The organism is Mammaliicoccus sp. RAM2 (assembly GCF_045897195.1).
Lineage (GTDB): Bacteria > Bacillota > Bacilli > Staphylococcales > Staphylococcaceae > Mammaliicoccus > Mammaliicoccus sciuri.
Map to the genome: position 1 here is coordinate 115,343 of NZ_JBJNWI010000001.1, position 57,671 is coordinate 173,013.

Sequence of the window (57,671 nt, forward strand, 5' to 3'; positions counted from 1 at the left end):
TCACGATCGCAATTAGATCCTGGAAATACTAATACAGCTAATTTCATTATGCGTTCTCCTTATCTTCTAAGATTTTAAAACTATATTCTTCAATAACCGTATTGGCAAATAGCTTCTCACTTAAAGTATTAACGACATTCTTGATTGAATTATCATCTGTTTCATCAACAGTCATGTAAATAACTTTACCAACTCTTATATCATTGACTTGTTCATAACCTAAATCATGTACCGCTCTATTTAAAGCTTGTCCTTGTGTATCTAATACTTGACCTTGTAACGTAATATGCAATTCAATCTTTTTCATTTTATAGTTCCTCCAATTTTTTGTAGAAAGTTTCATAAGTATCGATTAATGAGCCTGTATCTTCTCTATATACATCTTTATCAAAGTTTTCATTTGTTTCTTTGTCCCAAATTCTGCATGTATCTGGAGAAATTTCATCTGCTAATAAAATTTCACCATCTGATGTTATGCCAAATTCGATTTTGTAATCTACTAGTATTAAATTCATGTCATCCATAATTTCACTTAATATTTTATTTACTTTTAATGCTTCTTTTTTAATGGTTGCTAATTCTTCTGATGAGGCAATATTCAATAATGACACGTGATTATCAGTGATAAGTGGATCATTTAACTCATCTTTCTTATAGAATAGTTCTAATAAAGGTTCTTTAAATTCATGTCCTTTTTCAAAACCTAATCGTTTACAAATTGAGCCTGCTGCAACATTTCTTACGACAACTTCTAATGGGAAAATTTCTACAGCTTTAACAAGTTGTTCTGTTTCAGAAATTTGTTCTACAAAGTGGCTTTCAACGCCTTTTTGTCGCAATATTCCAAATATTTTCGATGTGATTAAATTGTTTAAACGACCTTTTCCAAGCATTTTATCTTTTTTAGCACCATTTCCAGCCGTCACTTCATCTTTATATTCGATTCTCAAAATACCTTCTTGTTCCGTATTGAATACTCTTTTAGCTTTGCCTTCATAAAGTAATGACATATTAATCGTTCCGCCCTTCAAATAATTGATTAAATTTGTTTTCATCTTTATTTAAATCTGTTGATAATTTTGTAATATGTCCCATTTTACGATTTACTTTATTGACCTTTTTACCGTAAATATGAACGTGCCATTCAGGATGCTCACTAAATAATTCTTGTAAATTCAACACATCTTGTCCTAGCAAATTCATCATGATTGCTGGTTGTAATAAAGTAATCTTTTTCGGTAAATGCCATCCTGCAACTGCAAGTATATGTGTATCAAATTGCGAGTAATCACATGCTTCGATAGAGTAATGTCCTGAATTATGTGGTCTTGGCGCAATTTCATTCACATATAGTTTATGTTCTTCCGTTACAAAAAATTCAACTGTAAACGTTCCTACAAAGTGTAACTTCGTCATAATTTTTTGGACTTCTTGAATAGCTTGTACTTCTAAATCTACTCTAGCTGGAACAACTGTCTTATATAAAATTTGGTTTCTATGTTCATTTTCTTGTAATGGAAAATAAACTGTATGATCATATAGATCACGTGTAGCTGTTATGGATACTTCTTTAAATAGAGGGAGATATTTTTCAACTACGCATGGTGTATCAGTAATTAATTTTTTAGCTTCATCTAAATCTTCTTTAGATTGAATGACAAGCTGACCTTTACCGTCATAACCACCAAAGCGTGTCTTTATAATAAATGGATAGCCAATTGTTTCAATAGCTTCATTCAAGTCTTCTGTTGACTTAACTTCCATAAACGGTACAATTTGAACATTTGCACTTTCTAATGTTTGTTTTTCAGTTAAGCGATCTTGTAACAAAGCAACTGTTTGGCTCCCTTGAGGAATATTAAATTGGTTGGAAAGTTTTTCTAACTGCTCTGCATCTATATTTTCAAATTCATAAGTTACAACTTTAGAGATGTCACCAAGTTGATTGAGTGCATCTATATCCGAAAATTGAGCGTTTATAAATTGGTGTGCTACAAATCTTGCAGGGCAATCTTCGTCAGGGTCTAAAATGGCAACTTGAAATCCCATTCTTTGAGCAGATTGAGCCATCATTTTACCTAATTGACCTCCACCGACAATACCTATCATGTCACCTGATTCTAGGTTATAATAAGTCATTTTGCATTTCCTCCACTTTATCGACTAAACTTTTTTCATAATTAACGAGTTGTTTTCTTACATTTTCATCTGTCATACCAATCATTCTTGCGGCTAAAATACCAGCATTTTTAGATCCGGCTTTTCCTATTGCAGTTGTCGCAACTGGTATCCCACCAGGCATTTGTACTATCGACAACAATGAATCCATACCTTTTAAGCTTTTTGATTCAATAGGTACACCAATCACTGGAACTGTTGTTAATGAAGCTACCATTCCTGGCAAATGTGCTGCCCCACCTGCTCCAGCAATAATAATATCTATATTATGATCAGTAGCATTTTTAGCAAAGTCAACCATTTCTAATGGTGTTCGATGTGCAGAAACGACCTTTTTCTCATATTGGATATTAAAATATTCAAGCATATCACATGCTTCTTTCATGATTGGCCAATCTGAAGAACTACCCATTATAACTGCCACTTTCATGTAGGTCACCCTTTCAAATAGTTGAAATATTTAATCTTTTCTGTGTATATTACAGATATAGCATAACAATTGATCATGCTATTTTCAATGAAAAAAACGAACATTTTATATATTTTTTACAAAAAAGTTTGATTTATGTTCGTATTAAGGGCATAATTTTCATTGTATCAATCAATATAGTTCGATTATTAATAGGAGGCAATTTTCATGGTAGCTAAGATATTAGACGGTAGAGAAATAGCGAAGACATATAGAGCGGGTCTTCAGGCAGAAGTAGAAAAGTTAAAAGAACATAACATCATACCTAAATTAACCGTTATACTCGTTGGTAATGATGGCGCAAGTCAGAGTTATGTTAATTCTAAGAAAAAGGCAGCTGAAAAGATTGGTATGATTTCTGAAATTGTACATATGGATGAATCATCTACTGAAGAAGAAGTATTATCTGAACTCGATAGATTAAATAATGACGATTCAGTAAGTGGTATATTAGTCCAAGTTCCACTTCCAAAACAAGTTTCTGAAGCAAAAGTATTAGAAGCAATCAATCCTGACAAAGATGTAGATGGATTTAATCCTATAAATATTGGTAGATTATATACTGGAGAAAGAACATTTATCCCATGTACCCCACTAGGTATTATGGAAATTCTCAAACATGCAGATATTGACTTAAAAGGAAAAAACGTAGCTGTAATCGGTAGAAGCCATATTGTTGGTCAACCAGTCAGTAAATTATTAACTGATCAAGATGCAACAGTTACTTTATTACATTCAAAATCAACAAATACAGAAGAAGTTTTAAAACAATCAGATGTAATCGTAAGTGCAGTCGGACGCGTACACCTCGTTACAAAAGACTTAGTAAAACCAGGAGCAGTCATTATAGATGTAGGTAACACACCAGATGAGAATGGTAAATTAAAAGGTGATGTCGATTTCGAAGCCGTTAAAGAAGTAGCTAGTGCAATCACGCCAGTACCAGGCGGCGTCGGTCCATTAACAATCACTATGGTATTGAATAATACATTATTAGCTGAAAAATGGAAAAACGGACTTGAATAAAATGATAATATAGAAAAAAGCGGAACCCGATGACGGTTCCGCTTTTGTTTTATGTGGAAGATGGAATGTGCTAACTTCCATTATTCTGACTTGTGGTAATTAGAGGGTACTCATTAAGGGACATTTCTCAGAATTTTATCCCTAACAACACAATCTTAGCATCTACTTTTTCCGATTAAAATACTCATATGATACTATTTAGTGCGAAAGCTATTAAGAAGGCAACTACGGATAACATCGTTTCCATTACGGTCCATGTCTTGAAAGTTTCTTTCACATTAAGTCCTAAATATTCTTTTACCATCCAAAAGCCTGCATCGTTAACATGCGACAACATTAATGATCCTGCACCTGTTGCAATTACTAACAGCTCTAAATTTACTCCTGATAAATTTTGAATAATTGGCGAAACTATGCCAGCTGCTGTCGTTAATGCAACGGTTGCTGAACCTGTTGCAACTCTAATTAAACCTGCAACTAAAAATGCTAATAGTAATGGAGAAAGTGATAGATTTTCTGTCATTTGAGCAATCGTTTCTCCTACACCAGTTTCAATAAGAATTTCTTTAAATCCTCCGCCTGCTCCTATTATTAGAATGATTGAACCTATTGGTAAAATACAGTCTTCTACTAATCTTTTGATTGTATTTCTATTCATACCTTGCTTAAATCCTAATAAATAGAAAGCTACAAAGCATGAAATTAACAATGCAATGACAGGGCTACCAACAAATAATAAGGTGTTTCTTAATAAGCTTGGTAAACTACCTAAATATGGTGTGATGATTGATAATAGCATTAGTAATACTGGTAGTACGATGATAAAGAATGATACAGGTACACTTGGTAAACTCGTCGTTTCATTATTGACTTTTAAAATGTTTGGTGAATTTTCAGGAGTTAATCTCTTGCTTATAAATTTACCAAATATTGGTCCAGCTATAATTGCAGTTGGTAAAGCAATAATGAGTGCATACAATAATACTTTCCCTAAATCTGCATCATAAATTCCAATAGCTGTCATGGCACCTGGATGTGGTGGTACAATACCATGAACGATTGATAATCCGGCTAATAAAGGAATAGCAATCAATAATATATTTGTTTTTGTCGTCTTGTGAATAGATATGACTAACGGTAATAAAATAACAATTCCAACTTCAAAAAATACGGGTATCCCAATAATAAAACCAGACAACATCATCGCCCATGGTAATTTCTTAGGTCCCAATACTTTTATAAGATAATCTGAAATTTGCATCCCTGCACCTGAATCTGACATTAATTTACCTAAAATTGTCCCTAATGCTAGAATACCAACTAAATGACCAAGGACATCACCCACTCCTGATTCATAAGCAGTAACAATTTTTTCTGGGGACAAGCCTGCCATTATTGCTAAGAATAATCCAGCAACAGTTAAGCTAATAAAAGCATGCCATTTCCATAAAGCAACTCCTAAAATAACAATTATAATTGACAGTAGCGTAATGATTAATAAATATATATTTGAATCCATTATTTTCCCCCTATAATGTTAGCGCTACCATTAAATCACAAAAGTTAAAGCATCAATTGTTTAAGCTGATGCTATACTTTTTCAAATCACTATTATAGTAACCAATACTATATTCAACTGTTTCACTGTTTTTATTAAAAGATTGACGTTCTCTAACAAGTAGTGATACAGATGGATCAAGTTTTAAATATTCCGAAGCCGTAATATCTTTTTTCACTGAAAATGAATCTTCAGTATTGATAATTTCTATATTCGCTTCTTCTATTATTTTATATATAGACAAATCATTATTTTGTTTTTGCTTTTCATATTCATTCAAACTATGAAGTGGATATGGTAAATAATGATTGAATAATATATATGGTCTATTATTTAATAAGTAAACTCTTGTAATTTTGTAGGCATTTTCGCCAAACATGTTATATAATTCACTATTTTTTAAATTTGATACGACAGCGATATCTTTAATAACTTTTTTAATTTCGTTACCTTCTTCAACCAATTTTTCTGTAAAGTTTTTATTTTTTGTAACTTTATTAAATGGTTTATGACTAATAACGCGCGTACCTTTACCGCTTTTCTTTTCTAAATAACCTAATGCAACTAATTCTTTGATTGCTGCCCTTACCGTAACTTTGCTCACATTAAATTCTTTTTCAAAATCTGTTTCAGTAGGGATATTATTTCCAACAGTATAAATACCATGAATAATTCTATCTTCAATTATTTGCTTAATTTGTAAATATAATGGTCCTTTTTCTGATGATAGTACCGTCATAAATGATTACCTCTCAATATCGTTAATTTCGTTTTTCATGACTTTTATTATATCATCTACATTATATAAAGGGGTATCCCCTGATATTGTATGTGCTAGAGCACAAGAAGCTGCTGAAAAATCTACTACATCCTGTGGGCTCATGTTAGTTAATTCGGCATGAATAAGCCCACTTGTATATGCATCACCAGTTCCAATTCTATCTAATATTGTGACTTCATAATTTTTTGAATAAAACATTTGATTATTTTTAAATAAATATCCCTTGATGGTATTATGATTGCTACTATTAACGATTCTGTTTGTACCTGCAATAATAGGTATATGATATTTCTCTGATACTTTAGGTAATATATCCTCTAGTTGTTCTGCTTTTATTTCTTTATCTGTCGTCATACCTAATGTATTAATTGCATCTTTTTCATTCATGAGAACGATATCCGCTTCATGTAAAATCGACTCATAATATGGTTTAGCTTTTTCATTTCCACCTTCACCCCAAAGAGATGGTCTAAAATTACAATCAAAAACGATTTGTATCTTGTGTTCTCGAGCAGCTTTTACGATCTCAAGAATGTTCTGTCGCATCATTTCGTTCATTGCTAATGAGATGCCACAAATATGAAGAACATCTATATTTTTAAAAATATCTTCTAATGGATAGTCTGAAATATTTACTGTATTGAAACTACTTTTAGTTCTATTTGTATATGTCACACTACTTGAACGATTACCGAATCCTTCTTCTAAAAAGTACATTCCAAGATTTTGATTTCTTTTTAATATGAAATGACTATCTATTCCAAGTCTTCTAATCGCACTAATCGCAGCTGTCCCAACTGAATTATCGGGAACAGCACTTATTAAGTTCGTTTCATATCCAAATTGCGCCATTAAACCAGTAACATTTACACCTGTTCCAGTAAAACTGTAATTTAATCTATCAGCTTGTCTTAATAGAAGATGGTCCGGGACTGTTAACCGCATCATGATTTCACCATACGCAGCAATTTTTTTATTCATAAGAATCAACTTTTTCTTTAATTTTATGATTTAACCATTCAACATCTTCTATTTTTGTCATACCTGTTTCTTTATCAATAATTGATGAATAAACATGTGGGATGATTTTAGGTACATTATTTTTTAAAGCGATATCTAAAATTTCTTCAAAGTTTTCTAATGTGATGCCACCAGTTGGCTCGAGTCCAAATTGTTCTTCACCACACGCTTTTGCAACAGCTTTATACTCTTCAATTGTTTGCAATCCATTCATAGGGAAAAATTTAATAGATGATCCTCCCATATCTTTTATTAAATTAATTGCTGCTTTAATTGAAATGACAGCTTGTTCTTTACCTGCACCACTAATTGGACCAGTAGATATATTTACATATCCAGGTTTGCCAGAAGGAGATACTAATGAATTCACCCATGTTGTATTACCAGAATTAGCAAATGTTTGGCCAACACTTGTGAATACTTGATTGATATGTGATCCTTGGTAATGTTTCGCAATTTCAGAAACGACTTTTGCTTGTTTGTTATCGCCTGCGCCCAATCCAATAGAAATAGCATCTTCTACATTGCTTCCAAAGTCTTTCATTACATTAACAGCATCATTTACATTATCAAAGTCTTTTGATAATACACCGATTACAACATTTCCTTCTGCCGTTTTATATATTTCTTCTATATTCTCTTTTCCTTTAGCCAAGACGTTTAAAGAAACGCGATTTTTATAAAATCTATCTAGTATTTTCATTATATTTCCCCTTCCAAAATTTGTACCATTGTATTGTAAATCGTATCTATTTCATTTTCTTTTAATGGTCTTGGATCTATATCAAAATGACCTTGTTTTACACCATAATCTCTTGTATAAATTGCAGTTTCAGCATTTTTTAATTTATTCACAACTTCTTCAGCAGTTAAATTAATCATTGAATCATCTACTTTTATGCGACTTCTATAAATTTCTCTACCCGCTTCATCTTGTACAAAACTGACGTTAATACCATCATATTGATTTAAAGCATCTAATTTTGTTAACGTTTCTTTCTCTACTTTTGAATGATCAACTTTTTCATAGTATTCATCTATCGCTTGTAACAAGCCAAATACAGATTCTTTACCTACTTTCATACTTCTGCCAATAAAATGTAACTGTACTTTTACAAAATTAATCCATTCTTTTTTACCTGCAACGATTCCCGTTGTTGGTCCTTGTATCGCCTTTGACCCACTGTAAATTGCTAAATCAGAATGCTGAATGTATTTTTCCAAATCTTCTTCTGCAGCTGCATCGACAATTAATGGAATATTATTTTTTTGTGCAACTTCATATATTTCTTCAACTGATGCCATATTTTTTTGTACTGCATGATGAGATTTAACAAATAATATCGCTGCAGTATTTTGATTAATAGCTGACTCTATATGCTCTTCTTTTCCTTCGTTTGCATAACCAACCTCTACTAAAGCTCCACCTCCTAAATAAACCATCGTTTCTATTGGTGCTCCGTATTGAACATTATGTCCTTTAAATAAGATGATTTCATTTTGCTCAATACTTTGATTATGCAGGCGTTGACTTTTTCTTTTGTCTCCTTTTGTTACAACAGAAGCAACAGATAACGCTATTCCACTGGAGGCTGAATTTACGACAACAGCATCTTCTGCCTTTATTTTTTGTGCAATGTACTGTCCAGATTTGTCTACTAGATCAGCTATTTCAACATAATTCTGTCCACCAAATTTCATAGCATCCATGACCGTATCTGTTGGTGATGAAACACCTAATATGCTCATTCTTCCACTAGCATTAATGACTTGTTTTAATCCGTATTTATAATTTAATGAACGCTCCATTTGCTAATACGCCTCTTTCTTTAATGAGTTTTGTACCTTTTAATATTTTTCTATCTGAATCGATTAAATCTACTTTTTTATCCATCACATCAAATATTGTCAAATTAGCAACTTGACCCTCAGTGAAGTCTGATAAATATGGTTTATTTATGATATGTGCTGGATTAATAGTTACTGCATTTATAACTTCTTCTAATGAATAACCTAAATTAATAAACTTTGATAAAACATTAGATAAGCTAAATACAGGTCCTTCTAGTCTGTTCTTCTTATAAATATCAGAACTTATCGTATTAAAATGAATGTCTTGCTTTTGAGCTAATTTTGCAACTTCAAATGAGAAACTTGCATTACCGTGACCGACATCTAAATTCACACCTCTAGAAATTGCATCTTTTAAAACATTTAAAGGATTGCCATTATTGTCAAAAAGATTATTTTCTTTACCATTCAAAAAGTGTGTAATAATATCTCCTTTCCTAAGTAAAGGTATAACATCTTCAATTTTAGGAGGTGCAGATCCTATATGCGTCATAATCGGCAATTTCAAATCATTACCAATTTCAACTGCTTTCTGTAATGGTGTAATGCCATTACCTTTTACAACACTACTGCTAATTCTAGCTTTCAATCCAATAATCATGTCTTTGTATTTATGAACTGCATCATGACATGCTTCAACATTAATCCAATCTAAATTAGATAACTCATCTATTCTTTCCAAACCAATTCTTGAAATATTTAAAAATGAAAATACATTCGTCTTACTCGATTGAGCTCTGTAATATAGTTCATCTATTCTATTTGCACCACAGCTTCCCGCATCAACAATTGTCGTCACACCTTGTTTAATACCGATGTCGTCGATGTTGTCACCATAAGGAGAAAAATCCGAAAAACCATGTACATGCAAATCAATCCATCCTGAAGAAATAAATGAATGCTCACCATTAAACAACAATTCGCCATCAATTGAATTTGGTGTAGCAATTTTCTTTATAATCCCTTGTTCAATTAAAATATCTACTTTCTTACCATCAACCATTTCGATATTTTGTATAACACCTGTACTTTTCAAAATGATCACCTCTTCGAAAAACATTATAACATTACAATGTTTTATGACGCAAACATTATAATGTTATAATTTTTTATACATAAAAAAACACCATTCCATTATGCTGATCATAACGGAATAGTGTTTTAAATACTTAAATTATACGTTTGTAATACTCATTTTTGGACCAAATGGTTCGAAGTGAACATCTGCTTGGCCAATATTTAATTTTTCTAGCTCATCAAATATTGTATCCATAAATGTGATACCACCACATAAATAGATGTCGACGTCTTCATTAATCCAATTGCTTAATTCATTACTTGTTAAATATCCATCTTTTTCTTTTAAATGATAAGTAACTTCTACATTTTCATTCATTGCGTTTAATGCATCTACTTCTTCTTTAAATGGTACGTCTTTTTCTGCTTCATTTACATGTATGAAATGAACATTTCTACCTTTATATGCTTCATCTTCTAACATAGCAAACATTGGTGTAACACCTGCTCCGGAAGATAATAGTAATAATTTTTTATCTTTATCTGATTCTACTTTGAAATCACCTGCTGGAGCTGAAAGTTCAATAGTATCTCCAATTGAATATTTATCATGTAAATCATGAGAGACTAGACCTTTTTTCTCGCCTTCTCCTTCACGTTTAACAGCAAATCTTATTTTACCGTCATTTTTTACAGAGTAAATTGAGTAATGTCTTAATGCTAAATTATCATCGTTAGTTGGTTTAATACGTACAGTGATATATTGACCTGCAACAAGTTCAGGAACTTTAATGTTATCTACTGGTTCAACTTCGAATGATTTCATTGAAGTACCTTGGTCTTCAATATTTGTAATTTTAAATGATTTAAAGTCATCCCAAGCTGCTGCTTCGTACATTGCTTTTTCCATTTGAATAAATACGCCTGCGATTTCACCATATGCTTCTTCCCAAGCATTCATAATATCATCTGTAGCTGCATCGCCTAGAACTTCTTTAATTGCTTTTAATAGGAATTCACCAACAATTGGATAATGTTCTTCTTTAACTTGTAATGCACGGTGCTTATGTGCAATTTGATTTACGTTAGGAACGATTGCTTCTAAATGATCGATATGTTTAGCTGCTGCTAAAACTGTTTGTGCTAAAGCTGTTTGTTGTTTACCTTGTTTTTGGTTAGATTTATTAAATATGTTCAATAATTCTGGATGTGCTTCAAACATTCTTTGATAAAAGACTTTTGTAATTTCATTTCCGTATTGTTCTAATACTGGTACTGTTTGTTTTACGATTTCTTTAGTTTGTTCTGATAACATCAGAAGTCCCCCTCTAAAAGATATATTTTAAATACATGTTTAATTGTAAAAAAATTCACAATGTTTTTCAATACAGTTCCCAAAAAGTTTACAAAGTTGTCACTCTTTCAAAAATACATATATTGATTGATTGTTTTTTAACCCTCATATTAAGTATAATTAATATATTATAAGGAGGTTGAACTTTATGAAGCTCACCCAATACACGGATTATTCCTTACGTGTCCTCATGTATTTAGCCCAACAAAATAAACAATCTCAAATAGAAGAGATTTCAAACTTTTATGGCATATCAAAAAATCATTTAACGAAAGTCGTACATCAACTTGTTAAGTTAGGATATTTAAAATCTATAAGAGGAAGAAATGGTGGCATAATCCTCAATCAGTCCCCTAACGACATTAATATCGGTAAACTTGTTAGACAAACTGAAGATCATTTTGAATTAGTAGAATGCTTTAATATGGAAACAAACACGTGCCCAATAGCATTAAATTGTGGACTAAAAAGTGTACTCAATCATGCTTTAACTGAATACTTACGTACCCTTGATCAATATTATTTAAGTGATATCATCCCTAAAAACACCCTAAAAGACACTCTTTACACACTTTAAGTCAGGAAATCGGTCTAAAGGTCGATGTAAATGTGAAAATATTACGATAATATATCATTTAGTAAGGAAATGAAAAACGAGACATGTTATTCTTTCCTTATAGCTTACAACAAAGGAGTACATAAAAAATGATGAATAAAATATTACAATCTCTTACAGTACTTGGTGTTTCTGCTTCACTTGTGACACCTTCATTAACTGCGAGTGCTACAGGAAACAGCCTACCACAAATTAAAGGTGTCGAAGGTGACGTTGTAGAAAAAGGTGCTGACTACGATTCATTAAAAGGTATAAAAGCATATGATAAAGAAGATGGAGATTTAACAGATAAGATTAAAGTAACTGGTGACGTTGATACTTCTAAATTAGGGAAATACAAAGTACAATATAAAGTTACAGATTCTGATGGCGCGTATAGAACGAAATGGCATTACGTGTATGTTGTCAAAGAAGGTTCATTAAATGGTTCTAAAGACAACGATACGAAAGATAAAGATGAATCTAAAGCTGAAGTAGCATCTAACAAAAAGACATCTACTAAAGATTTAGATGAAAATATGCCAATTATTACAGTGCCAACTAAAGATTTAGTTTATCAAGGTGACCACTTCGATCCGATGAAAGGTGTTAAAGCATCTGACAAAAAAGACGGAGACATCACTGATAAAGTAACTGTTAAAGGTGATATTGATACTTCTAAAACTGGTTTACAATATATCACTTATCACGTTAAAGATTCTGATGGCTACTACTACACATACAAAAGAGGCGTTTACGTAAATGATGCTGATTTAGCACCTAATCCTGAATTATCAGGTATTAAAGACATTACAATTAAAAAAGGTCAAGAATTTGACTTATTAAAAGATGTAAAAGCTAAAGACAAATCAGGTAAAGATTTAACTTCTGATATTGTTACAAGTGGTGAAGTAGATACAAATAAACCTGGTAAATATAAAGTTGGCTATGCCGTATCAGATACTGACGGTCATATCTCAGCTGAAGGAAGAACAATTACAGTAAAATAATCATAATTTAGCAAACCAAATGACATCATTCATTTGGTTTGTTTTTTATATTTATCAAAAGTGTAATTTTTAAATTTTCATTTCATTTAAGCACTCATTAAAGAACATTAAAAATATTTTAAACTATTCTTAATAACCTGAAAACTCAATGTTTTTATCAATTTAAAGATGTTTTTTCGTTTTTTTAAATATTTTTAAAATGTACACAAAAATTTAACAATTAGGAAAAAACCCGTCATATCAAAGTTAATTAAATACATTTTTATATTATAACGCTTACACCCTATTTTATAGCCTTGTAAATATGTTTAAATCCTTTAAAATTAAGGTCTAGCCATATATATAGGTATATAGAAAATTGGGAGGTAAAAAACGTGGCAAAGTTAAAGTCAATACTTCTCATGTCAACATTAGGTATGTTACTTAGTGGTTGTTCAAATTTAGAAGTATTAAACCCCAAAGGCCCTATGGCAGAAGATCAACATTTCTTAATTATCTTTTCAATTATTATGATGGTCTTAATAGTTGTAGTGGTCTCCGTTTTGTTTTTAATATTTATTATTAAATATAGAAAAACAAAAAATGAAACATCAGGTACGATGCATCACAACTTCGTCTTAGAAGCTGTATGGTTTATTATTCCAGTAATCATACTTGTGATTCTAGCTATACCAACAATTAAATCTCTTTATTCTTATGAAGAAGCACCTAAGTCAGAAGAAGATCCAGTTGTTATTTATGCAACAAGTGCAGGCTTTAAGTGGTTCTTTAGTTATCCAGATGAGAAAGTCGAAACTGTCAATCATGTAACGATTCCAGAAGGTCGACCAGTTCTGTTTAAATTACAATCTATGGATACAATGACAAGTTTCTGGGTACCTCAATTAGGTGGACAGAAGTACGCTATGACAAGCATGACAATGGACTGGACATTGCAAGCTAATGAAACAGGTACATTTAAAGGTAGAAACTCTAACTTTAATGGTGAAGGTTTCTCTAGACAAACATTTAATGTTAACGCTGTAAGCAATAAAGATTATGATAAATGGGTCTCTAAATCTCAAAAACGTAAAACTATTGATCAAGACACATTCGATCATCAAATTTTACCTACAACTAAGAATGAGGAACTTACTTTTAGTGGAACACATCTAGCATACGTAGATCCTGCTGCGGATCCTGAATATATTTTCCATGCTTATAAACGTTTCCGCTATGAACCAAAAGATCCAAACTTCTATGATGAAAGTGAAGGTGTAACAGAAAAACCAGTATTACCTGCACGCAAAGTGACTGTTACAAACCCTAACTATGACCGTCATGGAATGAAACCTATGATTCTTAAAAATAACGAAAAATATGACAGTGACTTCAAAAAAGAAGAGAAACATCATATGGATGAAATGGAAAAAATGCAAGAAGATGCAAAAACTGATGATGAAAAATCTTCAGATAAAAACCATGGAGGTGACAAGTAATGAATTTTCCATGGAATGAATTTATCGTTCAAAGTGACTGGATGATAACAATGGCGCAAGTAATGCTTGTATTAACAGGTATATGCGTTGTTGGTGGTCTAACATATTATAAAAAATGGAAATGGCTTTATACAGAGTGGTTAACTTCAGTTGACCATAAAAAAATCGGTGTAATGTATATTATATCTGCAATCATTATGTTCTTCCGTGGCGGTGTAGATGCACTTCTTATCCGTTTACAATTAATGACACCTGATAATACATTACTTAAATCTCAGCACTATAATGAAATCTTTACAACACATGGTGTAATCATGATTATATTCATGGCAATGCCGTTCTTAATCGGTTTAATGAACGTTGTTGTACCATTACAATTAGGTGCTCGAGATGTTGCATTCCCTATGTTAAATAACTTAAGTTTCTGGTTATTTGCTGCAGGAATGGGATTATTTAATATTTCATTCGTACTTGGTGGTGCGCCAGCTGCTGGTTGGACAAACTATGCGCCACTTGCAACTGACTTCAGTCCAGGTACAGGAATTAATTATTACTTAATTGCAATTCAAATCGCTGGTATTGGTACGTTAATGACAGGTATTAACTTCTTTGTTACGATCTTAAAATTACGTACTAAATCAATGAAATTTATGCAAATCCCAATGTTCTCAATGACAACATTAATTACATCATTATTAATCATCTTAGCCTTCCCTATTTTAACTGTCGCACTTGCTTTAATGACGTTTGATCGTTTAATGGGAACAAGCTTCTTTGAAGTTGCTAATGGTGGTATGCCAATGTTATGGGCTAACTTCTTCTGGGTATGGGGTCACCCTGAAGTTTATATTCTAGTATTACCGGCTTTCGGTATTTACTCAGAAATTATCCCTACTTTTGCTAGAAAAAGATTATTTGGACATCAAAGTATGGTCTGGGCGATCTGTGGTATTGCATTCTTAAGTTTTATCGTATGGGTTCACCATTTCTTCACTATGGGTAGTGGTGCATTAGTTAACTCATTCTTCTCAATATCTACAATGTTAATCGCCGTACCAACAGGTGTTAAAATATTCAACTGGCTATTAACTTTATATAAAGGTAGAATTTCATTTGAATCACCAATGTTATTCTCATTAGCCTTTATTCCAAACTTCACATTAGGTGGGGTTACAGGTGTTATGCTTGCTATGGCAGCAGCGGACTATCAATATCACAATACTTATTTCTTAGTGGCACACTTCCACTACGTTATCATCGCTGGTGTTGTATTCGCATGTTTCGCAGGTTTAATATTCTGGTATCCAAAAATGTTTGGTCACAAATTAAATGAAAAAATTAATCAATGGTTATTCTGGACATTTACTTTAGGATTCAACTTATGTTTCTTACCACAATTCCTATTAGGTTTAGATGGAATGCCACGTCGTTTATATAAATACACTCAAGCAGATGGATGGTTCTCATTAAACTTCATCTCTACAATCGGTGCATTCTTGATGGGTATTGGTTTCTTAGCTCTAGTATGGAACGTTGTATACAGCTTTGGTAAAGCGAAACGTGAAGCAAACGGTGACAACTGGAATGGCTTAGGTAGAACATTAGAATGGGCTACTGCTTCAGCTATGCCACCACACTATAACTTCGCTATTACACCAAAATGGTATGATACTGAAACATTTGTAGAAATGAAACAAAATGGTAAACACTATTTAGATGATAGAGATTATAAAGATATTCATATGCCTAACAATACACATATCGGATTCTGGATGGCAGTATGTTTCTTATTCGGTGGATTCTTCCTAGTATTCGAAACATATATACCAGCAATTATCTTTGGTGTTGGTGTATTAGCATGTATGGTTTGGAGAAGTTTCGAAAAAGACTACGGCTACCATATTCATGCTGAAGAATTAGAAGAAAATGAAGCAAAATTACGCGAATTACGTGAACAAGAATTACAGGAAAAGGAGGACAATAAAGATGAGTAATGAACACCACAATACAATTGATACTGTTAATGAAACAGGCCAATTAAATAAACTCGGATTTTGGGTCTTTCTTACTGCTGAGGTTGCGTTATTCGGTACATTATTTGCAACATTCTTAGTATTACAGAAAAGTGGTTCATACGGTGGTTTCACTACACCAGAATTATTTGAATTACCGTTAGTTATGATTATGACATTCCTATTACTTGTAAGTAGTTACACTTGTGGTATCGGTGTTTACTACATGCGTAAAGAAAATGTCAAAATGATGATGGTATGGATGATTATCACACTTATCTTAGGTGCAGGATTCGTAGGATTTGAAGTTTACGAATTTACTCACTATGTACATGAAGGTGTTACACCTCAATTAGGATCATTCTGGTCTTCATTCTTTATACTATTAGGTACGCATGGTCTCCATGTTACTGTAGGTATATTCTGGATTTCAGGTGTATTAATCCAAATTCTTACACGTGGATTAAATGAACACAATGCACCTAAAGTATTTATCGGAAGTTTATACTGGCATTTCCTTGATGTTGTATGGATCTTTATCTTTACATTAGTTTATCTTGTAGGGATGGTGAGTGGATCATGAATAAAACAGTCGTTACACATACAGTCGGTTTAATATTCTCAATTGTACTAACATTAGTAGCTGTTTATGTCATGTTATACACTGGCATGTCACTGCAAGTAAGAACATCAATCATTATTGGATTTGCTTTCTTACAAGCATTAGTTCAATTACTAATGTTCATGCATTTAACAGAAGGACCAGATGGACGCGCAACTGCATTCAAAGTACTTTTCGCAGTAATTATTACTTTATTAGTAATAATCGGTACTTATTGGGTTATGGTTGGCGGACACAGCGCCCATATGTAAAACCTATATATATTTAAAGCTGTTAATAAAGTCAGAGACTTTATTAACAGCTTTTTTATTTTGGATAGATTGAATTAATGGTATGGAGTGTGAATTAGTTGAGAGTTGGTTGGCTGGTTCGTTGGTTAGGGATTTTATTGAGGGGCTATGTTGCTTGTTTGGGTCGTCTTGCAATATTCGGGGCTTCAACATTGCTAGTCATGGCTGTCTTGCAATATTCAACGCTCCAATATTGCTAGTCATGTTCCACTTGCAATGTTCAACACTCCAATATTGCTAGTCACGCTCCACTTGCAATGTTCGATCTTCCTATTTATCTTGTTTTGCCAGTCTTGATAAATACAACGCTTCTATTTATCTTGTTTCACCTGTCTTGATAAATACAAACCCCCTATTTATCTTGTTTCACCTGTCTTGATAAATACAGACCTTCTATTTATCTTGTTTCACCTATCTTGCTAAATAAAATCCCCCCTTACTTAAAAATTTAAGTAAGGGGGGATTTAACCTAATTGCGCTAGTAATATTCCATATATTATAAGTTAAGTTCTTCTATAATATTCAAAGCAATATTAAATTTATCTATATTATGATTTGCTTCTTTTAACCCATCAACATTATATGTACCTTCAGAGAGTACATCACCAGTTACTATAAAACTAAATAGTTCAAATCCATGAAAGTCACAAACTGCTTGTACTCCAGCAAGCTCCATATCTACTGCAATACATCCTTCTTTTTTCCTTTTATTATACTGTATGTTTGTTTCTCTAAGTACAGCATCAGTTGTCCAAACTTTACCTTCAATAAATGGTAATGCTAATTTATTAAATACTTCAGTTACTTTATTAGCATTCTTCACTTTAATATAGTCTGACGGAGGGGCGTAATGATATGACATTCCTTCATCTCTATAGCTATGTGTAGGTATGATAAATTTATTAAAAGTTCTTTCGTTATCAAGACTACCTGCTGATCCAAACATTACAAATTTTGTAGCACCAGTTACCCAATTACATATCATGCAATATTGAGAAGCAAGCGTTGAACCAATTGCAGATAGATAAAATGCTACTGCTTTACCTTTATAAATGAACTGATATATAGGAAATGCTCCATTAGAGGCATTGATTTCACCTATTTTTTCACATTTATTTTCTCTTAAAATAGCATCGTATATTTCTTTAGAATATGTAATTAAGCATACTTCAACTTTGAATTGTTGTTCACCATAGAAGTCACTCAAATGTACAATTGGTTTCCCTTGTATATCAAATGAATCGGTTATCATTTAATTACCTCCCTCATACATTTATAGTACTTAGCCAACTTTTTATTTCTTTTCCTACTTTTACAGGGTTATCTATATAAATATCGTGGCCACTGTCAGAGATTGTTTTACAGTGTATATGTGAAGGTATATTCTTAATTTTCATGTCTAATATGAATTGTTCCTGTTCTTGTGGTAATAAAACCAATATATTTCTGTCTAGTAATTGATTGAAGGTCGGTAAGTTGATTTGTCTTCTTATTTTCAATAATTTTAGGATTGAATGTTCATTAATATTAAGTTCATAAACTTGTTTATTTAAATTGAAAGTCATCTTTGTAGTTGATGCTTCTAATAAATATTGATTCCATGTTTTATATGCATCTTTTTCTGATTCTATAAAGTCGTCCAAGTTCTTGAATTGAAAGTTTTCTAAATGATTTTTAGTATCTTTAATTTCAATCTCACTACTGTATTCTAGGTCTTCAAGATTAAATAATCCACCGTCTAATAATATAAGATTTTTAATTTGTGGAACCTTGATACTTATATATGATAATAAATCCGCCCCTAATGAATGCCCAACTATTGTCAGTTCTTCATTATCATAAATTTTTATCTCTGTTTTAAACCACTCTACTAATTCATTTAAATCATTAACGATAACATCTAGATTCAAACCATGACCCGGCAGATCAATTTGAACTAAATTCATATTATCAATTGGTTATTTAAATCTTTCAAAAATAATCTATGACTGCCTAAACCAGAAAGAAATAATATTTGCTTTTCCATATAAGCTCCTTCATTAAAGATATATGTAGTTTTTTCCTTACTTACCTCAACCAACACTACAAGATCAGGTTTTCAAAGTTACGACTGACTTGGGATACTTTTTCTTGGTTTCCGACTTCTCTATAATATAGGATTGCTTTTTGGTACATTTCGATTGCTTTTTTCCTATTTTTTTGTGATACGTATAATTCAGCAAATTTGTTGAATCCGTCTCCCATAATTTCAAAATCATATCTCACGACATTTGCTTCTAAATCTCTTAGTAACATCATTGCTTCTCGTTCATTACCTACTTCAATAAAATTGCTTACCCGCTCTATACTCTTTTTAATGTACATCTTAGAATTACTCCTTTTACCGTTACTATCTTAATTATATTATTGTAATCCCAATATTTACAAAAAACAAGTTACTAAATATAAATGGTAACTACTTCAAACAACGAAAAAGGTCTACGATGCCGTGGCATGGTAGACCATTCTTTATTTTGTATGAACTTGAGTTATTGGATGCTCTATTGGAACAAATTGATTATAAACTTCGAGTAATTTTGATTTTTCATTATTCCAATTATAGATTTCTTTTGCTTGTTTAGTGTTTTCACTTAATTGATTTCTTAAGCTTGTATCTTTTACAAGTTGATTCACAGCATTAGCTATTTCTGAAGCTTTATGTGAATCCACAACTAAACCGGTATTGGTTTCTTCTACTACTTTCTTAATTTCTGGAAAGTCACAACTAATAACAGGTACGTGAGCCATCATATATTCAAACAATTTATTTGAACTGGCTGAATAGTGGTTGAAGCAAATATTCTGCAACACTTGGAATCCAAGGTATGCTTCACGAGTATATGATGGTAATTCTTGAAATGGTACTTTATCTAAGAAATGAATTCTATCAGCTTGTTTGGAAGCTTCGGCTTGTTCTTTTAAAGTCTGTGTTAACTTCCCTCCACCGATAAATAGTAAATGTCCTTTTTCAATTTCATCCATTGCTTCAATAAGTAATTCAAGACCTCTTCCTTGTTGGAGTCCGCCTTGATAAAGTAAAATTTTCTCATCTTCATTGATGCTTATTTTCTTATGTAAATTGATTTGTGGCTTTTCTTCAATATTGTATTTCTCTGAGTAGTTATACAATGTTTTTGGATAGAATCCATATATATCTTCATTGTATTTTGCTCTTGTATGATTTTCTACAATCATTTGATCTACAAATTTTAACATGAACGACTCAATACGCTTAATTGTCTTTGGATTGTAACCCGTTCTGTCTGATTGAACTTCATGGCTATCATAAATTATAGGTTTTGGTTTTAAGCGTAATTTAGAACATACGATAGCTTGAGGTAATGTGTTTAAATCATTTGCATGATATATATCAGCATTTTGTATATAACCTTTTACAATCATTCTCGTAATAATTGCACCATTTATAAACCATTTTCTTATTTTTTTAAACTTTATCATACCTGCAGCAACCACGAGTGATAACAGATAAGCTGCCATTAATGTGAAACTTATATAGAAAAGACTTGGTATAATAACAATTTGGACACCAGCTACTACTAATAAGAATTTCTTGCCATGATCTTGATAAGCTTGCAATAACCATGGATATCTCTTCACTCTATGAACTTTAAATGTATTAGATATTTCTTCATAAGCTGAAATAGCAGTATTTTTTGGGTCATTTATCGCAATTAAATTTACGTCATAACCATTATCCGCTAAAGTTGTACACTCTCTATTGACTCTTGCATCATTCGTAAAATGATTCCATACAAACATTGTGACCTTTTTCATCTGATAACCTCATTCCATGCAATTTATAGTATCCCTACTTGGAATAGCAGTATATATATCCAAGCCACACTCATTATCCCAATCATCGCTAATAAACTTGTTGGTCTTTTTTCTTTTTTTATGACTGAATCATCAACTTCTTTATTACGTTGTTGTTGGATTTTAATACGTTTATATTCTAATTGTTCTTTTTTCGATTTCTTTTTTACTTTCTGAATGAGATTAACATACCTAGCCACGATATCATTGACTTCACCATACGCTACCATCTCACCGTAATGTATCCAAATCGCTTTTTTACACATTTTTTTAATTTGTCCTGCTGAATGGGATACAAAAAATATTGTTTTACCTTGTTCTTGTAAATCGTGCATTTTATCTATACATTTATTAGAAAAAGTTTCATCACCTACTGACAATGCTTCATCGACAATAAGAATATCTGGATCTGTATGAATTGCAATTGCAAAGCCTAATCTTGATTTCATACCACTAGAATACGATTTTAAAGGTTGATAAATAAATTCATCAAGTTCACTAAACTGAACAATATCATCAAATTTTTCATTTATTTCTCGTTGTGTCATACCGTGCATTAAACATTTATAATGAATATTTTCTTCACCTGTAAATTCAGGATTTAACCCTGCGCCAATAGCAATCAGCGACGGCTTACCATTTGTATAAACTGTTCCGGAAGAAGGTTCAACGACTCCACCTAGAATATTAGATAAAGTTGATTTACCTGACCCATTCAATCCGATTATGCCAACAGATGTCCCTTCTTCTACTTCAAATGATATGTCATGTAATGCATAGTAAGGTTTAGATTTATAACTTAATCCAAAAGTAAATAAAGATAGCAGCTTATCTTTTCTGTTTACATTTAAGTCGTAAACTTTCGAGACATTTTCACATTTTATTTTATAATTATTTGTCATCTCTATCACCTTTTCTTAAAAATGTCATAAGCTTTTCAATATTATCTTCCCATATAAGGTGTTCATCACGATATTCACGTGCATTTCTTGCTTTAATGGATAAAGCTTGTTCATCATATTTTAATGATTCAATTTCGTTTACGATTGTATCTATTGAAGCTTGTTTTCTTGCAAATCCTAGATTATATTTTTGAATGATTGCTTCAGTTGGACCACTAATATTAGATATAGGAGGTGTTCCAACCCCAATTGCGTCTACAATTTTTCCAGGCATCACATTCATAAACACATCTGAAGATTCTAAAATTGAAAGTGAAATATGATGTTTAGATATTTCAGTTAAACAAGCTGTTCGATCCATCGGTTTTTTCACTTGAATATACTTACAATCTCTCACAGCTTTTCTAAACTTGTCAGCTTGCACACCATAAACAATCGCTGTAACATTGATTTGTTTATCATTTAAAGCTAAGCATATTGAAATAAGTTTATCTACATCTTGGGCATACCCAATATTTCCTGTATAAATAACACTAAAATCATTATATTTTTCTTCAGTTATCAGTTCATTTCTTGAAATGCCATTTGGCAAATAAAATATGGGTACTTTTCGCTGTAATCGCTTCTGAATATGTGACCTAAATGCTTCATTATTAATGACAATTTTATCTGCAGAATTATACATTTTCTTCTCTAAATATTTTAATAGTGGCATAAATAAACTTATGTTAATATGCTTTAATCCATTTACACTGTCTGGCCATAAATCTCTAATTTCTAACACATATGTCGGATGTTTCGCACTTTTAAAAAATAACGTCGCCCAAGCTAGAAATATATTTGGACTAGAAACATACACAATATCATAATCGTCATTATGCATTTTCAAGAAGACTCTTAATCTGACATATTGTTCTATATAATATACTAACCTCATGATAAAATTACTATTTTGCTTATTACCATGCATTTTCATTCGAATAATTTTCTTCTTTTCTAATTTATTTAAAAATGAATCTGTAAAATAAGATTGATCTTCAAATAGACTTTGGTTAGGATATGTTGGCTCGGTCGTTAACATTGTCGGGTCTGAACCACTTGAACGAAAAGCTTTGAACATCATTTTCATTCGATTTGCGGCAGACCCAAGTTCTGGATAAAAATTTTGTGAAATCATTAATAATTTCTTTGTCATATTATGAACACCCTATAAGTAGTCTAGTAATTTTCGTTTAAACCTTGAATGAACCAATGAACCTATTAATAATAATATAATTGTTAAAAGCCAAAAATATAAATGATCATGCCATTGTCCGTACACGGAAACATTACCATGCACAAACGCTGTACGATAAACACCTACTAAATATGCAAATGGATTTAAGCTTGCTAACCTTTGTAAAATACCGTGTGCTTCTTCCATCGCCCAAAAGATAGGTGTCATAAAGAATAGCATTCTTATAACATTTTGTAGTAAATTTTTAGTATCGCGAATAACAATAATTAATGTACTCATAATTAATGAAATACCAAAAATAATTGCATAAGATGCGACTAAAAAGTATATAAACCAAAAGTAATGCCACCATGGTACATATCCATTAATGACAGATATGACAAATAAAATGGCTGATGTGATCATTAAATTAATCATATTATTTGTTAAAGCTATAGAAATAAATATTGAAGATGGGAACTTCATTTTTGATAAAAGTCCTACATTGCCTTGAATAGCAGATGCACCTGTATTGATCCCTTGTGATATGAACAACCAAGGAAACAAACCTGAAATAAGATGTACTAAAAATGGTACCCCTACTACTTGTGCACTTGCATCTCCTCTTAACCCTAAACCAAACACAAGATAATATACAGCAACTTGTAAGATGGGTTGTAATATATTCCAAAATACACCAAGATAATGATTGGCATATTGACTTTTCATATTATAAATTGCAAGTTTAAAAATTTTAGGTAAATTATTAAATTGTTCTTTAAAGATTTCAGTAACTATCTTCATATATAACGACCTACTTGATTTTTATTTTTCAATAAGTTCAAATTGTGAAGCGCTGATCCATGATGTTTTCTCAATTTTTTTACTTGCATAGACAGAAATTGTAATAGATGTTTGTGGTTCTATCGTCAATTCTAAATTGTTTTTACTCAAATCTACTAAGTCGATTGACTCACTTTCTATATCAAAATACACTGTATCTCTGCCATTTTTATTATGATAAAATGTTCTCAATTCAAGTTTAATCTTGTAATCCTCAGTATTCGTCAAAATCATTTTCTTTTGATTGTCATAACTAAATTTAGGCGTTAATGCACGAAATAACTTTTTTTCATTTTGTATAATTTGATAGAAATCTTCAGTTTGAATCATAACGTGAGTCAAACTCTCAACATCCCTATTTGTATCTTCTTCTAATTGAATTAATCGATCCTCTAAAGTGTTAATTTCATTGATTTGAAAATAATTTAATATTGGCCAATGATGTTTAATCATCAACTTATGTAACATTTGATTTTGTTTATCTTCCTGATTAATACTCATGAATTCAAATAAGATATGCCTCGTGTTGATTAAGCTAAACACATCTAAATAATCATCACTTTCTTGAACAATACAGCTATGCCAACCGTTCATTCTAGATTCAAAATACAACGTTTCATAAGGATGATAACCTAATTCAATGGTCTTATAGAGCTCATTTCTTTTAACAAATTCTAATAAATAATCGTGAGATAATTGATCCACTGGAAAATCTTTAGCCCATTTTTTGATTGCATTTTCATACGGTAAAAATGAGTCTGCTCTTTGTATCCGCTTCGGAATAATACTTTTAGCAAGTTCAAAGATAGTAGATTTTAAATGTATACAATGATTAAACGACCTGTTCTCATGATAATAATTGATTAAATGAATACTATGATCTGTTTCATATAAATGATATCTATCAATCAAATTTGAATTGACTGTTAGTTGATCCATATTAAAAAGCGTATGCTTTAAATTTAAATTATATGCCATTTTTTGAGAAATATATTCATCTATACGATAAATATGTGCAGCTTGTTCATGTTCTAATTCATCTATATTTTTTGTATAAGTAAAGAAATTCACATCATTGATATGTTCTTTAATATAAGATAATGATACTTTAGAATCATGACCAGCAGTGATAGAACAAATCACTTTTTGATTAAATCGAAATAAATAATCAACCGCTGCTTCAATTTCATGGTTAACGATTCTATATACTTCTTCTGCTGATTTCTTAACACATGGGTTGATTGGATAAATTCTTTTAATTGAATGGTCTGTTATATTAAATCTTGTATTGGCATTGAATTTATAAACATCTTTATATTTACTATAGTCTAAAAATCCATATGACTTATGTGCGATTCTTTCACAAGTCATATCAAAACATAATTTTACGAGTTGATTCACTAATTCAGAATGACTAGCATATAAATCATGAGACGCATGATAATACAATGATAAAAATGACGTTGCATCATTATACAGCAGCAAACGTCCATTATACTCTATCAACATAACATACCTGCCATTATAAAAACTCATCTCTTCAAGAAAATCATAAGAATCTATTTCGTGAGATAATAATTGGGCGCATATTTCAGGATATTTCAAGTCGACATGTTTCGTATGCACAAAATGACCTAATATGACTACTTTGATGTCATTCTTTGTATACACATAAGAACTTAAATCATTTGAAAAATAAATCGTAAAGTCAGTGAATTGAACATATTGACGATAGTTTTTATCTTCAATTGAAATTTGTCGAGGAACGATCATATATGCTTTGTTAAAATTTATGAATATATTATCCATCATACACACCCCCTTATATCAATCACGTAATTATTGCTGAACCTCTTGTTTTAGGTGTTCAACATATTGATTTAAATCATGGTCTTCTGGACGTTTATATTGATCATACAAACTATATATTTCTAAAAATCGTTCTACCGCTTCTTTTCTTTCTTCCGGTTTTACTTTTTCTAATCTTGGTAAATACCAGCCTTTAACGTAAAAATTAAATCTATGTTCTAAGTAGGATGTTAGTAATCCATGTTTTTCGTAAAATGGAATTCTTTCAATTTCTAACGTGTAATATTTATCAAATAGCTTCTTAGAAATCGAATTTGTAACTGATCCAGACACAGCAGCATAATACATATGAATAACATCTGTTACAGCTTGTACTTTTTTAGAATGAATCATTAATTCTTGGAAGAATAAAGTATCTTGGCCAGCAGCACCTTCAATCATTCGAATATGATTATCTTTAATAATTTGTGATTTAATAATTAAAGCTTGAATACTTTGAGCACGTAAACCACATTTTTTCATATATTTTTTAGGATCTTCAATTAATAATTTTCCGTCGTTATACTTCATCACTGTACCAGCATAATTAAACAATGCTCTGCGCTTATTATCTTCTTTAATAATATTACCGACAACCATATCGACATCCTTATTCGATTCGATTTCTTCTAATAAAGTTGCATATCCATCACCAGTAGCTTCGTTATCAGGGTCTAAATAAGTAATATAATCTGTAGAGGCAAGTTCAGCACCTTTATTTCTTGGTCTTGAAGCACTGCCTGACCCCTCTTCATATGCATAGTAAACGATATCTGGGTATCGTCTTCTTAATCGATTAATAATAGATATCGTTTCAGAATCCGTACTACCATCATTTACGAATATAATTTCCATTTCTTTAAATATTGAAGATCTTCTTAAACTTCTCATACACTTGTCTTCTAAATAAGTGCCATTATTATGAATTGGGATAATAACACTTAATTTTTTCTTGCGGTTATTTTGACCATATAAAGATACATCATAAATTTCTGATTGATCTAAATTATAGCCATTTTGAGACTGTGTGATATTCAATTGATAATCGAATATATTTTTATGATACAATGTTACATATTTATCTTGTGCATTTTCAATAAATTGATGTGCTTCATGCTGTTTATCTTTCGTAACAAAATCAACATCTACATATTTAAATGCTGTTAATAAATCTTCTAAATAGTATTCCTCATATTCAATTGAATCTTTCATATAAGTTATAAAATCATATTGTGATACATCTTCTATTGTATCTTGAGCTTCTATAACATCAAACCGAACATGTAATTGTCGATATAGAATGTCTTTCATTTTATCCGTTAATGCATCAACAATTACGAGAATTTGTGATGCTTTTTGAGTCGGTTTAATGCCAATATATGATAGGACTTCATCTAAACGATGATACGTCGTACAATTTCTCATCACACTACGTATACTTTTAGCCTGCATATCTTCTATTTCATATTCTTGATATTGGTTCATGATTGGTGCCACATCTGTTTTATGATTAATCATAAATACATTTGGAAATTGATTATTAACACCTACTGAATAGTTAGATAAGATTAAATTCCCAAAAGCCTGCAATTCAAATATTCTATTCGCAAACATCGTTTCTGAATATTTTACTGAATTGACATTTACAGCCCATCTATATACTTTATGCAATTTCATTAGTTCTTCGTGATCAATTGGCATTGTTAAGTATGGGATATATTTCATTGGGAATTGATAACGTCTTCTTCTTAACGGTAAGTTTCTATCGACAATTGTTAAGTCATTTTCATTATTAATCAATTCATCAAAGATTCTTGCAGATTCTTGGTTTCTAACAGGATATTTCTCAGTCCAACTTCCTGCAAAAATAACATCGTTTTTAAATGATTTATTATATGGACTTCTCGTACCTACTGGATTATGGTAATGAGGATTAATACCAAATTGAAGTACATGTACTTTATCATTTTGACAATATTCTTTATAATCTTCTACCACTTCAGCAGCAGATGTCAGGATAATATCGCATTCTGTCGCGATATCTTTGTATAAATGGAAATTGACAGGGTCTTCTTTAGAATAAAAGACGATTGGTATATTGAACTTTCTAGCCTTTTGAATGCCTTCAATAAGCATTCTTCGCTTCTCACTATTTACTGAAGCTAACCCTGTCCAACTTCCGTCTATACCTCTCCATGCTGTCGCAACAATCACAACATCCATATCTCTACTTAAATCCGTAAATTCACTATCTAAATAAACGATATTACCTATATCTTTAAATGAGTTATATAAAAATTCATCAGCAATGAGACCAACTTTGTATTTATTTTTAATAAATACACGTGACGTATCAGAATTCACAAGTTTTGATAAATGTTGTTGGTGATTTTCAAGGAAATCTAATTTGGATTCTTCTGCTACTTTTTTATAGTAATTATGATGATTTGTATGATCTTTAACCTTTTTTAATTTATATAGTCCATACATATAATCTTGTTCAACAATATCTAATACTTCTTCTAATTGTTCAACTTTTGTTTTATCATCAAAATTAACTAACGCCTCTTTAGTGGATTCGATATTACTTTTTTGATTGATATTTGTTGGCATATTTGAAGACATTATGATTTCCTCCTATTTCTCCAACTCCAGTATTTCGTTTGAATCTTTCCTAATTTAGAATTTTTCAAATTCATATATAGTCTTTCATACTGCGCTTTTTCTTCTTTTTTATTTGTTTTTTGTAATGAGATATTTTCGTTTATCAAACGAACAATTGCAGATTTTGACTTTTTTCTTTCTTCTTGAAAGTTTGTAATCATATCCAGCTGTTCTAGTGTTAACTCGTTATAATTTTCATATTGCTTAGCTTCTAAATCTTTAATAATACTTTTATCTTCTAAATCATTTAAGCTAATCCAATATTTTTTCTTTTTAATAATGATCCTTACCGATTCTGCCTTTAAGAACACCATATCAATCGAGACGTTATTGAAATCAAATTGTTCTTCATCCAATGATAAATCGATTGATTTGTGCAATGCACTATCTTGATAAAAGACTGTAGATTCTTCTATTGATACTTTTTTATTAATAGGAATTGCTCTATCTATATCTTTCGTAGGCACAAACCCTGTAAATGTTCCTTTATTAAATACAGCTTCTAACACTTCACCTTCAATTAAATACAATGCTCTAGATGAAAAGTTCTTTTCTTTAAACAACAAGTTATAATCAACTTTAAATCCTAGTTCTCTATTAATTTGTGGTGTAGAGAAATGACGTAAATCCACTCTTATCGTATCAATAGGTTTCGAAATTAATTTGATAGAATGATTTAATCTTGTCCATCCTATAATATTCGTACCTCTCACAATTAATCCGTAAAGTTCACTTTCTATCACTTTTACAGAAATAACTTTTAATGCTTTATTTAAATAGTCAGACGCATAGCCGACTGTAAGTTCATCATCATCTACATCAAATATTTCTTGATTTTCTGGTTCTCTTAAAATAATTTGAAAGCTCAATCCGCTTTGAATAATTGGACTTTTAACGTCTATCATATGAAGACCCCTCAATCTTTACTTATTAAATGAAAGTGCAATATCTTTTCCGAAAGTATATAAATTACCGTAGTTGTAATATTTAACTTGCTCAAATTGTGATTGAACAACATTTTTCGTATCGAAAATGACTTTGTCTTTCATACCTTCAAAATCTTGATCTACTAAAGTTTTGAATTCTGAATGGTCACTCAAAATCAATACAAGAGACGCATCTTTAACTGCTTTTTGAATATCTTTTTGGACAAATCCTAGCTCAACATGTGGATCATATGCTTCTACTTGAATATCATTTTCTTTTCTCAAATCATTATAAATATCAAATGCTGGTGATTCTCTGACATCGTCTACATCACCTTTATAAGTTAATCCAAATACAACAACCTTATGACCATTTAAAGTTTCTAATATTTTCTTAGACTCATTAATCACATATTGAGGCATTGAACGATTAATACGTCTACCTTCTTGAATGAGACTCGTTGTTTCTGGATCTTTAGCGATAATAAAGTATGGATCAACTGCTAAACAGTGACCACCAACACCTGGACCTGGTAAGTGAATATTCACACGTGGATGTTTGTTCGCCATCTTAATAACTTCTAATACGTTAATATCTAAATGATTACATACCATCGCAAGTTCATTTGCTAGCGCAATATTCAAGTCACGGTAAGTATTTTCCATTAACTTACTCATTTCTGCTGTCTTAGCATTTGTTTCAATCATTTCACCTTGTACGAATGTTCCATATACACGTTTACCTGCTTCAACACATGCTGGCGTTATACCACCAATAATTCGATTGTTATGAATAAGTTCATGTAATATTTTTCCTGGTAACACTCTTTCAGGACAATGTACTAAGAATATATCTTTACCAATTTCAAATCCTTGGCTTTCAAGATATGGTTTAACATGGTCATCCGTTGTTCTTGGTGCTATCGTAGATTCTACAATTACAGTATTACCTTTTTCTAAAAATGGTACGATGGATTCAACTGCACCCATTACTAATGAAATATCACATGATTCGTATTGATCATCATTATTTGGTGTTGGAACTGCTATGATAAATGCATCGGCTTTTTCAGGTTGCATACTTGCTTTAAATTTATTTTTAGCTAACACTTCTTCATAAGCTTCTTGTAAACCAGGTTCTTCAATATGAATTTGACCATTATTTAATTTATCTACTGCTTCTTTATTAATATCGACACCTACAACATCTACACCATGTTTCGCAAACATAATTGATGTTGGTAATCCAATGTATCCTAAACCAATAGTAGTTAATTTCATATTATATCCATCCTTTAATAATTAATTGTTAAGCTATTACTTTCGTAATGTTAAATATATTGTAACTTCTATGAATACAATAAACAGTCGTTTAACAGATACTTAAGGAAGGGTTTACACTCTTTTATCATTATTTACAATTGCTCAATATTTCTTGTAAAAAAGTACCTCAATCATATAAAATCATATGATTAAGGTACTTTTTTATTAATGATTGAGTTCTTTAAAGTATTGTTCGATATCTTGCTTTATTTTAGGACCAAATGTTTTGGAGTAACTATTAGATATATGTCCTTTATCCATATATACGATTACATTACCAATAACTGGTGCAAATTTCCCATTTACTTTGAAATACGATGTATAGTCTACATATTTAGTATCTTCTGGCTTTTGATCAAGTTGTTCCCATTTAGATACTTTTGGTAAGTGTTGTTTAGCATTCATCCTCTGAATCGTTTCTTGTTCTCCAAATTTATCTAAAGTTTCTGGGACATTAAACTCATATCTTGGATTATCCCTTATTGCCATAATCGGTGTTTTTGTATTTGTAATGTTTTGATATTGTTTTAATTGTAATGGATCGATTTGTCCATTTACATCTGTACTTGAATCTGCAGTTGTTACAACTAAATCAACGTCTTGCTTATCAAGTTCTTTAATTAAATTTTTATTCCAATCGGTACAATCTTGGTCACTGTCTTTCGTTGTTAATACACAGCCACTTTTCGTCATGCTTAATACTCTATAATTTCCTTCTTCAGCTGCTTTTTGTAGTGCGCCTAACCAATGTTGTGCATGAGAACTCCCTACTAAGGCAATTGTCTTATCATAGTTTTCTTTTTTACCGTACTCTCCTACTAGAACTTTTGATTCACCTATTTTTTGATGAACTTTGTCTCTTGTAGAATCAGGTGATTCATTTCTGATTTTTGAAAACTCTGGTATCGCTTCTACATCTTCTTTAACTTTCACATGCTTTTCTACTGCCATTGCACCGGGATAATTTTCACTCAATGCTACCTTTTCTTTTTCAAAAGGATTATTAAAAATAACGAAATATAAAGATGCGATTGCCAATAACTGTATCGCTAATCCAATGCCTAATTTTTTGAATGCAATTTTATTAGAAGATGCTGATCTGATTGGTTTTTCAATATAACGTGTCATTAAATATGATAATAACCATGATAGTAAAATCATACAAATACCTAATACAATTCCAGGTCGTTCATTATTATGATATTGATAAAATGATAAAATCACCCAATGCCATAAATATAAACCAAATGACAATCCTCCAACCTTTACCATGATAGACGAGCCTAAGAATTCCTTAACACCATATTTAGTTTCATAGTTACCGGAAACAAGTATAAATACGGCACATAACATTGGCCATAATGCAATAAACCCGGGAAACATTGTTGATACATTAAAAATAATACCTGTTAAGATCAAGCCTATTAAACCTAACCATCCAATCAAACTTGCTACTAAACGGTTAATTTTAATTTTATTAAGATTGATTGCTAATAATCCGCCGAGTGAGAATTCCCAAACTCTTGTAAATGTATGGAAATATGCCCAAGGTTGATTGACGTGCGTTAAATAAATAGAATACGACAACGAAACGATAAATAATGTACCTAAACAAAGGTTAATTACATTAATAATTTTTAAGTTGGTGTATTTTTTATATAACATAAAAATCAAACTAAAGATGACAAACCAAATAATATAGAATTGACCTTGAATCGACATTGCCCAAAAATGTTCAACTGGTGTCTTCATTTGATCTTTATTTAAATAATCTGTACTCGATAAAGCGAGTTGCCAATTTTGATAATAAAATAATGAAGCAATGATTTCTTTTATCGTTTTGCCTAGTATTGACTCTGGTAATAAGAAAAAGCTTAAGATAACTGTTACAAGTAAAACTGTTATAACAGAAGGAAATAATCTTTTAATTAATCCTGTTATGTAAGGTATAAATTTAAATGACCCTGTTTTATTGTATTTTGAAATAATGGAAGTAGTAATTAAGAATCCTGAAACAACGAAAAATACATCGACGCCTCCAGACACTTTCCCAAACCAAATATGATATATTGCAACTAATAATGCTGCAATGACTCTTAGCCCTTCAATTTCAGGTCTAAATTTTTTGTCTAGATTAATAGGATTTGTCTGCATATTAAAATCTCCTTTAAGTATTATACAGTTGTAAGTATATATATAAGGATATTTATAAGAAAGACAATTAATTAATATTTACAATATCTTAACACCCTATTAAAAAATCCCTAACAATTAGCTTGTTAGAGATTGAGATTGCATCTTATTTAAAGTGCTTGTATAAATCTTTCATGAATTGCTCATAAATGACATCACCGTCGAAATCGTTACTTCTTTCTATACCTTTTTGAATGACATTTTGAACATCATGATGATGATAATTTTTAATGACATTTGCAAGTTGCTCTCCATATTGTTTAGCATCTTGATAGTCTACTAAATAACCGTTTTTCTCATTTTCAATTAGAAATTCAGGACCATAACATCCTTTATAACTGATAACTACATTTCGTTGATACATAGCCTCTAATATAACAAGTCCAAATCCTTCAACTCTAGATGGAACAGCCGTAATCTTACTTTCAGCTAATACTTGTGATAATGCGTTTGTAGTAGGCTTAAGTTTCACAATATCTTGAATATTATATTGATTGATCAATTGGTGGTATTGTTCTTTTTCTTGTCCATCTCCATATAATTCTAATTGAAATTGGTATTTTCGCATTGTGTCTTGAATTAAATTGATACTATTTAGTAACAAATCAAACCCTTTTTCATGCTCAAATCTACCTGCAGCAACAATTGTATTTTGCTTATCTACGTTATATTGAGTTTCTTTTAGTATATTTGGAACAATGATTACTTTAGTGTGAGTTAAACCTTGTTGATAATCTTGTTGGTCTTCTTTAGTTAATGTCGTAACTAAATCAAGTTGTTCATAACTTTTAAGTAAATCTTTTTGATAATGCTCATCATGTGCATGTAAATACATATGTTCCATACCAATTTTAAATACCGACTGACTTGCATATTTACTAACAAGTATATTGTAACTTGCACGTGTACCTACAATAATATCTGCATTCACATTCTGAATGGCTTTAACAATTTGTTGCTCAATATAACTTGAAAATTGATGAAGTCCAGGTTCAGACGGATGAATAATTTTAGGACTCAAAAAAGGTGTATATTTATTGATTCTATTTACAAATATATTTTTTAAACCTTTGATAGTTTTGTTATATTCAATAATGGGTTGAATTTCAATATTTTCATGCAACTTAAAATAAGGTTCATCACTCGCTTTAAATACTGACAATATTTTAACAGAGTGACCTTTTTCACTTAATTTATTTGCCAGATTAGAAATCGATTTCGTCGTCCCACCCATATGATAAATATTGTGCACTAAAAATGTAAAAGATTTCATATAAATCCCCCTTTTCAGTCCATAGCTTGTTCTATCAATTGCGTGATAGTTTCGTATGACTGATTATTTTTGTTGATAAATTGATCACTAATCGTATGATAATCGTCATTCATAATTGCATTAAACAATAATGACTGTTCAAAATATTGATTATCATTGATAGTTTCATAAACTTCTTTATACAAACCACGGTTATAATCATAATTATTAAAATCTGGTGTATATAAGTACACTTTTTTATCAATAGTTAATGCATCAAATACTATTGAAGAATAATCACTGATTACAATGTCAGAAACAAGTAGTAATTGTTGTGTTTCAAACTGTCTTGTATCGATATAATTATGCTGTTTATTAGCATGATCTTCTTCGTGATATTTATAAATGATGTTATATTTCGCTTTCATCTCATCTGTAAATTCTAATAAAAATTCTTCTTCTTGATTATCTCTCCAAGTCGGCGTATACAGAATTGTTTCCTTTTCAGTATTTAAATTTAACTGCTGTTTGATTTTATTTATTTCATTTGAATTTGAGTGTTGCTCTAATAAATATTCATTTCTAGGATAACCACATGCAACAATTTCTGTTTCTTCCAATGGAAATGCAGATTTAAATACATTATTTATAGATTCTACATCTGTTATAAAATAATCTTGTTTAATTAACTTATTATATTTACGTGCTCTATAATTATAAATATCAATATTTTGTTTAGGTTCTTTGCTATCTAAAAATAGTCGTTTTAAAGGTGTACCGTGCCATAACTGAATGATCGTACCATTAGGTTTAAAATCATCTGGCAAGTAGCTTTCAAGTATCACTACATTAGCTTCTTCTATAATTTGTTTCGTATCAGAATGAGATGGTGACACAAAGTGATCACCCTTTTCTTGGTCCGTAATAAAGTAAACAGTATATTTAGGGTGTTGTTTTACTAAATACTCAAATAAATATTTTGAATTACCTCTGTAACCATAATCGAAACCTAAAAATACAATATGTGGCTTTATTTTCGTTTGATCTTTGTCATAAATATTAATTGCCTTCATTTGTTTTTGTAGTGCCGTATGATTTAATTTTTGATACGCAATTTTAGGTAATTGAAATTGTGATTTTAACATGACTTTATCAATTGTTCTTGCGATAGAAGGAAGCCTTGTCTCTTTCGCCTTAAATAATGGCGTTATACCATTTAAAAGTGCAAATTTGTTTAAATAGAATTTTTCTTCATAACTGAGACTTTCATTTTTAAATGCTGCTAAACAATTTGCACTTGGTTTACTTTGATGAACATAATCAAAAATAACGTGAGGATCAATCTTAATTTCATCCAAGTGGAAAATTGCGTTCAATGTAATATCAAATATTGTTTCCCACTTATAATTAGAAATTAGCCATAATAGCTCATCTTTCTTAAAAATAATATTTGGTTGAAGCGTAATATTATTAAACCAATCAGCAACAGTAATAAATGCCTTCCCCATATATCTACTATCGTTTGTATAATAACCGCTGTTTGTATAATCAACCATATAAGATTGGTTATCCAACTCTAAATTGTTCAACACTTCTTCCCTAACTTGCGTATATCTATCTATTAAAATAATATGATTTTCTTCACGACATTCTGCAATTATATATTTTTCCAAATTATGCTGGTCATGAATATTTATAATTTTAATCATTTTACACCTCATATATTTTAAGTTAATACAATAAATTGACTTCTTTATTTATTCATATTACATTATATAAACAATGTGAGACAAATATGCCACATTGCTTATACAATTTGATTTTTTAACGAATGGAGTTAACTTATGTTATTCAAAAGTAAAAAGCTTTTTTCTATTATTGTCACATCATATAATAATGAAGATAAAATAGAACGTGCAATTGATTCAATATTAAATCAATCACTAGATAAAAAATATTACGAAATCATCATTGTAGACGATCATTCTACAGATAATACTCAAAACTTAATTCAAAACTATGAAGCTAAAAATATCAAATTTATCATTTTAGATGAAAATTCAGGTGGTCCTTCAAAACCTCGTAATATCGGTATTGAAGAAGCAACAGGTCAATATATTTATTTTCTAGATGCAGATGATTATTTAGCAACAGATATATTAGCAAGAATTGCTAATGACGATAAACTACTTAAATCAGACATGATTGTTGGTAGAACATTACGCCAAAATGACCATTCTTTAACAGTACATGCCAGATTTATGAGTAATAATAATCGTTATAATTATAACATCAATGACATCCCATATATATATAATCACTTTGGTCCGCCATCAAAATTTATTAAACTGAGTCATATTAAAAAACACAATATAAAGTTCCCAGAAAACTTACATTTTGGGGAAGACAAAATGTTTTTCACATATTTAAGTCCTTATATTAATAATGTATCTACGTTGACAGATAATTGTTCAATCATTGACAGAACAACATCTAATGAGTCACTTACAAGAGGTGTAGATTTCTATGAAAAACGTGCTTCAGATTTAGAAATTATTCATCATTTACTAGAACAAGAATCAAACTCTAAAAACATTCGATTGTTAAATCGTTTTTTAGAATATGATCTACTGAAAAGTTGTAATAGTCATGTATTCCTAAATAGTGATAAAAAGCAACAAGTTCATTATTTTAAACAACTGAATGAACTTTTCAATCAATCATATATAAAAGCTGATATCATTCAAACAATCAGTCAAGAATATACAGACGCAATTAAGTTTATTCAAAATAATGATTATGAGTCATTTATGAAATTCTTTACTTGGCTGAAAAAACAACCTAAAATCATTCAAAAGCAACAAAAACAGACATTATTAACTGATGCTAATGAAAGATTCACAATACCATTTCAACAGTCAACGTTATTAAATATAGTTGAATTAGACAAATCCATTAAAATACAAATTGAAATAGACGGTGTTGATACTGACAAAATATGTAACTTGTCTCTTATGTCTCGAAAAGTTTACAAAGATGATATCGTTATTGAGAATATAGATGTACAAGATAACCTCTTAACCATCTCAATACCTAAAATTGAAATCAATAATAAACCAGCAGCAATTTACAACTGTATCATCGTATATGATGGATTTAAGCATTTAAATATTAAATTTGGTTATGACAAAAAAATCAATTTAACAGATAAAAATGGTATTTTCTACCCTACTATAAATGGAAACCTTTCTTTAAAGTTAACAAATAAATAAAAAAAGCAGAACTGATACACAATTACAGCGTCAGTTCTGCTTTTTGTTTATTTAAAATAATTTATCGACTATTTGTTTCGTTGCTGTTCCTTTTTCAAATGAGCAGAATTTTTCATAGAATTTATCATATTTATCTTTATATGATTCATTAACCGTTTCTATATTCTGAATAGCATCAATTAAACTTTCATTGTCTTTTAATAATGGTCCTGGTGCTTCGTCTTCGAAGTTCATATAGAATCCTCTTAAATTATCTTTATAATGCTCTAAATCATATGTGAAGAAGAGTAATGGTTTTTGAGTATTAGCATAATCAAACATTACAGATGAATAGTCTGTAATACAAATATCACTAATTAAATATAAGTCACTAATATCTTCATAGCTCGCAACATTATAAATAAAACCTTCTAATGATTTATCGATAATAATATTATTACTAATAATGATATGAGGTCTTAAGAGAAGTACATACTCGTCTCCAAGTTTTTCTTTCATTTGATGTAAATCTAATTTTAAATTAATTAAATGTTTTTTCGCAGATGATACTTCATCATCTCTGAACGTTGGCGCGTACAATATCACTTTTTTATCTTTAGGAATTGAAAGTTTACGTTTAATAATGTGTTGTTTTTCTTCAATATCACTTTCATTTTCATAGAAGATATCATTACGTGGATAGCCCACTTCTAGCATTTCTTTTTTAAAATTAAATGCAGATTTAAAACAACTTGTTGCGTATGGACTTGGTGAAACTAAATAGTCCCATTGTGAAACTGAGCGATTAATTCTGTCAATATAGCCTTCATCTCTACCTTTAAAGTCATCGACATCATTTAACATTTTTTTCAATGGCGTACCATGCCATGTTTGAATATATGTTGTGTTCTTCTTTTTCTCAATATAATGAGGGAAGTTTTGATTATTAATCCAATATTTAGCGATTGATAAATATTTATAATAACTAGGGCTTAACCGTTTCACTGTTATAACATTTTCATCATCGAATGGGTAAATTTTATTAGATACCCAAACAATTTTATAACCTTTATCGAGCGCTTTAATTTGATCATAAATCATTTTAGGACTATCTGTAACTTGTTTACCTAAATTACTTTCTATCACGATTAATTTTTCATCCATCTTTCCGAATCTTACAAGGAATTTATTCATATAAGACATAATATCAAAGTATTTTTTATGTCTTCTGAATCGTTTAAATACATGCTGTGAAAGAATGTCATATTTCAATGCATCTTTAATGATATTTCTGCGTTTAAATGATTTAGCTTCTTCATATATACGCTGTGAATTGTTTGTATCTTTATATGCTACAAAGTTATTAGCTTTATTGATAATTTGTTGTTCGTTCTTGAAGCCGTTATCAACATAATGGCTTGCAGCTTCTATTACAGCTTCTACATTATCAACAATTCTACCAGGCAGTTCTTTATCAAGATCTAAGTGTGATGGTAATTTACCGATAAATCTATCTCTATCAAATTGATAGTAAATAACTGGTTTTTCTAAGAAACTAAAGTCAAATGCAACACTTGAATAGTCTGTAATCATCAATTTACTTTCTTTAATAAGTAATTGAACATCTACTTCACCTTGTCTAATGACTTTAATGTAATCAGGTATATCAAAATACTCAACAAATGCTTGCATATTTGGATGTAAACAGAATATGATGTCTACGTTTTTTGATTGGGCAATTGTTTTCCATTCTGGTCTATTCAATAAGTCATTATAATTTTGTAGATAATCTGATTCTAGAAGACTATTAATATTTGTTATCCAGTCACGCCATGTAGGTATAATTAAGATTTGATTTTTAACTTCTACGTTTTCCTTAAATAATTCATCAAATCTTGATAGACCCGTAACTTTCGCTTGATACGAATCAAATAATAAATCTCTATTAACGATTTGCTTTTCTCGATTAGAGCTTGTTATAAACATATCAACGTTAAAGTCTTTCAGTTGTTTACCATTAATTTGCGTTAAGTTTTTAGCACCTAACACGCCATGTTGTAAGAAGACACGTTTAGCTCTAATTTTTTTTACATAACTTGCTTCGTGACTTGGGAATAATAATTCTGTGTGATGTGTACTGCAAATTACATCTGCTTTGATCATAACTTCGAAATGTTCTTTTGATTTAAAATCAATAACATTTCCGTATGGTTCTACATTTTTTCGTTCTTCAGAATTTTTATCAATAACATAATATACTTCTTCGTTAGGATGCTCAGTTCTCATGTATTTAAAGAAGTGATAACCGTTATCTTGAGCTTTATATGATTTTTCACCAATTACCCAAACTTTATTTTTATTCAGATTATTTTTGATTAATGTTGGATAGTCGTTCATTAATTTTTTATATGCTTCATAATCTTCTTTTGCGTATTCATTAATTCTAAACGATAAGTTTCTACCCTTCATAGTGAAATATGGTATAGCTGTTTTTACTGTTTGACCAAGATCAATTGATACTTCGCCTTTAGCAAACCTTTCTACCATAATTCTAGGATTACCTAGTTTTACATCAATTACATTTTTAAATTCTTTTACTTTTATATTTAGGAAGATATCAATAATATCTTCTGAGTCAAAGTCATTTGCTAAATACTGCTTAAGTTCATTTAAAATATCAATTTCAAAATCATAACTTGTAGAGTTTAGTTTCTGATATACATTAAATACAGTAGGCTCTAATGGTATCTCAATTACATTTTCACTTAACCTTGAAGTGATTCTTAAATGAGCATATTCGAGTGTTGAATTTTGAATCGAGAACTTTCCTTTTAAAAAGGCTTGTTTATTATTTATGACAATTTTATCTATATGTCTTCTAGCAAAATAAGTAGAAACTGGCAATTCTGGCTTTAATGTAAATTGAATAATGCCATTTTTAGTAATATACGGGGTAATAGTCGTTTCACCATTAATGATTGTTTCGAAGTTTTGAATATAATATTCATATTTTTTTATGTTTATTTTTTGAATGGATTGCGTAATACCATCAGATTGCTCAAGTAGAATAAAGATTGTTTCTCTATCATATTGTGAAAATTTCTCCAAGACTTCATTTAAATTAATTTTAAATTGATTTTTGATATTTGATTGTGGAACCATTATTTCATCAAATTCATTTTTTATATAAACATTTTTAATATTATCTAATGTTTGATCAAACTCGAAGATTAATAATTCACTTTCTTGATAAATATTTAATATTTTCATAGTTCATGAAACTCCTTTTCTTTATCTAGAGTACGAATGATTTTTTCACTTACTCTTTTAGTTGCTTCTCCATCATCAAGATGATTATATTTATGATTAAATGTTTTATAAGTATCTGATTGAGGTATGTCTTCATATTGCATTGATTTAATATAATCAATTAGTGCTTCACTTGTTTCAAAGACAGGTCCTGGTAAGTCTGATTCATATGGTAAATAGAATCCTCTAATATCATTTGCATATTCATCTTTATCATATGCAAAAAATAAGATTGGTCTTCGTAGATTCGCATAATCAAAATAAACAGACGAATAATCTGTGATTAATACATCACTCATTAAGAATAATTCATTAATGTCATTAGCATCTGATAAATCATACACATTTTTATAATCTTCTAGGTTTAGATGTTCTGATACTAAATAATGCGCTCTAATGAGTAATACATATTCATTCGATAACTCTTTACTAAAAGCATCTAAATCAAGCTTCAGTTTAAAATTGTATTTACCAACATCTGTACGATCATTATCTCTCCATGTTGGCGCATACAGTATTACTTTTTTATTAGAGGGAATATCATATTTTTGTTTGAGCTGCTTAATATATTTTTCATCATTTAACTGAACTAAATCATCATTTCTTGGATAACCTAAAGTCAACATCTGTTCTTCTTTTAAATTAAATGCAGATTTAAATCGTTCAGTTGCAGTTTCACTTGGTGATATGAGGAAATCCCATCTACTTGTTTCTTTATTAAAGCCATAAAGATACTCTTCTAGCGTGACATCTGGTATTGAAATAACCGTTTGATCATTAGCTAATTTCTTTAAAGGTGTACCATGCCATGTTTGAATATATAGTTGATTATCTTTCTTTTCTATCTGTGATGACAATCTCGTATTGGCAATCCACACTTTAGCTTTTTGATAGATTTTGAAATATTGCTTTGAATTTTTCTCAACAGTAGCAATATTTAAAGCTCTTAGTTCTTTGTCTAATTGCTGATTGTCAGTTACTACAATATGCTCATAATTAGGTAGATTTTCACTTAAGTATAAATAAAGCATTCTCGGAGAATCTGTAAATGATTTACCATTAAACGATTCATATACAATTGTTTTTTCTATTTTGCTTGAGAATATATCTGAAGTATAATGTTTAGAACGAATTGTAGATAAATGTTTACGAAATTGGGAAATCATATAACTATATTTATATTCCCCACGCTTCATAGCTTTAATCTCCATATATTGAAATACACTTTTTTTAGATGTATTATAATTAATTTTTTTTAACAAAATTGACAAACCATTTCTATTTTTTAGTATAAAGTCAAATTTATAAGGAAATAGAGGATTGAAAACTTTGTTAAAATAAAAAAGTAGTTTCTCTTTATTTGTATTATCAATTTCTTCCTTATTATTAAAATATGTAATCGTACTTTTAAATGAGTTTTCTGTCATCAGAAATAATTTATCTTCCATAAATACTCCTCTAATTCATAATTTACACTAAATTAACATATTCTATTATAATACACTACTGATTTATAAATTTAAACTAATGACTATACAACATGTTGTAAAATAGCTTTTAAAATTAATTTTTATACCATCACCCTTTAAGTTGAATTTACAAACTTTTCAAACTATTTACAATAGTTCCTATATATATTAAGATTAAACATATAAAATAATGAGGTGAAGAAATGCGTAGAGTACTTACTTATGGAACATATGATTTACTGCATTATGGTCATATTGAGCTTTTAAGAAGAGCTAAACAATATGGAGATTATCTAATTGTTGCTTTATCAACAGATGAATTCAATAAGTTAAAAAACAAAAAGTCATATTATAATTATGAACAAAGAAAAATGATGTTAGAATCTATTAGATATGTTGACTTAGTTATTCCAGAGAATAATTGGGAACAAAAAACAGATGATGTAAAGAACTTTAAAGTAGATACATTTTTAATGGGTCACGATTGGGAAGGTGAATTTGACTTCCTAAAAGATCATTGTGAAGTGATATATCTTAAGAGAACTGAGGGTATTTCAACAACTCAAATTAAAAAAGAGCTTTACGGTAATGAATAGGACACAAATATGTGTTCTATTTTTATGACATTAAATGTAATTTTTTTGCATTCATGGTAATATAATGTAAAAAACATCAGGAGAAGATCATGAAGAACATATATAAACTTATATTATGCATAATCGTTGCTTTACTTTTAGTCATATTTAAAGATTTATATCAAATACGATACTATAAAAAAGAACATACAGAGACTCATATCCATAAAAAGCAAATTCAGAATAAAGAAAATCATGAGAAACAAACATTAACTAATGATTTTAACGAATTCGATGAGATAGATAAATACTTAAAATCTAAAGGCTTTAATGGCAATATAACTATTTACAAAAATAACTACTCTGTAATGAGTAAAGCATATGGTTTTAGAGATATTGAAAATGGTGTGGAAAATGATGATAAATCAATGTATCTTCTTGGATCAGCTAACAAATTTGTAACAGGCTTAATGTTGAGAGAGTTAGAAGAACAAGGCGTTATTAATATAAATGACAATGTAAATAAATATATACCTAATTTCCAGAATGTATATCCTATCACTATTAAAGACTTAATGTTACATAGAAGTGGTTTAGCTAAAGCAAACTTCCCACCTACTGTTAAAGGTTTAAATGGTGCTATAGAGCGTATTAAGTTTAATGGTGTTGTACCTCAAAATTATCATAAATATTTTTATAACGATGCAAACTATATCACGATTGCTAAAGTTATAGAAAATGCTACGCATAAATCATTTAAGCAAAATCTTAATGAACTTATTATTAAGAAAGTTCATTTAAAATATACAGCTCGTTATGACTCTAATAACCACCAACAGTATATGGTAAAAGGTTATAAATTAAAAAATAATCAATACAAATATTTCTATCCAGCAACTCTCGATAAATACGATGGTGCTGGAAATATATACATTTCTACAGATGATATGGCAAAGCTTGTTAATCAATTCAAAATGAAACAAATATTAAATGAATCATCTACTGATATTTTACTTTCACAAATTGATACACATATATATCCAAGTTCTTATAGATATGGATTTTACAGATATCCTAATCATCAAAGATATAGAGGTATATTCTTTCAAAATGATTTTGTGACATACTCTAACGATCAATATATCATTTCAATTGCAAGTAATGTATTAAAAGATCATTATCAAAGTGATACGGAGAACATGTTAAAGCATATTTTTAAAGATATACTTAAACAAAAAATGTAAAAATAGAGAGTGGACAAAGTCCACTCTCTATTTTTTAACGACAGATTTAATTTCTTTACCTAAAATAGGTCCGAAAGTTTCTGAATAAGTATTTGTCATATGGTCCATATCTCGATACACGACAATATTACCTATAATAGGTCTATATTCACCATTCACTTTAAAGTATTCAGATGGATCGAATTTTGGTAAATCTTTGTTTGTTTCTGATAGTTTTTTCCAATATGAAGAGTCTTGTTGATTATTTCCTTTATTCATAAGTTTAATTGTTTCTTTTTCACCAGATTTTTCTAGTTCTTCTGAAACATTAAACTCATATCTCGGAATATCTCTTATTGCCATTACTTCAATATTATAATCATATTTAACTTTTAATAATTCATCTACCATTTGTTGTTGAATCTTATCGCTATTTGAGTCAGCTGCTGTAACATGTGACAACACTAAATCAATATCATCAGATTTCTTTAAATAGTTTTCCACATTTTTAACCCATTGTCCTTTTAATGAATTATCATCATAACCAGTAGAGAATCTTGTACCTGATCTCGTGATATTAATCACTCTGTAATCATGCTCTTTAGCCGCTTCAATAACTGCTCCTAACCAATGTTCAGAATGTGAACTACCTACTAAAGCGATTGTTGCTTTGTAGTCCTTTTTCTTACCATAAGTACCAATTTTTAAATCTGATTTTTTTAAACCTTGATTAGAATCGTCTATGTGTGATTGTGGCAAATCATCAAACACATTGGCGAATTCAGGCTTAGGATCATTTTCTTTAATTTTTTGTTTTGAAGTTGCAGCTAATGCTCCTGGATAATCTTTCAATGCTAGCGCTTTGTCGTCAGACATTTTTACATAGGCATTATGAGAAACTAAACCAGCGATTAGAATAATATTAGCTAGTGCAATGATACCAATTCTCTTGAATGCTACTTTATTTAATTCTGCACTTCTAATTGGTGTTTCAATATATTTTGTCGTAATGAATGAAAGTGCAATAGATAATGCAATAATGAGCACTCCTGAAATAATACCTGGTGTTTCTGAAATATTGTATTTATAGAATGATAGTAATACCCAGTGCCATAAGTAAATTCCGAATGAAACCCCACCAAGTTTAATCATGATCGGCATAGATAAGAAGTTCTTAACACCGTATTTAGTATCTTTATTACCTGATAAAATAATCAGTAATGCACAAGTCATTGGCCATAAAGCGATATAACCAGGAAACATCGTTGATACATCAAATATTGCTCCTGTTAAAATTAACCCTATAAGACCAATCCATCCAATAATTTCAGCTGTTAAATTACTAATTTTAATTCTGCTTAAGTTAATACAAAGTAAACCACCTAATGCAAATTCCCACACTCTTGTAAACGTAATAAAATATGCTAAAGGTTGATTTACAGCAGTTAAATAAACTGAGTATGCAAATGACACAACAAATATAAAACCAAGTAAGTAATTGACTAACTTTTTGCCATTTGATAAATCATATCTTTTTATTAGGAACAATACACCTGTAAATAATAAGAACCAAATGATATAGAATTGCCCTTGAATAGACATTGCCCAATAATGTTCAAGTGGACTTTTCATTTGCTGTGCATCTAAATAATCAGTATTACTCAATGCCAATTGCCAGTTTTGATAATAGAACATAGATGAAACGACTTCTTTCATTGTCTTATCAAAAATGGTTGATGGTAAGAAGAATATGCTTAATACCAATATGACTAATATAATGATAAATGCTAGTGGAAATAACCGCTTCATTAATTTAGATATGTATGGCCAAAACTTAAATTCTCCAGTTTTATTGATTGTAGATATAATAGATGTTGTAATCAAGAAGCCAGATACAACAAAGAAAACATCTACCCCACCAGATACTTTACCAAACCAAATGTGGTAAATAGCGACTAATAAAGCCGCAATAATTCTTAAACCTTCAATTTCAGGTCTAAATTTTCTTTCTATATCAATCATATTTTTATTCATTTTTAAACTCCATCTTATATTAGTGTGATATGCAATTATAAATTATATCAAACAATTAACCGATGTAAAGTATGCGTAACAAATATTTAATTAGTGTAAATATTGATTTTAATTATAAATTCATATACATAATACAAAAAACTACTAACAACATTTTACAGTTGTTAGTAGTTTTTAAAATTTTATAATATTTAATGAGATATTTTTTTACTTTTATTTCTGATATTTCTTAAGTTCATTTTTGTCTTTAGTTTCAGTAGCTTAAATTTATAAGAACGATAAGCTTTTTTATCAATTTGCACATCTAAATTACTTGCCACTTCTTTAAATCTTTCATAATTGTAATTCGCAGCAATTGTTAATACGAGCTCTTTCAAGTCTATCACACTATTCGTTTGAAGTTGTTGAACGACTTTTAAATACTTTATCGCTGGATCAATAACATGATTTAAGTTCTCTACTTTCATAAAATTATTTCGAATTAAAAAGTATATGATGAGATAATCCATTCTATAACTATAGTAGTTACTCACTTTTTCTTTTAAACCATTTAAAATGTCCATTGTTCTTTTTCTAACTTCAATGGCATCATTTAAATATTTTTCAATATTTTTGTAACTTGTCGCTACTATAGAATCTTCAATGCCTATGTTATATAAGTAAGCTGGATCATCTAATATTGTAATACGACTCTTTGACCAAGCTTTTAAATTAAAGGTATGCTCTTCACAAAAAGTAATATCTTCATCAAATCTAATATTTTCTAATATCTCACGTTTATACAATTTACCATAAGGACCTATAGACTGCGTAACTTCTGGTGTTAAGTTTAATGTCGTATGATCCACAGCTTTTAAATCATTGTAAGTTTGAATCGTCCTAATCTGATCACCAATTAAATGAGAAACTTTACCGACAACGATATCTGTATCATTTCTTTTTATCGCATCAATCATCTTGTCGATAATACCTTCACCTAATTTATCATCTGCATCACAAAACATAATATATTTACCTTTTGCGATACTAATGCCTTCATTTCTCGTTGCCGCAGCACCTTTATTTTCTCGATTTACAAGTACAATATTAGGATTATTAATTTTGCTAATAACTTCTGCACTATTATCTTTAGATCCATCATTAATACAAATGATTTCATGCTCATAATGACTTTTAATTGATTCAATGGTTTGCTCTATTGTTTTTTCTGCATTATAAATAGGGATGATAACACTTACTTCCATATTGTTAAGCTCCTTTGTTTATAAAATCAACTAACTTTTGAGTTGCATCAAAGTTTGTATACTGATGCCACATTGGTTTAATTTTATTATTCATTTTATTCAGATTCACAAGTTTATAAAGTGTTGCTAAATCATAAGCTTTGTTCTCTTTCGTCATTTCATAATAGTGTTGATTGAGTCCCCTCATTTCATCATACTTTGCTTCATCATAACTATAGAAAATAATCGTCTTATTTAATAGTGCGGCTTCAATACTTAATGAACTATAATCTGTAATGATGATTTCTGCCATTTCAACTAGATCTTGTATATCTCTCGGATCTGAATCATGTGAAGTAATGCTTGGATGTAATTTAGTCACAAGTTCGTATTCAGGGCACATCTTTTCAAATTTCTGTTTATCTATCGTATGAATTTCATTTGTATAGTCTCGATAAGTAGGAACATATAAAGCTATTTTTTTAGTTTTATTAGGGTACTCATGTTTATCTTTATATTGGTCTAATCTTGGTAATCCAAATGGTAATATTTGATTGGGTTTGGCATCTAAACTTTTAATAAAGACGTCTTTCATAATATCTGAACTTACTAAATAATAATCTGTAAAATGATAAACTGATAAATAATTTTTTATCAGTTGTTTATGCTCAAGATTAATACTTTTATCTTCTAATCCAAATTTTTTCAAGGCACCGGCAGCATGCCAAGTTTGAATAACTTTTTGTTCTGGTGTTTTGCTGATACTGCCTAATAATAAATAATATGTATCGATAATGATTATTTTACTACTTTTAATTGCTTTTAACTGTTGCAAGACATATTTATTACTTAAATTAATCACTTTATCTACTTCTAAATCATTCAAAAAATTAATCCACTTTGGATGTGCAATAACTGTAATATGATATTGTTCTTTATTTAACGCTTCGATAATAGGTAACACATCTTCTTTAAAAGTCATAAATACCACGACATTTTTACGTTTCACATTACTTTTAAATAATTTATTAAATACAAAAATTATAGAAAGATAGACTTGTTTAATTATGTTTCTTACCACATTGACACTTCCTTACGTAAAATTTACTAAAGTTAAAAAATTGACCATGAGAAGCTCTAAATTGAGATAAAGGCTGAGACAATCATCGATGTCTCAGCCTTATCATTTATTAATCATTTTAAATAAAGTCAGCAAATCTTTGTCTAAATCTAACATGCAATATTGCACCTACTACAAAGAATAACACTGTCACACATATATTATAAAGTAATAATTGCCAATGATCTATGAAGTACCAATTATCATATAATATTGCCGCTCTGTAACCTTCTGCAAAAAAGAAAACTGGATTTAATTTCATTATCATTTCAATCACTGAACCTTTATCAGGTACCCAAAGAATTGGCGACATGTAAAATAGCATTCTCAAAATAGCTTGCATTGCCATTTGTGTATCTCGAATAATAACACCTAAAGTTGACGTTAATAATGAAACTGAAAATGCAAATAAATACACTAAAGGTAAATATATAAATAATTGTAAAATATAAATCGAAGGTATAATACCAGTTGGTATACATAATAAAATAATAACTAAAACTAAAATAATATGACCATAAAATCTACTTGTTAAAACATAAGCAGGTATTGCTGACAACGGAAAATTCATCTTTGCAACTTGATTAAACTTAGTGCCTATTGACTTAGTCCCTTCAAGTATACCTTGGTTTACAAAGAACCACATACTAATACCGACTAATAAATATAAGATAAACGGTACACCATTTATCGGAGCATTCTGACGTATACCAAAACCAAATGCAAACCAATATACAAATATTTGTAGTATAGGATTAATAAGCTCCCAAGCTAATCCTAAATAATTATCATGATTCGAAATTTTTAATTGGAATTGTGCTAATCTTTGAATCAAATAAAAGTTTTTGACGTGCTCTTTTATTACTGTAAAAACAGCATGCATGAATATCACTCTCTCGCTAAGACATTTATAACTTAATCTTTAATATAGCATCAAATGAGCATAGATGATATATTAAACTTTAGGTTAATCTCGTAATTATAGAACATATATAATTTACATGATTCTAACAGAATTTACAATAAATTTACTAAACTCATAAAATAATGCATAATAGAACTGTTAATAATTATAAGGAATGAAGTACATATGAAAGAATCAGTTATCATTAATAATCTAACAAAAGAATATAAAATTTTCCGTAGTAATAAAGATAGATTAAAAGATGTGTTTTTACCAAAGCATCAATCACAAAGATTTTTAGCGCTGAATGATATATCATTCACTGCATACGAAGGCGATATTATCGGTTTAGTAGGTATTAACGGATCAGGAAAATCAACATTAAGTAATATTATCGGTGGCTCACTACAACCAACAGGCGGTATAATCGAACGCCACGGCGATGTTAACGTTATTGCAATTAACTCTGGTTTAAACACTCAATTAAACGGTATAGATAATATCGAATACAAGATGTTATTACTTGGTTTCTCTAAAAAACAAATTAAAGAACTTACACCTCAAATTATAGAATTCTCTGAATTAGGTGAATTTATATATCAACCTGTTAAGAAATATTCAAGCGGTATGAAATCTAAATTAGGTTTCGCAATCAATGTAACCGTTGATCCTGATATTCTTGTTATTGATGAAGCATTATCTGTTGGTGACCAAACATTCACTAAGAAAAGTTTAGACAAAATGAATCAATTTAAAGAAGCTGGCAAGACTATTTTCTTTGTCAGTCACAATATAGGTCAAGTTAAAGATTTTTGTACAAAAATAGCTTGGATTGAAGGCGGCATACTAAAAGATTTTGGTTCTACTGAAGATGTACTTCCAAAATACCAAGCATTCTTAAAAGAGTTCAACAAAAAGTCAGCAAACGATAAAAAAGCTTTTAAAGACGAGTTAGATGCTACACGTTTTTATTTTAAATAACCAAAAGCACGTCACCTCCTATAATGAAGGTGACGTGCTTTTTTATTCTACTCTATAGTTTCCTCTAATCATTGAGTTAATAGAATTTCTTCCAATTATAAATCTAGAAAGTGGTAAAAATGAAAGAACAACTGCTAAACCGACACTTAACGATAATGCAAAGATATACGTTGCAATATTATACATAAAGAATTGATCTATAAAATGAAATGTATATTTTGCCATGTAATAGACCATAATTTTATGTGTTAAGTATATAAAGAATGATATTTCTCCAATAAAATATAAAAAGCTAATATTAAATTTAGACAGCTTTTTAGAAATGACTAATATAAATATAAACGCTAATGAAGAATATAATAAAATGTCATAGCGATTAGATTGAACGACTGTTACATCATTTTGATAAATTGAATAAATAACTAAAAGTGTTACGGCAGCTAAACTTCCTACTAACCACATAAACTTCTTCTCCACAAACGTTAGAACTTCATTGTAGTACCTACCTAAGTAATAACCAAATACAAAATAGAATAACCAATAAAGAATATTCGTTCTATGGAATAACGGGTAAAATTCATTCCACCAATTCGTATACGCATCATTATCATACATTAAATATGAGTGCGCCAGACTGATTACAAAGCTGATGACCAGCATAACAACTGGATTTGCTTTGCTTAATGCTTTATGGAAGATTAAATGTAGAATATAAAATTGGAATATGACAACGACAAACCAACCATACCAATTCCCAATTAATAAATTTTCTTTAAACAACTGCCAAAATGTTTCTTCATTTCCATCAACTTTATACTTTGTATACACATAAAATGTTCCAATTGAAAAATATGGAATCATAATATATTTAAAGCGTTTGACTAAAAAATTTTTCGGTAATTTATCTTTATAAACCATAGAAATCAACGATTCTGACAAAATAATAAAGCACGGCGTCGCAAACAAAATTAATATTTGAAATGTTAATACAACCATGCGATTATGATCTTGTAATTCTATGTCTCTCAAGTAATTTGATAATATATGCACTGCTACTATAATTAAGCAAAATATTGCCCTTGCATAAGTAATTTCATGTTTTCTATTCATAAGTACTCCAACTCACAATTTTTTGTCACTTATGAAGATTACATGATTTTAAATTAATTGTAAAATAATTATATAATCTGTTTATAATTAAACTTTTGTTAGAGATAAATTAAGTACGTACTTTATTGCTTTTCAATCATAATCTTTACCATCCCTTGTGCATTGATACATTTAATCTTATTATCCTGCAAAGATTTTTCTAATGTTTCATCTATATAAATTGGATTTTTGTATCTTACAGTAAAATGTTGCCACTCCACTTCTTCTAACAACCATTCACATACAAGTTGCCCTGGTACAATTTCTTGATGAATCGGATTTGAATCATGAATAATAGATAAATATTGATTAACAAGACTAATATCAAATTTCATACTATACCTCACTTTCCAACGAATGTTTGGTTGAGCCTAGTGTATATGTCATCTCCGCTTTTAATCGTTAAACTAAATTCGTAAATCGTAAACGACTTCACTTTTTTTATTTTCTCATTTTTTAATTTTGCTTTATAAATTGTATCAACATCCAATGCTTTAAACTGTTCAACTGAGGTTTCTTTTAAGTAAATCTCTTTTTCTAAAAAACGTTCAAACAATGAAAATTTTGGCCATATACTTGCTAAATACAATACTGGTACAGAAGATGCATTCTTTTTTATAGTAAGTGTCTGTTTATATGCTTCAACCTCTTCTTTGTTGAAAATAACCTCAATTATTTCGATGCCATCTTCTAAATAATGTTGCATGTCCCATGCCTCCTCCTATTCCCATTGTTGCTATCGATGTCTCAATATCTTTCATATGATATAAACGTGTAACGAGGCTTGCACCACTAGCTCCATATGGATGTCCAATAGCTAATGCGCCACCATACAAATTAAATTTATCGTCGGGAATATTTAACATTTCTTTTGAAGCAAGCACTTGAGAACTAAATGCTTCATTAAATTCAACACAATCAATTTCTTTCATTGTTAATTGTGAATTTTTCAATACACTTTCTACAGCAGGTACTGGTCCTATACCTAGTAATCTTGGATCAACACCTTTTACAGAACTATTGATAAATTCCAATCCTTCATGATAACCTAAAGCAGTCGCTTTTTCTTTACTCATAATTAAAAGTAAAACCGCACCGTCATTTTTCATACAACTATTACCTACTGTTACAGTTCCATCTTTAATAAGTGGTTTTAAACGTGATAACGTTCTTAAAGTTAATTTAGGTTTAACGCCTTCGTCATGTTGGATCCATTCATTCCCTACTTTAATCGGATAAATTTCATTTGATAAATAACCTTTTTCCATAGCTTTTATTGTCTTTTGATGGCTATTGTATGCAAATTCGTCCTGACTTTCTTTAGAGATTTGATAGACTTGTGCAACATTTTCAGCCGCTTCAATCATTGAAGGATCTTCTCCATCAGGTGCAAATGAAGCGCGCTCAAAAAATTCAGGTGCGTCATAAACTGATTGTGGTCTCTTGATTTTCCAAGGTGCTCTACTTGTACTTTCAACACCACCAGCAATATAAACTTCACCAGCACCTGCTTGGATCATTCTACAAGCATACGTTACCGCTTCTAATCCTGCACCACATTGCCTATCTATTGTGACACCAGGAATATCAATTGATACACCAGCTTCTAGCAATGACTTTCTAGCAATGTTCCCTCCATTACCTACTATGTTTCCTAAAACAACATCACTTAAATGTTCAAGTGCTTCAGCATGATCAGCAAATAAATATTCATATAAAGGTTTCAAGAGCATTTCAGGTTCTAAGTGTTTAAATACCCCACCATATTTACCAAATGGCGTTCGTTTTGCAGCTACAATAACTGGTTCCATGCTTCTCCTCCTAATTCATAAATAGATTTCATCTTATATCTCGCTATCTTCCCACTAAATGTATATTTCATCTTTTTAACCCGTATCATCTGAGATGGTATTTCATAACGACTTAATCCACATGCTAATAAATACTTTTTCATGCTTAAATATTGCAAATGATCCTTACCTTTATATAATAAAATTGCTATTTCACCAAATTTATTATGTTGCTTACTTATAATAATTGCTTCATCAATAATATCTAGATTTAATAGTTTTTGCTCAATAATCTCTGGATACACGTTTTTACCACCAATTATTAAACGGTCACTTTCTCGTCCAAATAATCGTAGTTCTTGGTCTGCAGAAATTGATGCCCAATCACCTATTTTAATCCACTCATCATGGACTTCTTCATTCAAATAACCACTAAATGTCATGTCACTTTTGACATATAATTTACCTATATCATTTTCATCTTTGTCTTTAATTTGAACTTGAACAGATGGAAATAGTTTACCTACAGATTCTGAATCAGCTTGTCCATTGATATTGTAGCTTATAAAACTCGCTTCAGAGCTACCAAAGAATTCAATTAAATCAATATAAGGATACTTATGCTTAAATTTTTCAAATATTTGAGTAGATAATTTTGCACCTGATGAAAAAATACTTGTAACACTCATTAAATGAACGTTATGATTCAATAAACTATATAGCATTGTAGGTACTATAAACATCGTTTGATTTTCACTAAATTTATTGATTAATTTATTAAGTACTTGAGTATTAAATTTCTTTTGCCCAATAAACGTTCTACCTGTACATAATGTATAAATCATAGCGTATAGTGTTAAAGAATGTGCATGTGGACCAGGTGCTATAATAATGTCTGTATAACCCTTAAGTAAGCCTTCATTATATTTAAATGATTGAATCCAAGATTGATGATTTCTCATATAAGCTTTAGGTATGCCTGTCGTCCCAGAAGTAAATCCAATATGTAAAATATCTCGTGGTAATGATGTATTACTTTCTATTTTTCGATACGTAACTTTACTACTGTCATCTACTAATAATGGAATATGATATAGCGTTAACATTTCATTCGTTTTCTCTTCAGATATATAAGGATCTAGGACACATGGTATGAGTTCACACTTTAAAGCTGCAATATACCATTTTATAAACTGAATGGGGTTTTTCATCGTAATACCAATCATAATATTCTTTGGATATTGTATTAACGCTGTGGCAATTTTTTCAGATTCTATCATTAAATCGTTATAAGATATATGCATCTCATCAATATACATTGCAATTTTATCTTCATTTGTTATTAATTGTTGATTTATGAGTTCCAGTACTCGCATTACAAAGTCACCTACTTTTATTGTTACCTCCATCATAACATTTAGTTAACAATTAAATAGCTAAAAATCCTCATAAAATAAAACACCTTAATGTTAAATTTCAACATTAAGGTGTTACTATTTATCTATTCTTCATATAATCATATTTATTCTTTTTAGGTGTACATGATTTTTGAAATTGAACTTCTTTTAAAAACATTGGAATTTTAAGTGCTCTATTCACACGTTTCAAATCAGTTATAATTCTATATAACCATTCTAAATTAAGTTTAATAAACATTTTTGGTGCACGCTTAACATTTCCACTTATAACATCAAACGAGCCACCCACACCCATCATTACCGTGTGTTCAAAATGATGACGGTTATAATAAATCCAATCTTCTTGTTTAGGAAAACCCATTGCCGCAAAAATAAAGTCTGGATTAAATTTCTTAATTTTCTTAGTTACTTTATAATCTAGTACATGTTTATATCCATGTTTATGATCAAACGTAATATTAGGGTATTGTTCTTCTAGAATTTTACGAGTCGCTTTAACGCCTTCTTTAGAAGATCCTAATAAGAATACTCTCTTGCTACTTGCGTTTGCAATATTCAACATTTCTTCCATTAACTCTATTCCCGGAACACGTTCTTTTAATGGTGTATTTAAATATTTAGCTGCTTTAACTATACCAATTCCATCTGGTACAATGTAATCTGCATGTTTAATACGTCGTTGATAGTGATTATTACTATAAGCATAATGTGCAATTTCAGGATTAGCTGTTACAATAAATAAATTATCATTCGTTTCCTGATTTACAAAATATTTAATACGTTCTACCATTTCATTTGCCGTCAGGTTTGCAAATGGCAAACCTAGAACATTAACGGTTGGAGGCTTAATCACATCATACGAATTCTCTCTATTTAATTCTATTTGTTCACTAATACTATTTAAATCTTTTTCTAGTACTTTTGCCATTTGTCTCACCTCTCATTCTTCACTATAATTTACACCATTTCCATAAATTTTACAACAAATTTACATTCTATATTTGATAAGTAGTACACATAATTCATTTAAATTGTTGAATTTTACTTGTATAATCATATATGATGTATAATATGCAAAAATAGATATTTCAAAACACAATACGAATAGAAGGGTAAATATATAATATGAAAAGATTCGCAAAAATAGGTTTACTTTTGATGTCAATAGTACTCATGATTCTACCCGTAGTATTTGGACTCATGCTTTATCTTGAAACTAAAGGTGCAATTAATGATTCATTTCTTGATTCTAAAAAAAGCAAATCATCTTTAAGAGATAAACCAGTAGATCCTAGTTTAGATCATGTATCGGTATTATTTTTAGGTGTCGATGATAGTACATCAAGACGTGAAGGTGGTCAAAAGGCTAACCAATCTCGCACTGATGCTATGATTTATACAACTTTTAATAGAGATAAAAAACAAATACGTATGGTTAGTATTCCACGTGATACATTAAGTTATATACCAGCCGTAAAATATTATGATAAAATCACGCATGCTCATGCAATAGATGGGCCAGAAGGTTCAATGGAAAGTGTTGAAAGTACATTAAATGTTCCAGTAGATTACTATGCAAGAATTAATATGGAAGCTTTTGTTGAAGTTGTTGATGAACTTGGTGGTATTGAATATAACGTACCGTTTGATTTAAATGAGCCAAACACTGAAGATAAAGGTCGAATTAAAGTCAAAAAAGGTAAACGTAATTTATCCGGTGACGAAGCGCTTGCCGTTGTTCGTTCAAGAAAACAAGATTCAGATTTAGAACGTGGTAAACGTCAAATGGAAATGATTAAAGCCATTATCAAAAAAGCTCAAGAAACAAATTCAATTAATAAATTAGATGACTTAGTTAAAATCGTTGGTAAAAATGCGAAACACAATTTCTCATTTGAAGATATCCAAAACTTAGCAACGACTTATTCATCAAGTAAAGTAAAAATTAAAACCGAGCAAGTTACAGGAACTGATGCTAATTTTAATGGTGTCTACTTCTTCAATCCTGACTTAGATAATTTATTAGAACTGTCTAATAAACTTAGAAAAGACTTAAACTTGCCTAAGACTAAGAAAACAGAATTAATGAATTATTTGATGATTCAAGCATATGGAAATCTAACACCTTATATTGAAGTATCTAAGAAAAGTCTAAAGAGTGGAAACACATCTATTAATAGCGATTCAGCTGAAACAGTCGAACCTGCTATAGAGCCTGATACTGAAGAATCAACTCAGCAGCAAACTGAACAACCGTCTGAGCAGCCTGTAGAACAACCTATAGAACAAGCGCCATCACAAGAAGTACCTCAACAAGAAGTACCTCAACAAACAACACCAGATCAAAGTGGTCAAGCACCGGATCAAAGCGCTCAACAACCTGGTCCAGAAGTTTACTAGGAAAGGAGGCAAATTATGATTCAACGTAAAACATATGAAAAATATGAACAAATCAATACAATGTTTGATGCACTTGAAAATCAAATTATTCATTCTGGAGATTTGTCTCACTTTAGACAAAATTTGTACTATGTTAATCACGAACATCATGAGAATTATGAAGCGTTATTACTATACTATAATCAAGCAAACAACGATCCAATTGTAGATGGCGCTTGTTACATCATTGCCATCCCAGAAATATTTAATGTTATCAATATCTTTGATAACCCCTTACCTTTTTCATGGGTATATACAGAAACAGGTTTAACAGAAGAAATGAAATCATTAAGTGTTCATTTACAATATCTAGTAGCAGCAGCACTAGAAACAAGCCAAATTCAAATATTTACACCGAGCGGATATACAATGGGTATGACAAATTGGAGTATTCACCAATTAAGATTATTCTGGCAATATACCGCAATCGTTAGAAGACAAGCAGTTCAAACAATATAAATTAAAAGCTGATCCATATAAAATGG

General features: G+C 30.1%; 51 protein-coding genes and 1 pseudogene (1 of these 52 cut by a window edge). 14 read left to right on the forward strand and 38 right to left on the reverse strand.

Annotated features, from left to right (window positions below; genetic code table 11):
• The 5 genes in view from purQ to purE are tightly spaced (at most 1 nt apart) and all read right to left on the reverse strand, a layout consistent with a single transcriptional unit that may run on beyond the window.
• On the reverse strand, positions 1-47 hold the 5' end (the start) of the coding sequence (purQ, locus tag ACJTHF_RS00585; protein WP_048542181.1) for a phosphoribosylformylglycinamidine synthase subunit PurQ. 625 nt of this gene lie to the left of the window's left edge; 47 of the gene's 672 nt are visible here — the first part of the coding sequence; it begins with the start codon at positions 45-47; the stop codon falls past the left edge of the window.
• Positions 47-307, reverse strand: a complete 261-nt coding sequence (gene purS / locus ACJTHF_RS00590) for a phosphoribosylformylglycinamidine synthase subunit PurS (protein WP_048542179.1) — start codon at positions 305-307, stop codon at positions 47-49. Before purS ends, purQ begins: the two co-directional genes overlap by 1 nt.
• Position 308: 1 nt before the next feature.
• Positions 309-1,010 carry a phosphoribosylaminoimidazolesuccinocarboxamide synthase gene (purC, locus tag ACJTHF_RS00595; protein ID WP_058591012.1) on the reverse strand — a complete coding sequence of 234 codons (702 nt, stop codon included), beginning with the start codon at positions 1,008-1,010 and terminating at the stop codon, positions 309-311.
• A 1-nt stretch (position 1,011) separates the two neighbouring features.
• Complete coding sequence (purK, locus tag ACJTHF_RS00600) at positions 1,012-2,139, reverse strand: 5-(carboxyamino)imidazole ribonucleotide synthase (protein WP_058591013.1); 1,128 nt, start codon at positions 2,137-2,139, stop codon at positions 1,012-1,014.
• Positions 2,126-2,608, reverse strand: coding sequence for a 5-(carboxyamino)imidazole ribonucleotide mutase (gene purE, locus ACJTHF_RS00605; RefSeq protein WP_025905207.1), 483 nt, complete (start codon positions 2,606-2,608; stop codon positions 2,126-2,128). Before purE ends, purK begins: the two co-directional genes overlap by 14 nt.
• 207 nt (positions 2,609-2,815) lie before the next feature.
• Between purE and folD the strand changes: the two genes are divergently transcribed.
• The gene (folD, locus tag ACJTHF_RS00610) at positions 2,816-3,673 is read left to right on the forward strand and encodes a bifunctional methylenetetrahydrofolate dehydrogenase/methenyltetrahydrofolate cyclohydrolase FolD (RefSeq protein ID WP_048542174.1); all 858 of its coding nucleotides are present in this window, start codon (positions 2,816-2,818) and stop codon (positions 3,671-3,673) included.
• 184 nt (positions 3,674-3,857) lie between these two features.
• Here folD and ACJTHF_RS00615 read toward each other — a convergent pair whose 3' ends face one another.
• From ACJTHF_RS00615 to ACJTHF_RS00645, 7 genes are all read right to left on the reverse strand, one after another.
• On the reverse strand, positions 3,858-5,192 hold the full coding sequence (locus tag ACJTHF_RS00615; protein WP_058591014.1) for a gluconate:H+ symporter: 1,335 nt from the start codon (positions 5,190-5,192) through the stop codon (positions 3,858-3,860).
• Positions 5,193-5,244: 52 nt separating this feature from the next.
• On the reverse strand, positions 5,245-5,970 hold the full coding sequence (locus ACJTHF_RS00620; protein ID WP_058591015.1) for a GntR family transcriptional regulator: 726 nt from the start codon (positions 5,968-5,970) through the stop codon (positions 5,245-5,247).
• A 6-nt stretch (positions 5,971-5,976) separates the two neighbouring features.
• Positions 5,977-6,993 (reverse strand): sugar kinase, encoded by a 1,017-nt coding sequence (locus ACJTHF_RS00625; protein WP_058591016.1) that lies wholly within the window; start codon positions 6,991-6,993, stop codon positions 5,977-5,979.
• Entirely contained in the window at positions 6,986-7,738 is a 753-nt protein-coding gene (gene dagF / locus ACJTHF_RS00630; protein ID WP_373421242.1) for a 2-dehydro-3-deoxy-phosphogluconate aldolase, read from the reverse strand. The genes ACJTHF_RS00625 and dagF overlap by 8 nt, the downstream gene beginning before the upstream one ends.
• Positions 7,735-8,841, reverse strand: a complete 1,107-nt coding sequence (locus tag ACJTHF_RS00635; RefSeq protein WP_232156509.1) for a DgaE family pyridoxal phosphate-dependent ammonia lyase — start codon at positions 8,839-8,841, stop codon at positions 7,735-7,737. Before ACJTHF_RS00635 ends, dagF begins: the two co-directional genes overlap by 4 nt.
• Positions 8,819-9,886, reverse strand: coding sequence for an amidohydrolase/deacetylase family metallohydrolase (locus tag ACJTHF_RS00640; protein ID WP_232156795.1), 1,068 nt, complete (start codon positions 9,884-9,886; stop codon positions 8,819-8,821). Before ACJTHF_RS00640 ends, ACJTHF_RS00635 begins: the two co-directional genes overlap by 23 nt.
• Positions 9,887-10,057: 171 nt before the next feature.
• Positions 10,058-11,215 (reverse strand): globin domain-containing protein, encoded by a 1,158-nt coding sequence (locus ACJTHF_RS00645; protein ID WP_058591020.1) that lies wholly within the window; start codon positions 11,213-11,215, stop codon positions 10,058-10,060.
• A gap of 187 nt (positions 11,216-11,402) precedes the next feature.
• Here ACJTHF_RS00645 and ACJTHF_RS00650 point away from each other — a divergent pair, with 187 nt between their 5' ends.
• The 7 genes and pseudogenes from ACJTHF_RS00650 to qoxD all read left to right on the forward strand — a co-directional run bounded on the left by ACJTHF_RS00650 (position 11,403) and on the right by qoxD (position 17,222).
• Positions 11,403-11,831, forward strand: a complete 429-nt coding sequence (locus ACJTHF_RS00650) for an RrF2 family transcriptional regulator (protein ID WP_058591021.1) — start codon at positions 11,403-11,405, stop codon at positions 11,829-11,831.
• A gap of 131 nt (positions 11,832-11,962) precedes the next feature.
• Positions 11,963-12,274 (forward strand): annotated as a pseudogene (locus ACJTHF_RS00655) (immunoglobulin-like domain-containing protein); the annotation flags it as partial.
• On the forward strand, positions 12,266-12,859 hold the full coding sequence (locus ACJTHF_RS00660) for an immunoglobulin-like domain-containing protein (RefSeq protein ID WP_241893168.1): 594 nt from the start codon (positions 12,266-12,268) through the stop codon (positions 12,857-12,859). The pseudogene ACJTHF_RS00655 and the gene ACJTHF_RS00660, both read left to right, overlap by 9 nt.
• Before the next feature lie 374 nt (positions 12,860-13,233).
• Positions 13,234-14,337, forward strand: coding sequence for a cytochrome aa3 quinol oxidase subunit II (qoxA, locus tag ACJTHF_RS00665; RefSeq protein WP_058591022.1), 1,104 nt, complete (start codon positions 13,234-13,236; stop codon positions 14,335-14,337).
• Entirely contained in the window at positions 14,337-16,331 is a 1,995-nt protein-coding gene (gene qoxB, locus ACJTHF_RS00670) for a cytochrome aa3 quinol oxidase subunit I (protein ID WP_058591023.1), read from the forward strand. The genes qoxA and qoxB overlap by 1 nt, the downstream gene beginning before the upstream one ends.
• Positions 16,324-16,932, forward strand: a complete 609-nt coding sequence (gene qoxC, locus ACJTHF_RS00675; protein ID WP_048542156.1) for a cytochrome aa3 quinol oxidase subunit III — start codon at positions 16,324-16,326, stop codon at positions 16,930-16,932. The genes qoxB and qoxC overlap by 8 nt, the downstream gene beginning before the upstream one ends.
• A complete protein-coding gene (gene qoxD / locus ACJTHF_RS00680; RefSeq protein WP_025905215.1) occupies positions 16,929-17,222 on the forward strand; it encodes a cytochrome aa3 quinol oxidase subunit IV in 294 nt (97 codons plus the stop codon). Before qoxC ends, qoxD begins: the two co-directional genes overlap by 4 nt.
• Positions 17,223-17,757: 535 nt before the next feature.
• Here qoxD and ACJTHF_RS00685 read toward each other — a convergent pair.
• The 14 genes from ACJTHF_RS00685 to ACJTHF_RS00750 form a co-directional block, all read right to left on the reverse strand.
• Positions 17,758-18,513: a nucleoside phosphorylase gene (locus tag ACJTHF_RS00685; RefSeq protein ID WP_107609229.1), complete on the reverse strand. Its 756-nt coding sequence runs from the start codon at positions 18,511-18,513 to the stop codon at positions 17,758-17,760.
• A gap of 13 nt (positions 18,514-18,526) precedes the next feature.
• On the reverse strand, positions 18,527-19,207 hold the full coding sequence (locus ACJTHF_RS00690; protein WP_107609230.1) for an alpha/beta fold hydrolase: 681 nt from the start codon (positions 19,205-19,207) through the stop codon (positions 18,527-18,529).
• 136 nt (positions 19,208-19,343) lie between these two features.
• Entirely contained in the window at positions 19,344-19,625 is a 282-nt protein-coding gene (locus tag ACJTHF_RS00695) for a hypothetical protein (RefSeq protein WP_048542148.1), read from the reverse strand.
• Positions 19,626-19,769: 144 nt separating this feature from the next.
• A complete protein-coding gene (locus tag ACJTHF_RS00700; protein ID WP_107609231.1) occupies positions 19,770-21,095 on the reverse strand; it encodes a glycosyltransferase in 1,326 nt (441 codons plus the stop codon).
• A 23-nt stretch (positions 21,096-21,118) separates the two neighbouring features.
• A complete protein-coding gene (locus tag ACJTHF_RS00705) occupies positions 21,119-21,961 on the reverse strand; it encodes an ABC transporter ATP-binding protein (RefSeq protein WP_370622759.1) in 843 nt (280 codons plus the stop codon).
• 64 nt (positions 21,962-22,025) lie between these two features.
• Entirely contained in the window at positions 22,026-23,231 is a 1,206-nt protein-coding gene (locus tag ACJTHF_RS00710; RefSeq protein WP_107609233.1) for a glycosyltransferase family 4 protein, read from the reverse strand.
• Positions 23,232-23,243: 12 nt separating this feature from the next.
• Entirely contained in the window at positions 23,244-24,056 is an 813-nt protein-coding gene (locus ACJTHF_RS00715; protein ID WP_048542142.1) for an ABC transporter permease, read from the reverse strand.
• A 21-nt stretch (positions 24,057-24,077) separates the two neighbouring features.
• Positions 24,078-25,904, reverse strand: coding sequence for a hypothetical protein (locus ACJTHF_RS00720; protein WP_119469659.1), 1,827 nt, complete (start codon positions 25,902-25,904; stop codon positions 24,078-24,080).
• Positions 25,905-25,934: 30 nt separating this feature from the next.
• Entirely contained in the window at positions 25,935-28,568 is a 2,634-nt protein-coding gene (locus ACJTHF_RS00725; RefSeq protein ID WP_078355637.1) for a glycosyltransferase, read from the reverse strand.
• Positions 28,568-29,512, reverse strand: a complete 945-nt coding sequence (locus tag ACJTHF_RS00730) for a hypothetical protein (protein ID WP_232156511.1) — start codon at positions 29,510-29,512, stop codon at positions 28,568-28,570. The genes ACJTHF_RS00725 and ACJTHF_RS00730 overlap by 1 nt, the downstream gene beginning before the upstream one ends.
• An 18-nt stretch (positions 29,513-29,530) precedes the next feature.
• A complete protein-coding gene (locus ACJTHF_RS00735) occupies positions 29,531-30,814 on the reverse strand; it encodes a nucleotide sugar dehydrogenase (protein WP_058591031.1) in 1,284 nt (427 codons plus the stop codon).
• A gap of 207 nt (positions 30,815-31,021) precedes the next feature.
• The gene (locus tag ACJTHF_RS00740) at positions 31,022-33,010 is read right to left on the reverse strand and encodes an acyltransferase family protein (RefSeq protein WP_078355635.1); all 1,989 of its coding nucleotides are present in this window, start codon (positions 33,008-33,010) and stop codon (positions 31,022-31,024) included.
• Positions 33,011-33,155: 145 nt separating this feature from the next.
• Positions 33,156-34,322, reverse strand: coding sequence for a glycosyltransferase (locus ACJTHF_RS00745; protein ID WP_107609433.1), 1,167 nt, complete (start codon positions 34,320-34,322; stop codon positions 33,156-33,158).
• Positions 34,323-34,336: 14 nt separating this feature from the next.
• Positions 34,337-36,010: a CDP-glycerol glycerophosphotransferase family protein gene (locus ACJTHF_RS00750; protein ID WP_107609434.1), complete on the reverse strand. Its 1,674-nt coding sequence runs from the start codon at positions 36,008-36,010 to the stop codon at positions 34,337-34,339.
• 135 nt (positions 36,011-36,145) lie between these two features.
• Here ACJTHF_RS00750 and ACJTHF_RS00755 point away from each other — a divergent pair, with 135 nt between their 5' ends.
• Positions 36,146-37,573: a glycosyltransferase family 2 protein gene (locus ACJTHF_RS00755; protein ID WP_232156514.1), complete on the forward strand. Its 1,428-nt coding sequence runs from the start codon at positions 36,146-36,148 to the stop codon at positions 37,571-37,573.
• A gap of 51 nt (positions 37,574-37,624) precedes the next feature.
• Here the strand turns inward: ACJTHF_RS00755 and ACJTHF_RS00760 are convergent, their stop codons facing one another.
• Positions 37,625-40,822, reverse strand: coding sequence for a CDP-glycerol glycerophosphotransferase family protein (locus ACJTHF_RS00760; RefSeq protein WP_232156516.1), 3,198 nt, complete (start codon positions 40,820-40,822; stop codon positions 37,625-37,627).
• Positions 40,819-42,057 (reverse strand): CDP-glycerol glycerophosphotransferase family protein, encoded by a 1,239-nt coding sequence (locus ACJTHF_RS00765; RefSeq protein WP_158259729.1) that lies wholly within the window; start codon positions 42,055-42,057, stop codon positions 40,819-40,821. Before ACJTHF_RS00765 ends, ACJTHF_RS00760 begins: the two co-directional genes overlap by 4 nt.
• A gap of 476 nt (positions 42,058-42,533) precedes the next feature.
• Between ACJTHF_RS00765 and tagD the strand changes: the two genes are divergently transcribed.
• The gene (gene tagD / locus ACJTHF_RS00770) at positions 42,534-42,926 is read left to right on the forward strand and encodes a glycerol-3-phosphate cytidylyltransferase (RefSeq protein WP_048542127.1); all 393 of its coding nucleotides are present in this window, start codon (positions 42,534-42,536) and stop codon (positions 42,924-42,926) included.
• Positions 42,927-43,015: 89 nt separating this feature from the next.
• Positions 43,016-44,149: a serine hydrolase domain-containing protein gene (locus tag ACJTHF_RS00775; protein WP_107603491.1), complete on the forward strand. Its 1,134-nt coding sequence runs from the start codon at positions 43,016-43,018 to the stop codon at positions 44,147-44,149.
• A gap of 27 nt (positions 44,150-44,176) precedes the next feature.
• On the opposite strand, the gene ACJTHF_RS00780 is transcribed toward ACJTHF_RS00775, so the two are convergent.
• The 4 genes from ACJTHF_RS00780 to ACJTHF_RS00795 form a co-directional block, all read right to left on the reverse strand.
• Positions 44,177-46,162, reverse strand: a complete 1,986-nt coding sequence (locus ACJTHF_RS00780) for an acyltransferase family protein (protein WP_119469783.1) — start codon at positions 46,160-46,162, stop codon at positions 44,177-44,179.
• Positions 46,163-46,353: 191 nt separating this feature from the next.
• A complete protein-coding gene (locus ACJTHF_RS00785) occupies positions 46,354-47,406 on the reverse strand; it encodes a glycosyltransferase family 2 protein (protein ID WP_232156518.1) in 1,053 nt (350 codons plus the stop codon).
• Between the two features lie 4 nt (positions 47,407-47,410).
• Positions 47,411-48,466, reverse strand: a complete 1,056-nt coding sequence (locus ACJTHF_RS00790; protein ID WP_107609530.1) for a CDP-glycerol glycerophosphotransferase family protein — start codon at positions 48,464-48,466, stop codon at positions 47,411-47,413.
• Between the two features lie 118 nt (positions 48,467-48,584).
• Positions 48,585-49,388 carry an ABC transporter permease gene (locus ACJTHF_RS00795; RefSeq protein WP_048542119.1) on the reverse strand — a complete coding sequence of 268 codons (804 nt, stop codon included), beginning with the start codon at positions 49,386-49,388 and terminating at the stop codon, positions 48,585-48,587.
• Positions 49,389-49,595: 207 nt separating this feature from the next.
• Here ACJTHF_RS00795 and tagH point away from each other — a divergent pair, with 207 nt between their 5' ends.
• A complete protein-coding gene (tagH, locus tag ACJTHF_RS00800) occupies positions 49,596-50,390 on the forward strand; it encodes a teichoic acids export ABC transporter ATP-binding subunit TagH (protein ID WP_058591044.1) in 795 nt (264 codons plus the stop codon).
• A gap of 42 nt (positions 50,391-50,432) precedes the next feature.
• Here tagH and ACJTHF_RS00805 read toward each other — a convergent pair whose 3' ends face one another.
• From ACJTHF_RS00805 to ACJTHF_RS00830, 6 genes are all read right to left on the reverse strand, one after another.
• Entirely contained in the window at positions 50,433-51,500 is a 1,068-nt protein-coding gene (locus ACJTHF_RS00805) for an acyltransferase family protein (RefSeq protein WP_078355627.1), read from the reverse strand.
• A gap of 122 nt (positions 51,501-51,622) precedes the next feature.
• Positions 51,623-51,874, reverse strand: a complete 252-nt coding sequence (locus ACJTHF_RS00810; protein WP_078355626.1) for a hypothetical protein — start codon at positions 51,872-51,874, stop codon at positions 51,623-51,625.
• Between the two features lie 8 nt (positions 51,875-51,882).
• Entirely contained in the window at positions 51,883-52,245 is a 363-nt protein-coding gene (locus tag ACJTHF_RS00815) for a hypothetical protein (protein WP_078355625.1), read from the reverse strand.
• On the reverse strand, positions 52,208-53,350 hold the full coding sequence (locus ACJTHF_RS00820) for a thiolase family protein (protein ID WP_106417887.1): 1,143 nt from the start codon (positions 53,348-53,350) through the stop codon (positions 52,208-52,210). Before ACJTHF_RS00820 ends, ACJTHF_RS00815 begins: the two co-directional genes overlap by 38 nt.
• On the reverse strand, positions 53,332-54,741 hold the full coding sequence (locus ACJTHF_RS00825; RefSeq protein WP_232182516.1) for an AMP-binding protein: 1,410 nt from the start codon (positions 54,739-54,741) through the stop codon (positions 53,332-53,334). Before ACJTHF_RS00825 ends, ACJTHF_RS00820 begins: the two co-directional genes overlap by 19 nt.
• Positions 54,742-54,826: 85 nt before the next feature.
• Positions 54,827-55,675, reverse strand: coding sequence for a WecB/TagA/CpsF family glycosyltransferase (locus ACJTHF_RS00830; protein ID WP_232156520.1), 849 nt, complete (start codon positions 55,673-55,675; stop codon positions 54,827-54,829).
• 230 nt (positions 55,676-55,905) lie between these two features.
• Here ACJTHF_RS00830 and ACJTHF_RS00835 point away from each other — a divergent pair, with 230 nt between their 5' ends.
• The gene (locus ACJTHF_RS00835) at positions 55,906-57,147 is read left to right on the forward strand and encodes an LCP family protein (RefSeq protein ID WP_241958422.1); all 1,242 of its coding nucleotides are present in this window, start codon (positions 55,906-55,908) and stop codon (positions 57,145-57,147) included.
• An 18-nt stretch (positions 57,148-57,165) separates the two neighbouring features.
• Positions 57,166-57,645, forward strand: coding sequence for a DUF2538 family protein (locus ACJTHF_RS00840; RefSeq protein WP_025905460.1), 480 nt, complete (start codon positions 57,166-57,168; stop codon positions 57,643-57,645).
• The last annotated feature ends 26 nt before the right edge of the window (positions 57,646-57,671 follow it).

What these genes read in the sequence shown, in the direction of transcription:
- purS (WP_048542179.1), bottom strand. Translation starts at nt 307, where the DNA reads ATGAAAAAGATTGAATTGCATATTACGTTACAAGGTCAAGTATTAGAT.
- purC (WP_058591012.1), bottom strand. Translation starts at nt 1,010, where the DNA reads ATGTCATTACTTTATGAAGGCAAAGCTAAAAGAGTATTCAATACGGAA.
- purK (WP_058591013.1), bottom strand. Translation starts at nt 2,139, where the DNA reads ATGACTTATTATAACCTAGAATCAGGTGACATGATAGGTATTGTCGGT.
- purE (WP_025905207.1), bottom strand. Translation starts at nt 2,608, where the DNA reads ATGAAAGTGGCAGTTATAATGGGTAGTTCTTCAGATTGGCCAATCATG.
- folD (WP_048542174.1), top strand. Translation starts at nt 2,816, where the DNA reads ATGGTAGCTAAGATATTAGACGGTAGAGAAATAGCGAAGACATATAGA.
- ACJTHF_RS00615 (WP_058591014.1), bottom strand. Translation starts at nt 5,192, where the DNA reads ATGGATTCAAATATATATTTATTAATCATTACGCTACTGTCAATTATA.
- ACJTHF_RS00620 (WP_058591015.1), bottom strand. Translation starts at nt 5,970, where the DNA reads ATGACGGTACTATCATCAGAAAAAGGACCATTATATTTACAAATTAAG.
- ACJTHF_RS00625 (WP_058591016.1), bottom strand. Translation starts at nt 6,993, where the DNA reads ATGAATAAAAAAATTGCTGCGTATGGTGAAATCATGATGCGGTTAACA.
- ACJTHF_RS00635 (WP_232156509.1), bottom strand. Translation starts at nt 8,841, where the DNA reads ATGGAGCGTTCATTAAATTATAAATACGGATTAAAACAAGTCATTAAT.
- ACJTHF_RS00640 (WP_232156795.1), bottom strand. Translation starts at nt 9,886, where the DNA reads ATGGTTGATGGTAAGAAAGTAGATATTTTAATTGAACAAGGGATTATA.
- ACJTHF_RS00645 (WP_058591020.1), bottom strand. Translation starts at nt 11,215, where the DNA reads ATGTTATCAGAACAAACTAAAGAAATCGTAAAACAAACAGTACCAGTA.
- ACJTHF_RS00650 (WP_058591021.1), top strand. Translation starts at nt 11,403, where the DNA reads ATGAAGCTCACCCAATACACGGATTATTCCTTACGTGTCCTCATGTAT.
- qoxB (WP_058591023.1), top strand. Translation starts at nt 14,337, where the DNA reads ATGAATTTTCCATGGAATGAATTTATCGTTCAAAGTGACTGGATGATA.
- qoxC (WP_048542156.1), top strand. Translation starts at nt 16,324, where the DNA reads ATGAGTAATGAACACCACAATACAATTGATACTGTTAATGAAACAGGC.
- qoxD (WP_025905215.1), top strand. Translation starts at nt 16,929, where the DNA reads ATGAATAAAACAGTCGTTACACATACAGTCGGTTTAATATTCTCAATT.
- ACJTHF_RS00685 (WP_107609229.1), bottom strand. Translation starts at nt 18,513, where the DNA reads ATGATAACCGATTCATTTGATATACAAGGGAAACCAATTGTACATTTG.
- ACJTHF_RS00690 (WP_107609230.1), bottom strand. Translation starts at nt 19,207, where the DNA reads ATGAATTTAGTTCAAATTGATCTGCCGGGTCATGGTTTGAATCTAGAT.
- ACJTHF_RS00695 (WP_048542148.1), bottom strand. Translation starts at nt 19,625, where the DNA reads ATGTACATTAAAAAGAGTATAGAGCGGGTAAGCAATTTTATTGAAGTA.
- ACJTHF_RS00700 (WP_107609231.1), bottom strand. Translation starts at nt 21,095, where the DNA reads ATGAAAAAGGTCACAATGTTTGTATGGAATCATTTTACGAATGATGCA.
- ACJTHF_RS00710 (WP_107609233.1), bottom strand. Translation starts at nt 23,231, where the DNA reads ATGACAAAGAAATTATTAATGATTTCACAAAATTTTTATCCAGAACTT.
- ACJTHF_RS00715 (WP_048542142.1), bottom strand. Translation starts at nt 24,056, where the DNA reads ATGAAGATAGTTACTGAAATCTTTAAAGAACAATTTAATAATTTACCT.
- ACJTHF_RS00720 (WP_119469659.1), bottom strand. Translation starts at nt 25,904, where the DNA reads ATGGATAATATATTCATAAATTTTAACAAAGCATATATGATCGTTCCT.
- ACJTHF_RS00725 (WP_078355637.1), bottom strand. Translation starts at nt 28,568, where the DNA reads ATGTCTTCAAATATGCCAACAAATATCAATCAAAAAAGTAATATCGAA.
- ACJTHF_RS00730 (WP_232156511.1), bottom strand. Translation starts at nt 29,512, where the DNA reads ATGATAGACGTTAAAAGTCCAATTATTCAAAGCGGATTGAGCTTTCAA.
- ACJTHF_RS00735 (WP_058591031.1), bottom strand. Translation starts at nt 30,814, where the DNA reads ATGAAATTAACTACTATTGGTTTAGGATACATTGGATTACCAACATCA.
- ACJTHF_RS00740 (WP_078355635.1), bottom strand. Translation starts at nt 33,010, where the DNA reads ATGCAGACAAATCCTATTAATCTAGACAAAAAATTTAGACCTGAAATT.
- ACJTHF_RS00745 (WP_107609433.1), bottom strand. Translation starts at nt 34,322, where the DNA reads ATGAAATCTTTTACATTTTTAGTGCACAATATTTATCATATGGGTGGG.
- ACJTHF_RS00750 (WP_107609434.1), bottom strand. Translation starts at nt 36,010, where the DNA reads ATGATTAAAATTATAAATATTCATGACCAGCATAATTTGGAAAAATAT.
- ACJTHF_RS00755 (WP_232156514.1), top strand. Translation starts at nt 36,146, where the DNA reads ATGTTATTCAAAAGTAAAAAGCTTTTTTCTATTATTGTCACATCATAT.
- ACJTHF_RS00760 (WP_232156516.1), bottom strand. Translation starts at nt 40,822, where the DNA reads ATGAAAATATTAAATATTTATCAAGAAAGTGAATTATTAATCTTCGAG.
- ACJTHF_RS00765 (WP_158259729.1), bottom strand. Translation starts at nt 42,057, where the DNA reads ATGAAGCGTGGGGAATATAAATATAGTTATATGATTTCCCAATTTCGT.
- tagD (WP_048542127.1), top strand. Translation starts at nt 42,534, where the DNA reads ATGCGTAGAGTACTTACTTATGGAACATATGATTTACTGCATTATGGT.
- ACJTHF_RS00775 (WP_107603491.1), top strand. Translation starts at nt 43,016, where the DNA reads ATGAAGAACATATATAAACTTATATTATGCATAATCGTTGCTTTACTT.
- ACJTHF_RS00780 (WP_119469783.1), bottom strand. Translation starts at nt 46,162, where the DNA reads ATGAATAAAAATATGATTGATATAGAAAGAAAATTTAGACCTGAAATT.
- ACJTHF_RS00785 (WP_232156518.1), bottom strand. Translation starts at nt 47,406, where the DNA reads ATGGAAGTAAGTGTTATCATCCCTATTTATAATGCAGAAAAAACAATA.
- ACJTHF_RS00795 (WP_048542119.1), bottom strand. Translation starts at nt 49,388, where the DNA reads ATGCATGCTGTTTTTACAGTAATAAAAGAGCACGTCAAAAACTTTTAT.
- tagH (WP_058591044.1), top strand. Translation starts at nt 49,596, where the DNA reads ATGAAAGAATCAGTTATCATTAATAATCTAACAAAAGAATATAAAATT.
- ACJTHF_RS00805 (WP_078355627.1), bottom strand. Translation starts at nt 51,500, where the DNA reads ATGAATAGAAAACATGAAATTACTTATGCAAGGGCAATATTTTGCTTA.
- ACJTHF_RS00810 (WP_078355626.1), bottom strand. Translation starts at nt 51,874, where the DNA reads ATGAAATTTGATATTAGTCTTGTTAATCAATATTTATCTATTATTCAT.
- ACJTHF_RS00815 (WP_078355625.1), bottom strand. Translation starts at nt 52,245, where the DNA reads ATGCAACATTATTTAGAAGATGGCATCGAAATAATTGAGGTTATTTTC.
- ACJTHF_RS00820 (WP_106417887.1), bottom strand. Translation starts at nt 53,350, where the DNA reads ATGGAACCAGTTATTGTAGCTGCAAAACGAACGCCATTTGGTAAATAT.
- ACJTHF_RS00825 (WP_232182516.1), bottom strand. Translation starts at nt 54,741, where the DNA reads ATGATGGAGGTAACAATAAAAGTAGGTGACTTTGTAATGCGAGTACTG.
- ACJTHF_RS00830 (WP_232156520.1), bottom strand. Translation starts at nt 55,675, where the DNA reads ATGGCAAAAGTACTAGAAAAAGATTTAAATAGTATTAGTGAACAAATA.
- ACJTHF_RS00835 (WP_241958422.1), top strand. Translation starts at nt 55,906, where the DNA reads ATGTCAATAGTACTCATGATTCTACCCGTAGTATTTGGACTCATGCTT.